The organism is Dermacoccus sp. PE3, from assembly GCF_001021715.1.
GTDB classification, from domain to species: domain Bacteria; phylum Actinomycetota; class Actinomycetes; order Actinomycetales; family Dermatophilaceae; genus Dermacoccus; species Dermacoccus abyssi.
Window position 1 is genome coordinate 797,769 of the sequence record NZ_LDCM01000001.1, and the last position, 55,403, is coordinate 853,171.

The following is a 55,403-nucleotide window of genomic DNA, read 5'->3' on the forward strand; positions in this document are numbered from 1 at the left end:
CAACACCCGCGTCAGCGGGTTGGCCACGGGATGCGCCTTCGCCACGCCGCAGAGCGTCCTGCGCGGCTCGCGCGGCACGGCAGGCAATGTCGGACTCGCCGCGTTCGAACTCGTGCCGGACGACGCCATCGACGACGCCGCGCACCTGCTCGCCACCCACGCCCACCTGCTCGCCGAGGGCGCCGCAGCTGCGTCACTCGCAGGGCTACGTGCTCGTCAGAAGCGGGACGGGGAAGCGCAGGGCGGTTCGGTCGCCGTCGTCGTCACGGGTGGCAATGTCAGCACTGACGAGTGGAAGCGGCTCGCGAGCCGGTGACGCGTCCCTCGACGGAGCGCCCCAGGCCATGGGAGCGAAACACCCTCGGTGGGAGCCTTGCGACGCTCCCACCGAGGGTGTCCTGCTCCCGTCGGCGCAGATGCTCCCGTCGGTCAGCCGGCCTGCGTCCGGTAGGGGACGCGGCTCCACTCGAGGACTGCGGGTGAATCGGTCACACTCACCTTGAGCCAGCCCTTGTTGTTGTCCGAACCGTCCACCGTGATGCGGGTGAGGTTGTTCGCGCTGACCTTGACGCCGTAGAACGAGAGCCACCGCGAGCCGCTCGCCAGCGGCCGGTCGCTGGTGTAGACGTGCGAGTCCCCGTTGATGAGGTAGACGGGGCCATGGAACGCGTTCGACTGCTTGACGAGTTCGGCGACAAGTGGCGTGAACGCCGTGTTGTTCTCGTGCGGCACGTCGTACGTCGGGTCAAACATGTCCGCCTGGAGAGAGACCGCGACGGCGCGGGACTTGTGCTTCTTCGCGTCGGCGAACGTCGAGCGCAGCGCCGCCAGGTTGGTGTTCATCCGCGCCTTCTGCTCGGCAACCTGCGCGGGCGTCGCCGCCTTCTCGCCGATACCGGTCCACGGTGCGAGGTCGTCGTTCGACCCGACGACGTGCAGCGCGGCGAAGCTCACCTTCGCCTTGCGCCACGTCACGATCTCCGGGAAGGCGCGGTTGACGCCGTCGATGTGCTGGGGGCGCCCGTTCGTCGTGTTGTTCTTCGCGAAAAACGTGGAACGGACGGCAGAGAGGCGCTCCAAGGGGTTGTACGAGCCGTTGTTCGGGCGGTGGCAGTCGGTCCACTCGTTGTCGCCGGGGGTGTAGACGAGCGGGTCGCGGAAACGGTCGAACTGCTTCTTGATCGAGGCGAAGTAGCTGTCGTCGCAGCGCGTCGAGCCGTTCTTGATGTCGCCGACGTGCTGAACGAGTCGCACGTCGGGGTCGGCGTTGATCTCGTCGACCCACTTCGGGAACGCCTCGATCTGCGCCTGGCCGTAGGGGACGTCACCGATGACGGCGAAGGTGTAGCCCGCCTGATGCTTCGCGCCGTCAGAGGCCGCAACCGCCTGAGTGGGAGCCATGCCTGCGAGGCAGGCGAGAGCAGCAAGGGCGGCCGGGGTGCGATGTTTCACGTGAATCCTCCAAGTCAAGGTGCGGGCAGCCCCTGCATCCCACGCCTCCGACCTGACGACGGCGAGTCGCCGGCGCGAACGGGACATGAACGACTCGGGCGATGGGAGCGAAACACCCTCGGTGGGAGCGCCGTGACGCTCCCACCGAGGGTGTTTTGCTCCCGTCGGCGACCGAGGCCCGCCGGACGGTCAGTCGACCTGGGTCAGGACGACTTCACCTCTCGCTTGTTGAGGCGGATGAATCCGATGACCATCGGAACCACGAGCCACAGCACGTGCGCGACGGCGAACTTCGCCCACCCTTCGTTCGACATCGTGCCTTCGTAGAGCGGCTGCGTCGTGAGGTTGAGGTCGATCCACTCACCGACCGTGCGCATCGTCTCGCCGAACGACGTCACGATGCTCACGAGGATCGGAATGAACAGGTACGAACAGATCGCGGCCGGGGTGTTCTGGAACGCCAGACCGAACGCGATACCGATCGAGACGGCGATGAGCTGCGCGAGCACGTTGCCGCCCACCGAGCCCCACGACATCGACCAGTTGGCGTCGTGACCGAACACGGCCTGCGCGATGAAGGTCGTCAACGCGCCGATGGCGAAGGCGAACGCGATGGAGAGCGCACCGAACAGCAACCCCACGGCCCACTTCGCGAGGACGACACGGGAGCGTCGCGGCTCGAGCGTGAACGTGACGAGCGCCGTGCGCTGCGACCACTCACTCGTCACGGTGAGGATGCCCAGGATCGGCAGGAGGAAGCCCATCGGGATGCCTGCGGCGGCAACGAAGTTGCCGAACTCCGGCGACGTCCGACGCCCGTTCACCATCACGGCGACGGACGCGATGATGATGAGGACGCCCATGGCGATGAGGAGCCACTTGCCGGCGCGCGTGTCGATCATCTTGCGCATCTCGACGGCGAAGAGGCGCCCGAAGGAGACCGGGGAGGTGCGGCCTTCGTCACCGAGGCGCCTCGGAAGACGTGAGTGCGCCGGAGCTGCACTGCCCTGCTGCGGCGCGGGCTGCCCGCCCTGCGCCTGCATGTGCGGAGCGCCCGCCATAGCGGGCTGCTGCTGCGGCGGGTAGTGCGCTCCGCCCTGCGGCTGGTTCGGGTTCATGGGGGTGCTCATCGCGCAACCTCTCGGGAGTCGGCGGCGGTCAGGTTGAGGAACATCTCTTCGAGGCCGGAGCCGCCGGCCTGGCCGAGCTGGACGAGGACGATGCCGTTCGCGGCAGCGACCTTGCCCACCTCGATGGGTTCGGCCGGCGTGTGGATGCCGGTCTGCGTGCGCTGCACGGGAATGTTCGCGGCCTGCAGCGCGGAGGCGAGGGCAGCGTCGTCGGTGCTGTGGGCGTTGGTGCCCGCACCGCGCAGCAGCTCCTGCTTCGTGCCCTGACGCACGATGCGGCCGCGGCCGATCATGACGAGGTCGTCGGCGATCTGCTCGACCTCGTGGAGCAGGTGGCTCGACAGGAGCACGGTGCCGCCACGCTCGGCGTAGGAGCGCAGGAGGCCACGCATCCAGCGGATACCGGCCGGGTCGAGGCCGTTGGCCGGCTCGTCGAGGATGAGCACCTCGGGGTCACCGAGCAGCGCGTGCCCGATGCCGAGGCGCTGACGCATACCGAGCGAGTAGTCGCCCACGCGACGCTTCGCCTCCGGCGGCGTGAGGCCGACGACGTCGAGAATTTCGTCGACGCGGTCGGTGCCGAGGCCCATCGTCTTGGCACCGAGCGTGAGCACCTCACGGCCGGTGCGTCCGGCGTGCTGAGCACTCGCGTCGAGCAGGACACCGACGTGGCGCCCCGGGTTCGTCAGTTCGTCGTACTTCTTTCCCAGGATGGTGGCGTGGCCGCTCGTGGGCGGCGTCAGCCCCGTCATCATGCGCATGCACGTCGACTTACCGGCACCGTTCGGGCCGAGGAAGCCGGTGACTCGGCCCGGCTCGGCCTTGAAGGTGACGTTGTCGACGGCCACGGTTCCCCCGTAGCTCTTGGTCAACGCCTCTACTGTGATCATGCTCCAAACCCTAGGCACCTGACGCTGCGTGAGCCCTGAGGGACATCCCCCATTTCGACCCTTCGCCGAAAATTCATCCTCAGGGTGGACACGGCGTCATCCTCAGGGTGGACCCGCGACGGCGCTCGACGATCTTTGAGTACGAGAGTGACTCCCCTGTCACGCTCATACCCAAAGACGAAACAATGTTTCGCATGGTCGACTCCTCGCTCACCGAGAACGAACGCTTCGTCGAAGTGGACTTCTACGACACCGATCTCGACGGCCGTCGCTTCGTCTCCTGCCGCTTCAACGGCTGCGACTTCACGGAGAAGACGATGGCCGCCACGGTGTTCGAGGGGTGCGCGTTCTTCAACTGTCGGTTCAACGACGCGCAGCTCGAGCAGGTCGCGTTCACCGGGTGCACGTTGAGCGACTGCGGGTTCTTCATGGCGACGCTCGCCGGGTGCAAGCTCTCGGGTTCGACGTTCGCCGACTGCTCGTGGACCCACGCCGTCGTCCGCGGTGGGCAGTGGCCGATGGTGACGATGCGCCAGGCGAAGCTCGACGGGCTCGACCTGTCGGACGTGCGCTTGGCCGAGGCCGATCTCAGCGAGTCGTCACTCAAGCGCGTCGTCTTCGACGACGCCGACCTCACCGGCGCGACGCTGCGCGGCTGCGACCTGCGCGAGGCGGACCTGCGCGGCGCGAGGGTCGACAGCGTCAACCTCGCCGGGGCCCGCTTCGGCAACACACGGATGGACGTCGACGGGGCGCTGGCCGTCGCAGTGGCGCAGGGCATCGTCATCGGTTGAGAGACGACGCCCTGGACACACGTCGTCGCACGAGCGGACGTTCCACCCGTGCGACGACAGTGCTCACTCAGTGCGTCGGGAAGCCCAGGTCGACCTGGCTCTCGGTCGGCTCCGGCCAGCGCGACGTGACGACCTTGCGGCGCGTGTAGAAGTTGAACGCCTCGGGGCCGTACATGTGTGTGTCGCCGAAGAGCGACTTCTTCCAGCCGCCGAAGCTGAACGAGCCGACCGGCACGGGGATGGGCACGTTGACGCCCACCATGCCCACCTCGATGGCGTACTCGAACTCACGCGCGCTCTTGCCGTCACGCGTGAAGATGGCGACGCCGTTGGCGAACTGGTTGTCGTTGACGAGCTTCACGGCCTCCTCGAAGGTGTCGACGCGCACGACCGACAGCACGGGCCCGAAGATCTCCTCGTCGTAGACCTTCATGCCGGGCCGCACGTTGTCGACGAGGCTCGTGCCGATGAAGAAGCCGTCGCCGTCGAAGGTCTTCTCGCGGCCGTCGACGACGACCGTGGCCCCCTCACCGGCGGCGCCCTCGACGTAGGAGGCGACGCGGTCACGCGCCTCGGCGGTGATGAGGGGGCCCATTTCCGAGGCTTCGTCGGTGCCGTCGCCTATGGTGAGCTTCTTCATGCGCTCGGCGATCTTCTCGACGAGCGGGTCGGCCACCTCGCCGACGGCGACGAGGACGGAGACCGCCATGCAGCGCTCGCCCGCGGAGCCGTACGCGGCGGAGACGGCGGCGTCAGCGGCGCCGTCGAGTTCGGCGTCGGGCATGACGACCATGTGGTTCTTCGCGCCGCCGAGTGCCTGAACCCGCTTGCCCTTGCCCGCTGCTCGCTCGTAGATGTACTGGGCGATGGGGGTGGAGCCGACGAAGGAGACGGCCGCGACGTCGTCGTGGTCGAGGATGCCGTCGACGGCTTCCTTGTCACCGTTGACGACGTTGAGCACGCCGTCGGGAAGACCGGCTTCGCTGAACGCCTCGGCTAGCCAGAGGGCCGCTGAGGGGTCGCGCTCGCTCGGCTTGAGGATGACGGTGTTGCCGGCGGCTATCGCCGTCGTCACCATCCACAGCGGCACCATGGCGGGGAAGTTGAAGGGCGTGATGCACGCGACGACGCCGACGGGCTGGCGCACGGAGTGAACGTCGACGCCGGTCGAGATCTGCTCGGAGTAGTCGCCCTTGAGGTGGTGCATGAGGCCGGCGCAGAACTCGACGTTCTCGAGGCCGCGCGTCACCTCGCCGGCGGCGTCGGAGACGACCTTGCCGTGCTCACTCGTGATGATGCGGGCGAGTTCGTCGCTGCGCGCCGTGATGATCTCGCGGAGCTTGAACATGACGGCGGTGCGCTTCGTCAGACCCGTGTCGCGCCAGCCGGGCAGCGCGGCGCGGGCGGCCGCGACGGCCGTGTCGAGTTCACCGGGCGACGCGAGCGCCACCCGTCCGGTGACCTGGCCGGTGGCGGGGTTGAACACGTCGCCCTCGCGACCCGATTCCCCTGCGACCCGTGCTCCGTTGATCCAGTGCCCGATCTGCGTGACGTCTGCCATGTGAGCGCTCCCTTCCTCGTCGTTTCGACCCTATGACGGGGCAGTGCGGGCGCGGGGCGAGCGCAGCGACCGAAATCCGCGTCGTCCGGGCGCCAGCGCGCCGTGGGGCTCCCCCGTAGGCTGGCCGCGATGTCCCACCAGAGCGAGCCCGACGCCATGCCTGCCGCGAACACCCCTCCTGCTGCACCAAGCGCTGCCCGCGAGGTGCTGCAACGCGTGTGGGGGTACGACGACTTCCGCGGTGATCAGGCGGCCGTCGTCGACGAGCTCATCGCCGGGCGCGACGCTCTCGTTCTCATGCCGACCGGTGGCGGCAAATCGCTGTGCTACCAGGTGCCTTCGCTCGTGCGGGAGGGGACGGGCGTCGTCATCTCGCCGCTCATCGCGCTCATGGCCGACCAGGTGGACGCCCTCTCGGCCCTCGGCGTGCGCGCCGGCTTTCTCAACTCGACGCAGCTGCCCAACGAGCGGGCGGCCACCGAGCAGGCCCTCCTCGCGGGCGAGCTCGACCTGCTCTATCTCGCGCCCGAGCGACTCCTCGTGCCCGAGACGCAGCGGCTGCTCGACAACGCGCGCATCGCCCTGTTCGCGATCGACGAGGCGCACTGCGTCTCGCAGTGGGGCCACGACTTCCGGCCCTATTACCTGCGGCTGTCGATGCTGCACGAGCGCTGGCCCGGCGTGCCGCGCGTCGCCCTCACCGCCACGGCCACCGACGCCACGCGCCGCGAGATCGCGACCCGCCTCGAGCTCGAGGACGCGCGGCACTTCGTTGCCGACTTCGACCGGCCGAACATCACGTACCGCATCGTCGCGAAGGATTCGCCGCAGCAGCAGCTCCTCGCGTTCCTGCAGGCGGAGCACGCGGGAGACTCCGGCATCGTCTACTGCCTTTCGCGGGCGTCGGTGGAGAAAACGGCGGCGTTCCTCGAGAGCAAGGGCATCCCGGCCCTGCCGTACCACGCGGGCCTCGATCGTCAGGTGCGCGCGGCCAATCAGTCGCGCTTCCTGCGCGAGGACGGCCTCGTCATGGTGGCGACGATCGCCTTCGGCATGGGGATCGACAAGCCCGACGTCCGGTTCGTGGCCCACCTCGACCTGCCGAAGTCGGTGGAGGGCTACTACCAGGAGACGGGGCGCGCGGGACGTGATGGCCAGCCGTCGACGGCGTGGCTCACGTACGGGCTCGCCGACGTCGTGCAGCAGCGCAAAATGATCGCGGCGAGTGACGGCGACGCCGCGCACCAGCGCAACCTGGGGCGCCACCTCGACGCAATGCTGGCGCTCTGCGAGACCGTCACCTGCCGACGCGAGCAGTTGCTCGCCTACTTCGGGCAGCCGGACACCGGCCCGTGCGGCAACTGCGACACCTGCCTCGAACCGCCGAAGACGTGGGACGGCACTATTCCGGCACAGAAGCTGCTGTCGACGGTCGTCAGGCTCGACCGACGCGGGCAGCGTTACGGCCCAGGCCATCTCATCGACATCCTGCTCGGGCGCGAGACAGAGCGTGTGGTGAAACTCGGCCACACCGACCTCACGACATTCGGTATCGGCACCGAACTCGAGGAGCGTGGGTGGCGCGGCGTCGTTCGGCAACTGCTGGCGGCGGGCCTGCTCGACGTCGAGGGCGACTACGGGATGCTCGGGCTGACGGAGGCGTCGGGCACGGTGTTGCGCGGGGAGCGTCAGCTCGCGATGCGCACGGAGCCGGAGCGACGCAAGACCCGATCGAGCTCCGGTGGTGGCAAGAGTGCGAAGGCGACTGCCGATCTGACGGGCGCCGAGGCGGAACTGTTCGAGCAACTGCGCGCGTGGCGCGCCGCCACGGCGAAGGAGCAGGGCGTGCCCGCGTACGTCGTGTTTCACGACGCCACGCTGCGGGCCATCGCGACAGCGGCTCCGACGACGATCGTCGCGCTCGGAAAGATAAGCGGCGTGGGCGCCGCAAAGCTCGACCGCTACGGTCCGGGAGTGCTCGAGACGGTGGCGGCGGCCACCAGCTGACGCGGCTCAGGCCCGCGCTGCTGTTTTCGCTGTCTCCCAGCCACCGAAATGCTGACGGACGGCCGCGCCGCTCGGGCGTTTCGCACCTTCGGACGAGCGCGCCTTCACCCACACGATGTACTGCGCGAACGAGTCCGACGTCACGGATCGGTTGTCGCCATCCGCTGCAGCGTCAAGGAATTCGGCGACAGCGGAACGGTAGTCGTCGTCGCTGAACGAGCCGGTTCCACGGGTTCGGCCCGAGTTCGTCGTGAGGCCGAGGCTCGTCATGGCCGTACTCCACGAGCCGTTGCCCAGGCGCTTCATGAGGGTCTGCGATGTCGGCGGCCAGATCGCAACGCCCGGTTTCGCGACGATGCGCTTCTCTGCAAGGTAGTCGGCCCGAGCCGAGTCGTACTGCGCGGCCGACAGCGAACGCTCCCCCGGCGTCGGCGACTGCCCGACGGCGCGCTCGTGAAGGAGGCGATAAGCCGCCTCGGGGGTCTCGTCACCGTCTGCATTCACCGTGCCATTGTGCGCCGCCCGCCCACGATGCGGAGCGCTCGCCCCGCACGACCGCGGCCGCCCGCAACTCCACCCGTGCGGGCGTTGGCGTGCCCCGCACTGTCCGATTACGTTGGAGACATGGCAAAGATCGCTTTTCTCACCGCATCCGAAGGCATCGAAAAGGTCGAGCTGACCGAGCCCTGGAAGGCCGTCACCGACGCCGGTTTCACCGCCGAACTGCTCTCCCCCGAGAGCGGCGAGGTCCAGCTGTTCAACCACCTCGACAAGGCTGACACGCAGAAGGTCGACATCGAGGTGTCGAAGGCGAACGTCGACGGCTACGCCGCGCTCGTGCTGCCCGGCGGCGTCGCCAACCCTGACGCGCTGCGCCTCGACGAGGACGCCGTCACCTTCGTCAAGAACTTCGTGGCGTCGGGCAAGCCGGTCGCCGCGATCTGTCACGCACCGTGGGTGCTCGTCGAGGCCGACGTCGCGCGCGGCAAGCGCCTCGCGTCGTTCCCGAGCCTGCAGACCGACATCCGCAACGCCGGCGGCGAGTGGGTCGACGAGACGGTCGTCGTCGACGGCAACCTCATCACGAGCCGCAACCCCGACGACCTGCCCGCGTTCAACAAGGCCATCCTCGACGCGGTCAAGGCCTAGGGCGTGTCTGACAAATGTTGCTAGCGGGGTCTGAAACGATCGTGGTGTGTCACGTTTTCAGGTTCTCTCAGACGCCCAGTGGTCGCTGATCAAGCAGTTACTACCGCGCCCTGCAGGCAAGCTAGGCCGGAAGTTCTCCGACGCGCGCACGATGGTCGAAGGCATCGTGTACCGCTACCGCACCGGCATCGCCTGGCGTGACCTTCCCGAGGTGTACGGGCCGTGGCAGACGGTGTGGACCTGGCACCGGCGCCTCGCCCACGACGGCACCTGGGACAAGATCCACTCCGAATTGACCGCTGCTGCCGACGCGGCCGGCCTGATCGACTGGTCGGTGTCGGTCGGCTCGACCATTGCTCGCGCCCATCAGCACGCGACGAACACGACGCGCCTCACAGGGGGCTGGATCGAGTTACAAGAATCCGGGCACCGAGCCGCCTGAACACGCCGTTGGCCGCTCACGCGGCGGGCTGTCGACGAAGATCCACCAGCTCGTCGACGGCCACGGCAGGTCCTTGGTGACGCTGTTGACGCCCGGGCAGGCGGGCGACTCGCCCATGCTGTTGCCCTTGCTGAACGAGTTGCGCGTCGCGCGCACTGTAGGCCGCCCACGCAGTCGCCCGGATGCAGTGCGCGGCGACAAGGCTTACTCCTCACGGGCGATCCGTGCCCACCTACGCTCGCGTGGGATCAAGGCCGTCATCGCTGAACCCGACGACCAGAAAGGTCACCGGCGTCGGCGCGGCTCACGCGGCGGTAGACCGGTGAACTTCGACGCCGTCGACTACAAGAACCGCAACGTCATCGAACGCAGCTACTGCCACCTCAAACAATGGCGCGGCATCGCGGCGCGTTACGACAAACACGCGCTGATCTACCGCGCGGCCATCGTCCTGCACTCCGTCATCACCTGGACGAAGGCTTTGTCAGACATGCCCTAGGCCTGACTCCGCGCTGAGAACCCTGACGACGTCGGTGCCACCCGCTACTGTCGCGGTGTGCGCACCGACGTCGTCGTTTTCGACCTCGACGGCACTCTCGTCGACCACGAGGGCGCCGTCGTTCGTGCGCTGCACGACTGGCTCCCCCGTATCGGAGTAGCCCCCGACGCGGTACCCCCGCTCGTCAGCACTTGGTTCGCCACCGAGGAGCGGCACTTCGCCTCATGGCGCTCCGGCGAGATCAGTTTCGCCGAGCAACGCCGTCGGCGACTGCGCGACGTGCTTCCCCTCATCGGACGCTCCGTCCCCGACGACGCCGAGTTGGATCGGATCTTCGAGGACTTCCTCCACGCCTACGAGCGCGGATGGCGCGCCTTCGACGATGCCATCCCCTGCCTCGACACCCTTGCCGCCCACGGCCTCCGCCTCGCCGTCCTGACCAACGGCACGGAACTGCAGCAGACGGAGAAGCTGCGACGCACTGGCCTCGACGGCTACGTGGAGCGCGTCTTCACCGCCGAAGGTCTTGGCGTCGCCAAGCCGCGGCCTGAGGCCTACCTCCAAGTCTGTGCCGCGCTGGGGGTGGAGCCGTCACACACGCTCCACGTCGGCGATCACCCCGACCTCGACGTGCGTGCTCCGCGAGAGGTGGGCCTGCAGGTGCTTCATCTCGACCGCCATGACACCCATCTCGAGTCGCCACGCATCAGCACCTTGCGCGATCTCCCGAGGCTTCTGGATGGTCAGTCGAAAATCGCCGGGACGGCGTTGAACTGAAGCATTGGCGCGAGCAGGACGCCGGGTGGCGGGGTGCGCAGTTCGGCCTCGGTGAACCAGCGCAGCTCGTCGATCTCCGCCGCGACGGCAGGCACCTGCGTCAGGACGCCGCGGTAGGTGAAGACGTGCGACTCCAGCGCGTGGCCCGGCTCATTGGCGGCGTCCGACGAGAAGCGGCCGAGGGCGTCGAGGTCGTCCGGCGTGACATCGAGCCCCAGCTCCTCGTCCACCTCGCGCGCCGCCGTGTCGCTGAACTCCTCGCCCGCCTCCGGCTTCCCGCCGGGCAGCATGAACCGCTCCGTGCCGCGCTTGCGGACGGTCAAGACGCGCCCCTCGGCGTCCCGAAAGACGACGGCGGCAACCCGGATCAACAGCGAATTCGAGGACATGCACCGAGGCTATCCGGCACAGTGAAACCCATGGCCGAGCGTCCTTCCACCCCGTACCGTCCCTCCGCAGCCGAACGCGCCGAGCGTCGCGCCTTCGAAGCGCTCCTCGCGCTCCCGAAGTCGGCGCGCAAACGCGCCGCAGGGCGCCCTCACGTCGTCGACGGCGGCGCCCTCGACCCCGACATCGCGACCGGCCTCAAGGTGCTCGGCCGCGTCGGCGGCAAGGAACTCGACGAGCGCACCATCGACGACGCCCGCACCGCCCTTGCCGCCGAATCCTGGATGTTCGCAGGCGAACCCGCCGACGTGGCGTCGGTCGAACAGGTGACGATCGACGGCGCAGCGCACGGCGCTGACGGCGACATCCCGGCCTTCCTCTACCGCCCGAACCCCAGCCCCGTCACCGTCGTGGGCAAGCACGCCGACGCCGCCCGCACTCCCGGCACAGCCCGTCCCTGCGTCGTCTACTTCCACGGCGGCGGCTGGGTGCTCGGATCAGCGCAGACCCACGACGCCGTGGCCCGCGCCCTGTGCGCCGACGGCGAGGTCATCGTCCTCAACGTCGACTACCGCCGCGCCCCCGAACACGTCTTCCCCGCCGCGGTCGACGACGCCGTCGCCGCCTTCCGGTGGGCCCACGCCAACGCCGAACGCCTCGGCATCGACCCGGAGCGCATCGCCGTGGCGGGCGACTCCGCGGGCGGCAACCTCTCCGCCGTCGTCGCCCAGGAAACGACGCGCCACGGTGGCCCCAAGCCCGCCCTGCAGATGCTCTTCGTGCCCGTCACCGACCTCACGCTGCCGCGCTCCGACAGCTACGAGCGCTTCTCCAGCGGCTACTTCCTCACCCGCGCCAACATGGACTGGTACGAGGCCACCTACCTCACCGGCAGCCCGACGCTCGGTGGGAGCAGCGACGTCGATATCGACGCTCTGCGCGCCGACCCCCGCGTCTCCCCGCTGCGCGCCACCGACCTCGACGCGCTCGTCGCCGCGGGCCTTCCCCCGGCCTACGTCGCGGTGGCCGGGTTCGACCCGCTGCGTGACGAGGGCATCGCCTACGCGCGGATGCTCGAGCGCGCCGGCGTCGCCACCACCCTGCGGGTCCACACCGACGCCGTGCACCCGTTCATCAACATCCTCGCCACGGATCTCGGACGCCGCTGCATGGCCGAAGCCGTCGGCGCGATGCGGACGGCGCTCGGCGTCGACCCCGCCTGAGCCACCACCTCACTGGGCAGACTTTCCTGCCGTTGGGTCGTCACAGACACTGCCCAGCCGCAGGAAAGTCTGCCCAACCCGTTTCTCGGACGCTCCGCGGCCAGAGGCATCACCCCAGAGTGAGAACGGTTTTCATTATGAGTTAGTGTTCCATCCATGAACACCACAACGCATCTGCGCGCACTCGCCCTGACGGCCACCGCAGCCGTCGCCCTCTCCGCCTGCGGCAACTCGACGCCGTCCGCCGGGTCATCGAAAACCTCGACGCCGTCATCGACCACCGCGACGGCGCCCGTCGGCAGCAACGAGAAGGAGACCGCCACCGTCAACCCGCGCGTGCTCCTCTCGCACGACCAGGGCCTCACGCTGCTCGACGCCGAGACCGGCAAGACGCTCAAGGAGACGAAGAAGCCTGGCTTCCTGCGCCTGTCGAACGCCGGGGACGGTCGGCACGTCATGGTGAGCGACGCCGACGTCTTCCGCGTCTTCGACGTGGGAATCAGCAGCCAGCCCCACGGCGACCACAAGCACAACTACACGTACGAGCCCGGCCTCGCCGAGCGGACGTTTGCCGCGCCGAAGGCCGGCCACGTCGTGCCACACGCCGGCAAGGTGTCGCTGTTCTCCGACGGCGCGGGCACGATCCAGACGCTCGACGCCGACCAGGTCGGCTCGAAGACCGTCGAACCGCACACGGCGAAGACGAAGGCCCCGCACCACGGTGTCGCCATCGCGCTGCCCGACGGCACGATGGTGCACACCGAAGGCACGAAGGACGCGCGCAAGAGCATCGTCGCGACGAAGAACGGCAAGGAGATCGCCCGCACCGACGACTGCGAGGGCGTCCACGGCGAGGCGGCACCGCACTCCGAGGGCGACGACGTCGCCGTGTTCGGCTGCGAGAGCGGCCCCGTCGTCTACCGCGACGGCGACTTCCACAAGGTGAAGGTGAGCGGGTACGTGCGCAACGGCAACCTGGCCGGCTCGCACGAGTCGCCCATCGTGCTCGGCGACCACAAGACGAAGAAGATCGACGACGAGAACGCCGAGGCCGAGCACCCGACGAAGGTGGCGCTCATCGACTCGCGCAACGATTCACTCACCACGGTCGAGCTGGGCTCGTCGTACTGGTTCCGCTCCCTTGCGCGCGGCCCGGAGGGTGAGGGGCTCGTGCTGACGTACGACGGCAAGGTCAACGTCATCGACGTCGAGACCGGCAAGGTGACCAAGCGCATCGACGCGATCAAGCCCTGGAAGGAGAAGAAGGACTGGCAGGAGCCCGGCCCGGCCATCAAGGTCGCCGGCGACAAGGCCTACGTCACGGACGCGGAGAACAAGGAACTCGTCGTCATCGACCTCGAAAGCGGCAAGGTCGCCAAGCGCATCTCGCTCGCGAACACTCCGGTCGAGATGGCTGTAGTCGACGGTGTCGCCGAGGCGCCGGCCCACAAGGAAGCACACGAGGGCCACGCGCACTGACGGGCGGCGCCGGCCGGTGATCCGTCCGCTGGCTCGGGACGAACTGGGGTCGTCCCGAGCCGGCGCCGGTCACCTGGCACTCACCCAGCGAGGAACTCGATGGCCTGACCGTGCGGCCCGACGAGGGCGCGGGCGACCCCGTCGACCGCAAGAACGAAGCGCCCCGCCGGCACCTCAACGCCCTCCGGCACCGTCTCCGCAATGCCTGGCATGACGCCCGGGCCCTCGTTGCTGATCCACGTGAAACCACCCGGCCGCGAGGCGATTTCACGCATCCGGTCGGCGAACTCGGCTCGGGTGGCCTCGTCGGTGTACGCGAGCACGGCGGAGTGGAACAGCACGAGAGGAAGCTCGTCTGGCACCTGGCGCAGCAGCTCGTCGAGGTCGTCGACGACGTCACCCCTCACGACAACCGGCCGCTCGCCGGGGTGCGTGCCGAGGTGGCCGCGCACCGTGGCGATGCACCCGCGCAGTCGCTCGGCCCGCGTCGTCTGCCCGGGCCAGACGAGCGCCTCGAGCCAGCGAGCGTTGTCGCGCGCCTTCGCGGAATCGCTGAGGACGTCGAGGGGGTTGAGGTCGAGGCCGCCGCGCCAGGCGACGAGGGGTAGGCCCATCGGGAGGTCGAACTGCGCCCCGGACACTGCGGTCGCGAGTTCAGGCGAACCCGCACCGACGCGATCGGCAACCCCGTCGGCCGCATCGAAGCGGTAGGCATAGAGGTCGGGGAAGAGCGCCAGCCCCGCCGAGCAACCCACCTCGACGAGAGCGATCGGACGACCCTGAGCCGCCTCGACGACGAAGGGCAGGAGGGTGGCGCAGCGTCCGGCTTCGTTGGTCTGCGTGGCGCGCCCACGGACGACGCGCTCGACGGCGTCCCAATGTTCGACCATCCACGTGACGAAGGCATCCGCGCCGGTTTCGGGCGCATTCAGGTAGCGCGCCGCACCGAGCACGAGGTTGGGCTGACGCTTGGCGGCAGGGAGCGTTTCGATGCGTGCGAGCAAGGTGTCGTCGCGAGCGATCGCACCCGAAACTTCCTCGTAGAGAGGAGAATTGCCGCGAGCTTCTCGTTCACCGAAGCGGGCGTAGGCAAGGCGCGTCTCGGCTTCCAGGCCTGTCATCTGCGTGATGCCCTGCCGCTGCGCGTCCGCCTCACTCACGTGCACTCTCGTGGCCTCGGGCCGCTGACCGTCCATGGTGAACCTCCTCCGTTTCCCTGATCGTGCACCCGCAGACCTGGACGATCCAGATCCGCCATCGCGCAAGAAGGGCGCTTCTTGCCGCCGGAGCAACGCCGTGTGGGCGGCGCCTCAGACAGGGTGACTTCTGGCAGAGGGGCTGATAGCGGCGGCGCGCGGCCGGCGTGGGCACCCTGCCTTGAAGATGCGGGCGCCGTCACCCCCAGCGACCCATACGGCGACGAGTCTCCAGCTGCGACACGGAGAGCCCACCGCGGCGTCCCGCAAAGGGGATGCCCCGACGACCCGTGCGAGCCACACTGGTCGCATGCTGCCTCGGAAGGTCCCTACGATGGAGTCTGGGCGGGTGCGCCTGCGTCCGTGGCGACTGGACGACGTCGGGGTCGTCCAGTCCGTCGCCGACGATCCACTCATCCCCCTCATCACGAGTGTGCCGGCATCGGGAACGCTCGCGGATGCCGAGGCTTTCGTTCGCCGTCAGCAGGGCCGTCTCGACAGGGGCGTCGGTTACGCCTTCGCCATCGCGCTGCGCGAAACCGACGAGGCAGTGGGGCACATCGGACTGTGGACCCAGCATCTCAACGAGGGCCGTGCGACGACCGGCTACTGGATGGCTCCCTCTCACCGTGGCAGCGGTCTGCTCACGGAAGCCCTTGGGGTACTGAAGGATTGGGCTATGGCACATGAGGAGATCGCCCGACTCGACCTTTTCGTCGAGCCGTGGAACGAGGGCTCTTGGCGCGCCGCTGAGACGTGCGGGTTCGTGCGCGAGGGACTCCTGCGCAACTGGCAGCGTGTGGGCGACGAGCCGAAGGACATGTTCGCCTACGCGATCACACGCTGAGCGAGCCTTTCCGGGACGCTGGATGGCTTGTTCGGCCGAAGATGCTGCAAACGTTCAACGCATCTTCGGCCAAACGCGCCACCCTCGTCGCGCCCCCTCGAATCGTGCTGCCGACGCTTGGTGTGATTGACTCCTCGTAGAGCGAGCAGCCGATGACGCACTCAGCGCCCGCCCCGCTCACGATCCCCTTCCGCGCACCGCGCGATCTCGGATCACGTCACATCACCGCTGGGACCACTCGTACCGCGAACCCGCGACGCCGCGACTGCCCAGCCCACTCGAAGGATTTTCGAATGACTGTTGCCAACCCGTTCAGCCTCACCGTCGTCACGACCGCCGAGACGGCGGACGCTGGTCGCGAAGCCGCGATCACCCCCGTCACGCCGTACGACACTCTCTGTGCGGACGCCACCCGCCCGGCCGCGTTCAACCTCACGTTCCGCGAGCCCACCGCCGCCTGAGCAGCATCCCGCAAGACACAGCAGGGCCGGTCACACCTCAGGTGTGACCGGCCCTGCTGTCGATCAGGAACGGATCTGCTTCCACAGCTCGGCGTTGTGCTCGTTCATTGCCCAGACGCCGCCGGCCGTGCGGATGGGCCAACGCACGTCGTCGCCGACCCGGCCGCGCATCCAGCGCGTCACGGCCCCGAAGCGGTTCTGGAGGGTGAGGCCCTTCTCGCCGAGCTGTTCGCCGATCTCCCCGATCGTCATCGAGGTCGGTGAGGCATCGGCGAGCAGTGTGAGCACGTCCGCGAAGCTCCGGACGGACGAGGCATCCGAGTCGGCGATGAGCTGCAGATCGTCGAATGACCAGTCGCGGCCGGCTTCGTCGTCACGCTCATCCACCGCAGGCTTCTCGGCCTTTGCCGGGCTCGCCTGGTGCTCCGCGATGAGCCGGTAGACAGCGGGAACGAGTTCCTCGGGAACCGGAACGGTGATGTAGGTGGTCATGGCACGCACTCCTCGAGCGCTAGGTGTGGGCGTCCTGGTGGGCACTCATGACACGAGACTATATTAAGACTCTTGCAAGTGTCGACAAGAGTCTTGGTTGGTTCTCTCTCTGTTACTCAATCTTCGTCCGAGTCCCGGGTATAGGCAGCGGCACGAGTGATGTCGTCCTCCTCGAGACCGGCGCCGACGGCACCACCGAGCGTCGCGAGCGACGCCGTCATCCACGCGATGTCGACGATGCGGGAGACGCCCCACTCCTGGTCCGAGAGCTGTTTGAACGACGCAGCGTCGAGCAGGAGGAACGCAGCTGCGAGCGCCAGCACGAACACCGCGAAGTAGAACACGCTCACGCCGATCGTCATCGTCAGCACGGTGGCGACGTTGAACAGGGTCACCTGTTCGCGCTCACCGCGGCGGCGCGGCTTCTCCCACAGGCGTGCGCCGACGATGAGCGAGGCCGTCACGGCCGCGATCGCGATGAGCGACAGCAAACCGAGCCGGAACGGGCCGTAGTTGCTCGCCAGCACCCAGATGTCGGGCGTGATGAGCATGAGCGCGCCGGCGGCCGCCGTCACGGCGATGAGCTGGGTGAGCCGGAGCGCCAGCGTCAGCGGACGGTTGGCGCGCACCAATCCCAGCAGGACGCCGACGTTGCCGCCGAGGACGCGCGCCGCGAACTGCGCGGGGTTCTCACCCTCGTGGGCCTCGGTGTCCTCGGCACGCTGCCACGCACGGCGCACGATGTCATCGACGGAGTCGTCGCCGTCGAAGTCGAGGATCTCCTCGACGAGGCGCAGACACGCCTTGCGGACCTTCCCGGCAACCTGCACCACGCCCAGGGCCGGCACGACGACGAGGCCGACACCGTGCACCGGGGAGAGCTTCGTCTGGACGACGCGGCGCCCGTCCTTGAGCGGCAGGTCGGTGAGGACGAGCACGAGATCCCAGTTCTCGTCGAGCATCCGATCGCGCGCGGTCTCCATGAGGTCCAGCGGTGTGACGGGCGGTTCCTCGAGTCGGTCATCGACGACGACGAGGTTCCAGTCGATCTGCCCGTATCGCTGCGACAGTTCGGCCCTGATGTCGTCACCCACGGTCTCGTGGGCCAGCGACTTCACGCCCGGGGAGACCACGACGCCGACGTCGAGGCGTGGTCGGTTCCCGTTCTGCGCGGTGGCGTGCTGGCCGGCCGAGACAGCGTCGGTGGATTGCTTGGGTACTGAGGCCGTCGCGTCCACTGCTGACCCTGGGACCTCGTGGCCGGGAACGACGGCCCGATCGCCGTCGACACGATGCGGAGCCGGTCCGTCAGCCGCAGCGTTCTGCGGTACGGCAACAGTGGCGTCCTGTGGCTGGTCAACGCGAGGAATCTCGCCAGCGCTCTCCGTGAAGAAACGATCGCCCAGGCTCGCCCCGCGTGGTGCGTCCCCACCACCGTCGGAGTGCTCGCGCAAATCGTGAACGGGGAGGGCCTGTGTCGCGTCGTCGTGACCCCCCACGTGGTCGCCGAGACGCGTGGCGCCGCGAGGCGTTCGACGCCCGTCCTGTGATTCGTTCATCCGCACATTGTTCCCCGGCGTCCGTCGAGGCCCAAGCGCGCCCGCTTGCACCGATCAACGCCCACCGTTGGGAGTTCTGCACCGACCCAGCGATGCCGTCACCGCAGAACGCACGATTTTGGGAGTTTTGCACCGAACCGGTGATGCGGTCGACGTAGAAGTCACCATCTTGGGAGTTCCCCAGCGACCCGACGACGAACGACGGACCCGGACGCGTGCAAGCGTCCGGGTCCGTCGTGAGAAGTCGGCCGTAGAGGCATCGAGTGCCCTCGGGTGCGAGATGATCGCGCCCCAGGTCAGTGGTCGATGGCCTCCGCGACGCCGTGCCCCGTGAGGGAACGCACCTCCATCTCGGCGTGCTTGGCCTCGTCGTACTCCTTCGATGTCAACGTGCCGATGATGCCGAGCGCGAAACCGACGGGAATGGAGATGAGACCGGGGTTGTCGAGCGGGAACCACTGGAAGTCGATGCTCTTGGGAAGCATCGCGAGGTTCTTGCCGGTGACCGGGTCGACCTTTCCGGAGACGACGGGCGAGAAGATGATGAGGCCGAGAGCGGTGCCGAGGCCGCCGTAGATCGACCACAGCGCGCCGCGCGTGTTGAACCGCTTCCAGAACAGCGAGTAGAGGATCGTCGGCAGGTTCGCGGACGCCGCGACGGCGAAGGCGAGGGCGACGAGGAACGCGACGTTCTGGTCCTTGGCGAGCATGCCGCCACCGACGGCGATGGCGCCACCGACGAGGGCTGCGATGCGGGCGACCTTGACCTCGTCCTCCTGCGACGCCTGGCCGCGCTTCCACACCTGGTTGTACAGGTCGTGGGCGAACGTGGCGGACGTCGTGATCGTCAGACCGGCGACGACGGCGAGGATCGTGGCGAACGCGATGCCGGAGACGATGCCGAGCAGCGGCGACCCACCGAGTTCATACGCGAGCAGCGGTGCGGCGGCGTTGGCCTTACCGGGTGCGGCGTTGATCTTCTCCGGGCCGACGAGGGCGCCGGCGCCGAAACCGATGACGAGCGTCAGCAGGTAGAAGCCACCGATGAGCCAGATGGCCCACTCGACGCTCTTACGGGCCTGGCGTGACGTCGGCACCGTGTAGAAGCGCTGAAGGACGTGGGGCAGACCGGCCGTACCGAGCACGAGCGCGAGCGACAGCGAGATGAAGTCGATCTTCGTCGTCGTGGTCTTGCCGTACTTGAGGCCCGGCTCAAGGAGCTTCTCGCCGGCCTTCGGGTTCTCCTTGACGGCGGCGTCGAAGAGGCCGGAGAGGCTGAAGCCGTACTTGCCGAGCACCCAGAAGGTCATGATCGCGGCGGCGGCGATGAGCAGCACGGCCTTGATCATCTGCACCCAGGTGGTGCCCTTCATTCCGCCGATCATGACGTACATGACCATGACGACGCCGACGACGGCGATGACGAGGTTCTGCGCTGCGCTGCCCGAGATACCGAGGAGCAGGCTGACGAGACCACCGGCACCGGCCATCTGCGCGAGCAGGTAGAAGAACGACACGGCGAGCGCCGACGACGCAGCGGCCATACGGACCGGGCGCTGCTTGAGGCGGTAGCTCAGGACGTCGGCCATCGTGAAGCGGCCGGTGTTGCGCATGAGCTCGGCGACGAGCAGGAGCGCAACCAGCCAGGCGACGAGGAAGCCGATGGAGTAGAGGAAGCCGTCGTATCCCTGCAGGGCGATGGCGCCGGCGATGCCGAGGAAGCTGGCTGCCGAGAGGTAGTCACCGGCGATGGCGATGCCGTTCTGCTTGCCCGAGAACGCGGCGCCACCGGTGTACATCTCTCCGGCGGTCTTCTTGCCGGCGGAGACCTTGATGACGATGCCGAGCGTCGCGACGACGAACAGCACGAAGATGCCGATGTTGAGCGCCGGGTTGCCGACCGTGTTGTCGGCCGCAGGCATGAGTGCGGTGAACATCAGTGGCTCGCCTCCCCGTCGAGTCGTGCTCCGACGGCGTCGGCGCGCGGGTCGAGCTCACGCCCGGCCCATCGTGAGTACGCGAGCGTGATCGCGAAGGTCGTGACGAACTGCCCGAGCCCCATGAGGAGGCCGATGTTGATGTTGCCGAACACCTTGGTACCCATGAAGCCGGGCGCGAAGATCGACAGCAGGACGTACACGAAGTACCAGACGAGGAAGAACGCCGTCACGGGGAAGACGAACTTGCGGAACGTCGTACGCAGATCCTGAAACTCCGCGCTCTGCTGCACGGCGAGGTATCGCCGCGCCGCGGCGTCGTGGTCGACGGGCTTGTCGACCACGGGTTCGGACGAACGATCCAGCTGCTCGTCCGGCTCATGTGGCGTACTCACGTGAGCCCCTTTCCCCCGGACGCCTCGGGCGCGGGAACGATGTGTTGTGAATCACACCTTGGCGTGTCGGACAAACCATACGGAGGACGGACTCACGTGAGGGTCGCATCGCGACCTACTTGCCAGTGTCAATCGGATTGTGATGTTCGGAGCCCGCCCTTGCCGGGGCGGCCCGGTCATGCGCGGCGGCGGCAACACGACGCTGCGGCAAGCCCTGCACTGCGGCGAATGCCTCCCCAATCCTGGCGGGCATCTGCGCCTGCTGCGCCAGTAGGCTGGGCACATGAGGACGGGGCGGGCACGACGAGCCCAACGGTGGTTCGCCGACGAGGAACGACGAAAGATCAGCACAACCTTCGACGATCGCGAGACCGAGCCGTCGAGGGTTCTCAACGCAGCCATCGCCCTGGCGCTCGCACCCGAGGCGCGGCGCGTCCTGGACGTCGGGTGCGGGGGTGGGGAGATGCTCGGTTCGATCCGCAGACTCGACGCGACCCTCCACCTCGTCGGCATCGACCCGGTCGAGAGCGCCGTCGCCGAGGCTCGCCGACGTTTCGGGGCTGACGCCCGCGCCACCTTTGCCGTCGCCGCCGCCGAAGACCTCGAGGATCTGGAGCATCCGGTCGACTTGGCCGTCAGCCACCTCAACCTGGGCTTGTGGAGTGAACCACTGCGTGGCCTGACCCGAGTCATGAGCCACCTCGCGCCGGGAGGCGTGCTCTTCGTCGTCGATGTCGCCGAGGCCCGGACGTCGGCCGACACGGAGGCGTTCCTCGCTCTTGCTCGCACCGACGACGAACGGGAGTACCTGAGCGACCAGCTCGCGGCTGGTTTCGAGCCCCGTCAACTCGAGGATCTCCTGCACGCTGCAGCCGACGAGGCCCGGCGAAAGGTTGATGTCCACGTCGGCCGGGGTGGCCTCGCAGGCTTCGCCTACGACGACGCGCGCGCGGGCGAACTCTTCGCCGCTTCGGCCGTTCGAGAAGCCCTACAAGCCTTCTCCTCCGGTGACTCCACGGCCAACGCGGTGGTGAGCGCGGTGGTCAACGTCCGATGACCGCCACACCCCACTTCCTCTCGACGCAGGATCTCGAACGATGGATCAAACTGCGTTCGGTCCTCCTCGTCCTTCTCACCGCTTTGGCGGTGTGGGAGGCGGGCTGGCCGATGGCGATCGCGCCCGTCTGCGGCGCGGCACTGTTCGCGCTCCTCGGCAGGGAAGGGGTTCCCCGGATTCCGGTGACGATCGCGGCCTTGGCGCTGATCGGGCTCGGCTCTCCCGTCGTCGCGCTGTTCCTGCCCGTCGCCGTCGCGGAGACCTTCTGGGCGTTGCCCCTGCGACAAGCCGTCGTCACGGTCACGGTGGTGTTCGGGGTCGCGTTGGTGTCCATCTTCACTCACGCCGCGTCACCTCACGCCTGGGCCCTCGCCCCGCTTGCTCTCGGTTACCTGCTCAGCATCGCCGCTGCGGTGTGGATCTCCCAGATCCTGGAGGTGACGAAGCAACGGACCGAAGCGCTCGAGGAGTTGCGACGCTCGCAGAAGGAACTGGCCGAGCTGAGTCGGATCGCGGGCATCGAAGCCGAACGTGCCCGCATTGCTCAGGAGGTGCACGACGGTGTAACGCAGCGTCTGGCGCTCATCCGAATGCTGCTCGACTCCGCGTCCGATGCCCGAACGGCGGCTGACGACGCCCGGCAGCGGACGCATCTGGCGTACGTCGAGTCGGGGGAAAGTCTCAAGGAACTTCGGTCGCTTCTCGCCCGAACGGACACCGACGAGGCTCCGGACAACGACGCGGAGTTCGCGCGAGGTGTCCGAGCGGCGGCGGCCAGCGTCACTGCAGCCTCCGGCCTGAGCGTCGAAACCGACTTCGCACAGTTCCGTCACGGTGAGGAACTCCCCCTTCGTCTGCGCAGCACGGCCACGGCCTTCATCCGAACAGCACTCACGAACACCGTCGAACACTCCGGAGCCGACCGAGCACGCATTACTGTGCTCAGCACCGCTGATCACATCGTGGTGCGCGTGGAGGACGACGGCGTCGGCATGCCACCCACCACCGTGGCGCGGCCGGGGCCGGGACACGGTTTCGGGCTACGCAGCAGCAGGGAGCGGATCGAAGGCCTCGGAGGCCGCCTCAGCATCGGGGAATCCACCGACGGCGGTGCCCTGGTCGAAGCCGAGTTCCCCCTCGTCGGCACGTCAGAATCGGAGCGCTCATGAGTGTGCGAGTCGTCATCGTCGACGATCACGGCTTCGTCTCGTCCGGCTTGGCACTGCTGTTGAACAGCGGCGACGCGGTCGAGGTGGTGGCCACCCTCGACGACCCCCGTGACGTGCCCGAGGCCCTCACCGCACATCGCCCCGATGTCCTGGTCACGGACATGGCGATGCCCCGGATGAGCGGTGACGAACTCATCGCGAGCCTCCGGGAACATCCGCACGCCCCGCCGGCGGTCGTTCTTTCCGCCCTCACCTCGTGCGAGGCGATCGCGGCGGCATTTCGCGCGGGTGCGGTCAACTACGTGTTCAAGGACGCACCCCTGGCGCAGATCGCCAAGGTTCTGGTGGACGCCGCAAACGGCACGTCGACCTATTCGCCGGAGGTCACGTCTGCACTTGCCACCCAGTTCGTTCACGAAGCGCCCGGCCCACCCGTCGAGCTCAGCAGCCGGGAACGCGAGATCCTCACCCTCGTCTCCAAGGGCCTGACCAACCGTCAGGTCTGCCGCACGCTCAGCATTTCCGAGGCGACGGTCAAGACCTATCTCTCGCGCTGCTACACCAAACTCGAGGTGAACGATCGGGCGTCGGCTGTGCGCGTCGCGCTCGAGAAGAACCTCCTCGACGACTAGGCCGGCCAGGCAGACGACGGTTCCGAGGCCAGGCCCTGGGCCTCGTGCCCGGTAGCACGACACCGCTCGAGCACGATGTTGTGGCCGGCATGAACGGCGATCGCCGCCGGAAGGCCCAACCGAGCAGCGAAGTGGAACACCGTCCCCGTCAGCAGGTGGTAAGGCCACCGACGCGGGTCCCGGGGGGCGTGCAGCAGCGCGAATGGCACCACTGCCCACAGACGGTGTCTGCGCCACAGCATCTCCTCGGCGACGGCGACCTGGGCGGTCGTGACTACCGCTGATTCTCGTCCGGGCCGCGCCCCCAGCTGAGCCATGGTGCCCATGCCGAGCCACCATCCCCCCTTGGCTCCCTCCCGCGATGCCATCCAGGCCAGGACGACGGTGGCCATGTCGTAGACGCGGCCACTGACGTGCGGATCACGCAGGCGCCGACCCCGTTCGCCAGCCGCTGCTCGCCTCAGTAGCCACGGCAGAGCGAAGTGGGCTGCCGTGGCGGCACCCCACGGCGGGGTCACTGGCCCCGACCGACCGGCACGAGGTACAGCGGAACCTCGTCGACACCGCAGAATCCCAGTGTGCCGTTGACCTCGTCGTCGCAGAATCCGCCCAGAGGACGGGCCGCCAAGTCCATGGCCGAAGCCGTGAGGAGCAAGGTCTGGCACAGATGGCCAGCCTCCATCAGAGCAAATCGCACAGCGCGGTGGCCGTACTTGAAGCGGGAGCGCCACGGCATCATCGACACCACGATCGTCACGGCTGCGTTGTCGATCATGTCCTCCTGCAGGGCAGCACGCGCCAGGGCTGCGTGATCCACCTCGCTGATTCTGGTGAGGCTCGCATTCCCGGCGTCGGGCATCTCGACGTGGAACAGGCCCGGTTCCAGTGCCTCAACTCGGCGAACCACCACCCACAGTTCGAGCGGAAACAGCGCCCCCGCCGACGGCGTGGCCCGTCGCGGCTGTGTGCCCGATGCCGGTCCGGTGCCGGGGCGCGGCTCCCACGCCAACCGCAATAGGGTGGCCAACTCCGTAAGAGTGAGTTCTTCGTCCGCGAACCCGTCCGCGCTGGAACGGCGATCCAGGGCGTCGGCAACGCTCGTCTCGACCTTCATCGGAGCAGGCAGTTCGGTCCTGGCGCGAGAGACGTGGCGCTGTCCGGCACGAGCGATGATCGGGTGCATCTCCGGGGTCGTCTGCAACATCCGGACACCCGGCGCGTCCCAACTCATCGCGTCACGCCGGATCTTCGTGGCCTCGACGAAGTCCTCTGCCGGGTCACCAGGCGCCGGCACTTCGCCGTAGACGACGTCAACGAGATTTGCTCCGTGAACGGAATCGGTGATCATGGCTTCCTCCTCAGGGAAACGGGTGCGGCCAGGGGTTGAGATCGTCGAACGTCAGCTTTCTGGGCGACAACCCGACCTCGAAGGCGCGCTCATAGAGCCGTCGGCCACCGAGCATGCGCCCCGCGTACCCCGAGTCAAGAGCGCTCAGCGCGGGTGCGATCACCTTCGCGACGACCAGGCCCGCCTCTCGAACGTCCGGGCTGGTGAGGTCACAGGCCGCGCACCGCACACCCTGATCACGCAGGCGCCGGGCGATCTCGTCGATCGCGCCGCCCGGTGAAGCGTCCGGAACGGCGGGGAGATCTTCGAGTCCGACACGCTCGGACGAAGCATCGAGAAAGGCCGCTGCGGCAATGCTCTTCGGGTGCAAGGACAGGCGCACGTGGTCGTCGAAATCCGCGACCTGTTCGAAGCCGGCGCCAGGATCGATCACTGCACCCTCACGCTGTTCTGCCTTGGACCACGTCCGCGTCTGGAAGGCCTCGATCATGGCCTTACGAGCTGCCGTCAACGCGGAGGTCGAGCAGGCGGCTCCGAGGGCCAGCGGAGCAACGTCATTGTGCGGATTGCGCACGAGCGCGAGAACCACAGGCACGTCGACGAGGCGGCTCAGATCGACGAGGGAGACAGCGAGTCCTGTGGGCTCGACGTGACGCGCCATGAACTCACGAAGGCTCGCAGACGAATCGGGGTCGATGAGGGGCAGGCTGTGACGCCCGTACCAGGTCGCCATGAAAGCGTCGCGTTCCACGACCTCGAGCAAGCCCGACAACACGGCTTCCTCCCAGGTACATCCACACGCCATGCCGTTACTCGTCGAGTAGCCGATGCGGTTGTCGTCGAGCGCGGTGTTGGCCAGGAACATCAGTTGAGCAGGCACCTCGAGGGGGCTGCCGACCGCGAGGTCGACACCACGCAACCACGCGAGGGAGGTCGACGCAGTGAAGGGCGAGTAGGCGAAGCCCTCGACCGTGAACTGTTCAGGCGCGAAAGGGGTGAACTCCTCGGGGCGAACGTGGTCCACACCTTCGGCGTCGAGCTGCGCACTGGTCGCCCGCCGCAGCGTCGTCGTGTCGATGTACGCCCCGCTGTAACGTTCAACCGTCTCCCCGATCGCGGCGGCACGCGCCTGCCGAGGGTCTGCCGCCCCGCCCCCGTTCAGTTCGTTGCATGCTGCTCCCAGGAGCCACCTCGAATCACAGGCCTGCGCTCCGACGCCCGACATCCGAATGTCGTCGACGTCGTGGAGCTGAGCGAACAGCCTGGACGTCAGCCCCACCAAGGGTGAGGCCAGATGATCGAGCCTGGCCCAACCGGCTTCTCGGTCGGTCCACCTGCTGGTCGGGTCGGGCCGTCGCGGCTCCCGCCGGGCGTCAGCGGCGTCGACTTCCGGCGAGGGGTCGGTATCCACACGCTGGAGAATGTCCGTCATTGCGAGACACCCCCGTGGTGCCACACCTGCGGAAGTCCGCGCTGGGCCGTGGGGGAACAGTCGGGGCAGCGCGGCACGCGCAGGACCTTGTGCTCCGTGACCTTGACGCCGGGGTGGCTCCTCTCCAGCGCGGCCAGCCCGCCGGGGCACGACATCGTCGAATGATCGCCCAGAGCAATGCGTTCGGTGACCTTCTCGACGGCGAGCGCGGCAACGAACCAACTCAATCCCACCATGTCGGTCGGCATGGGGCTCATCGCAACGGGCTCCGCCCCCGCCAGGTCTTCGATGACGCGTCGATCCGGGAAATTGGCCGCGCGCCTGAGCCGGTAGCACCGCAGGCAGGCAGACGAGTGAGGGCGAATGTACGGCCCGACGACAGAGTGGCCCGCATCGTCGAGGACGACCGGAAGCCACGGCAGGCCCGTCTCGAGGGCCCAGGTGTTGTGCTCCGTCAGAAGGACATCGTCCACGGAACCGGCGACCACGACGGCCGGAGCCACGGAGCCTTCGATCTGTGCGCAGGCGCGAGCCTCACGTCCGTCGTCCGTGACCCCCACCCCGCTGTCCTCGAGAATTGAGCGGACACGAGCCGCGAGCGGGTGCTTTCCGAGGACGGGGACGACAGATTCTCGAAGCGCCGCATCGACATCACGCAGAGGATGCACCTGGCCCGAACGCTGCCACAACAAACGAGCGCTGGGTGATGCCTGCGTCATCCCCTCCTCCACGCTGACGAGGCCGGATTCACGCAGCAGTTCGACGAGGGAGGACCATGCCGGCGAGTCCGTCGGCATGGTCGGCAGGACACCGTCGTCACTGCCCGCGAGCAGGGATTCAACGAGGTGGACCATGTCGTCGCCCGAGATGGTCCAAGCCTGGTCTCCCGACCGAACGACGAGCTTCTCACCATGGCGCAGTACGGACGTACCGGGCGCGAGCGTGGGGGCACTCATCGCGCGTCCTTCCGGGCGCCGAGGGCCGTGAAGACGAAGATTGCCAGGCCGAGCGCGAGTCCGATGCCGCCCGCCGTGAGTGCCTTTCCGACGTTTTCTGTCGTCATCCAGACGGCTCCCGCCCCGAGAAGGCTGAGCACGAGGGCAATAATGATCGGTCCGATGAACGTTTTCACGGTGTTCTCCTTCACTTCGAGGTGGTGTGGGGAGCGTGCCAACCGGTCGGCTCCCGCTTCAGAGCCTGGGTGAGGGTTCGGGCGCCGAGTTCGCTGTTCGACGCCGTCCGTCCGGCCCAGCGTTGATGACCGACGAAGACCGAAGCCGCCGAGCGGCCGAAGACGGCCGACAATCGATCGACAAGGACATTCGCCTCGACCGGGACAATCTGTGGTGCGCGAACGCCCATACGAGCCGCTCGCTGCACGAGCGCTTCGTCAGCCGTTCCCGCCGTTGCGCCCGCGAGGTCGAACACCGACCCATCGGGTGCGGATGCGCTCGCGCGCACGACCTCCAGCACGTCCTGGGCGCGCAACCAGGCGATCGGTTCGTCGCCGTAGGCGTGATGGACCGGCTGATGGGCGCGCAGTGGCTCGTCGTAAACGCTCAGGTCATCGAAGACCGGAGCGAGACGTAGGGTGATCGCTCGGCGCAGGAGCGAACGCGCCTCGTCCTCGCGGGCGGCGAGATCTCGTTCGTAGTCGCTGAGGTCACGTCGGCCGCAGAGACCGATGCTCGAGAGAAGAACCACACGTTCTCCGCTGGCGGCGGCCTCGTGCACGCCGGTGCGCCACTCCTCACCGATGCTCCACAGGTCGAGCACCTGACCGATGTCCACGCCTGAGTTCACTTCACGCAAACTCGCGCGCTGCGTTCGTAGCATCGAGTCTCACCTCCGCTTCATCGGCGCCCAGGTGAAGAGACGCACGGCCAGAGCACCCGCCACGAGTGCCCAGATGCCTCCCACCGCCACAGCCGCCAGCAGGTCGGTGGACGTCGCCGTACCGGCGTAGGCGTCGACGCCCAGTTCGACACTTCGCGTGAAGGGTAGGTAGCGAGCTACGTTCTCGAACCACTGCGGCGTCGAGTCGAGAGGGAAGAACACTCCGGAAGCGAGCATCAGGGGCAAGCCGATGGCGTTGGCGATCGGTGCGGCGGCCGTCTCACTGCGAATCATCACGGTGCACAGCACTCCGAGAGCGCTACCTACAGCCAATGTCAGGAGCACGGCCACGACGAGCATGCCCACCTGCTGAACCGCCGCGTCGTACACGATCAGACCGACGATCCCCAGCACCACGCAGGTCGTCAGCGCCACGAGCCCGGCCGCCACGATGCGTGAACCGAGGTACGAACTTCGAGGAAGTGGTGTGACGAGTACACGTTTCAGTTGCCCGTACTCGCGAAGGTAGGTGAGAGTCACCGCGAGATTCGTCAGTGTCCCCGAGGCAACCGCAAGCGCCATTGTGGCCGGCACGTAGTAGTCAGCCGCTTTCGCCGCGTCATCGCTCGTGGCGGCGAAGGCGACGAGGAAAAGCAGCGGTAGAGCCAGCGTGAAGAAGACTGCGGCGGGGTTGCGCAACTGCTGCAGGATGTCCCAGCGCAACTGCGAGACCATGCCCCCGAGCCCCGTCGGGACGTGGCGTTCCGCGCGCCTGTCCCGGGTACGTTCGGCTCCGTATGCACTCATCGCAATGCCTCCGTTCGGCGTGAGAGGTGAAGGTAGACGTCTTCGAATGTGGGCTCGGCCCCCCGGAAGCCCGTGACACCCTCACCGAAGTCTGCGGTCAGGGATCGGACGGTCCCTTCGGCGACGATTCGTCCAGCGCGAAGAACGGCCACGTGGTCAGCGAGTCGTTCCACCTCAGTCATGTCGTGACTCGTGAGCAGGATGCTCTGACCGCACTCGCGAAGGTCGAGCAACATGCTCCAGATCTCGCGTCGAGCGTCCGGGTCGAGGCCGGTCGTCGGTTCGTCCAGAAAGAGCACCTCGGGCCGACCGAGCATGGCGGCCGCGAGGTCGAGGCGACGGCGCTCACCACCGGAGAGCTTGTGCACCCTGCGATCGGCCACATGGGTCAGGCCCACTGATTCCAGTGCCGACTCACGAGACCTCGGCGTGCTGTACCAGGAACGCGACATGTCGATGAACTCGGCCACGCTCAGATCGGCGTCCAACCTGGTGTCCTGCAGCACCACTCCGATTCGGTCCCGCCACTCGGCGGGAGCACGCCACGGGTCACGACCGAGCACCTCGACCGTGCCGGCGTCCGGTCGAGCAAAACCTTCCAGCAGATCGACCAGCGTGGTCTTACCCGCTCCGTTCGGACCGAGCAGGGCGGTGATCCGACCGCGCGGGACGGTGAGCGTCACGTGGTCCAACGCGACCGTCCGCTCGTACTGCACGACGACATCCCGGACTTCGATGACAGGACGGTTGGGGGTGGTCATGGGCTCTCTCCTTCGACCGTGTTCTCGCCACGAGGGCGATGAGCTGGCGGGTGACGGTGGGGTGCCCGGAGGCCCGGGCCCCCCACCGTCACTCTGATGCCGAACGTCACATCTGGACGCAACCGACGCAGCACGTCGAGGAAGACGACGAACAGCGAGCCGCCGTCGGCTCGAAGAAGACGGCGGACGACCCGAAGGCTTCGACCTGAGCGTCAGAGACAGCGGACTCGATGGCGGTAGCGGTGAACTGCATGACTTCTCCTTCTGTGTGTGCACATGTGAGGCGTCATCCCCACAGCCAATGGCCTGAATGCCTCGGCACTGACAGCGTTACTCGCGAAATCCGCCGAATGAAGAGCTGGGGAGCGACAGGCGACCATCGGGGGACAGACATGTCCCCCACTTGGTGGACACGCCGCGTCCACCCGTCGGCGTACTCGCCGGTCAGCGCCCGTGGTTCCCCTCTTGCCCCTGGTCCCGCTCATGACGTTCGGAGCGGCCCCTCACCCGAACGCGACACGCCGAGCCTGGTTTGCACGAACATCCAGCGTTCGTAGACTCGGTGGTATATGGGTGAGGACGAGCCGTACTGGTACGACGACGAATACGACGATGAGTCCGAGAACGAAGAGGCTGATCGTTCCCGTCAGCGCGCCTTCGTCGGGGTCGTGACGGCGGCCGTCGTCGGCTCCGTGGCGCTCGTGGGGGCCACCCTCTTCGCGAAGCAGTTCGAGGATGGCCGCGACGGCGACGAACTGCCCGGCTCTGTGGCTTCCTCGACGTCTGAGCCGTCGAGCTCTTCCTCGTCGACGAGTTCGCCGAGTTCTTCGAGCAGTTCGCCGAGTTCTTCGAGCAGTACGAGTTCCTCGTCGACCTCTTCGGCAACCAGCTACGACTCGGCGGCGGCCAAGGCTGCCGCAGAGCGTGCAGCAGCCGCTGAACGCGCCCGCAAGGCAGCGGCAGCCCGCGCTGCAGCCGAGGCGCGGGCGTCGGCCTCCGCGAAGGCCAAGGCGAGTGCGTCGAAGAGCTCCAAGTCTTCCAGCGCGTCCAAGAGCTCGAGTTCGTCGAAGTCGAGTTCCAGCACGAGTTCGACCACGCCCAAGCCGACCTCGCCGAAGCCCACCACTCCCAAACCGACGACCCCGAAGCCTCCGTCTCCGACGAACACCTTCACCACTCAGCCGGAGCCGACGCCTCCGCCCGCGCCGTCGACCCCGCCTCCGGCCGCGCCGGAGGGCGCTCCCGCGTCATAACGCGTCAGGGGCCGAGCTTGCGGCCGTTGCCGTCGCGCACGGAGCCCGTCCACATGAGGATGGCGTCGACGAACGCCCACAGCGACAGGCCCATGAGGACGAGGAAGCCGATGCCGAAGATGAGCGTCACCATGCCGAAGAGCCACATGCCGAGCTGAATCGCGCCGACCGTCGTGTCACCGATGTAGAACCGCCCGACGCCGAGCCACCCGAGAAAGAACTGCAGAAGACCTGCGGCAACCTTCGACTTGTCCGACAGCGGCTCACCCGTGTACGGATCGACACGCCCCTGCCAGGGGCCGGCGAAACCGGCCGCGCCCGGCACGAAGCCCGGGGTCGGCTGGGCCCGGAACACATTGGGCGTCGCCTGCGGCGGGTACGGATACGGCTGATGGGCGGGGTAACCGTCCGCGTACGGAGTGGATCCGCTCGAATACCCGTACGGCGTCTGAGGCTGCGACGGCACCGGGCCCGACGACATGCGCGTGGGCTCGTCGTACACGGACCGGTCGTCGTCACAGCCGCTCGTCTCCCACCCCTGGTTGCTCATGCTTCATGCTGGCACACGCCGGTGACAAAGGGTCCGAAGTTGTCCACAGGGGATGAGACGAGCGGCGACCCGAAACACCGGATCGCCGCTCGTCGTAGACGCTTTCGCGCCGAAAGGTCAGTCGCGGAGCGCGCTGATCACACTCGTGATGACGAGCGCGATTCCGGCGATGAGACAGAGCGTCAGGCCCCAACCGCTGCCGGCGCTGAACGAGGCCTGATCACCCAAGGACGACATCTGGTCCTTGAGATCGGCCAGGTCGGAGCGCACGTCGAACCAGTCGTAGATGGCGACGGCCGATGCGACGAGACCCATCGCGACAGCACCCCACATGACCGGCTTGCGCACTCGCCCGATGGCGCGCAGCGCACCGAGCGCGAGCGCGATGAGGGCCGGAATGAGGATGATCCAGCCGTCGGTGACCTTCTCCTGATCGGCGCCCGTGGAGCGCCCCTCAGGAGCGTTCGACGACTCCATGCCCAGGCCGTTCGTCGAGGCGGTGAAGTCGCCGGTCATGGGGTGACCAACCTTGACGAACACCCAGGTGCCGAAGCAGCCGATGACGGCGAGGAGGGCCGCCGCGACGACGCCCCAACCCATGGTGCGTCCGATGCCGGCCTTCGGCTTCGCCTTCGTGTCGGTCGTCGCGAACGATCCGTTCTGTCCGAACTGACCGTACTGCTGCTGGTTGTTCTGGCCGGCGAAACCGTGACCGGCGGCGGGCTGGCTGTTCCACTGCTGGTTGCTGCCCGGTGCGCCGGACGAATGCTGCGCGCCCTGCGACGCGTAACCACCGCTGGGGTAGTTGCCCTGCGGCTGCGAGCCGTAGCCCTGGCCCGGCTGGTTCTGGCCGAACTGGCCCGGCTGACCCTGCTGGTTCGGCTGACCGCTCGGGTAGCCACCCTGCGACGGGTACTGCTGCTGGGGGGCCTGGCCCGGCACCGGCGGGTACTGCCCGGGGTCACCCTGAGGCTGCTGGCCGTTGTACCCCTGCTGCCCCTGGCCGTACTGGCCCGGCTGACCGCCGTTCTGCTGGTTCTGCCAGGTCTGCGCCGGACCCTGCTGGTTCTGGCCCTGGTGCGCCGCCTGGGTGGGCTGCTCATCCCAGTTGCCGTTGTTGTTCGACATCTCTCGTCCCCTCCCGAAACCTGTGGTGCATCGATCGGTACAAAACTAGCCCCGACTCCCACCTCAGGACGACGCTAATGCGTTCCGCGCCGTAACTTTCGGGCCACGCCAGTTCGTCGTCGCCCTCGTCGCCGATACGTCGACCGCCCCGCAGCGGCTGGAAACCCCGCCCCTCTGAACCTTCCACTCGCGTCGCTTCGGAACCACAAGGCCGCTGACGGAGTCAAAGGGGCATGAGACGCACGCAGGCACTGACGTTACGAGCCGGAGCAGCCGGGTTGCTCGCCCTCCTCGCGGCTTGTTCGTAACCGGAGCCGTGTGCGTGCAGCGTCGCCCCGATCAGCGACTCGCTCATGCCCGTGGGCGTGGCGTCGCCGCAGGAGCCCGGGCAGGGGACGGTCAGACCGTCAACTCTCGTCGAGGGCGAGACCCGGATCACCGACATCGTGTGGGACGAGTGGGGGGCGGAGAACATCACGGCGCGCGGCACGATCGATGGCCGTCGCGTCACGTTGCGTCTGGTCGCCGCGCCCTGCGCGGGCCGCGACCGCTACGTGGCACTCACCTATGGGACGTCTGCCGAGTTCGACAAGGGCGGGACGACCACGCTGAGGATGTGCGAAGACCCGCCGTCCACGCCTGGCTCACCGACGTCGACGGACTCCCCGACGACGTAAGGCACTCAGATCGTCAGGGTGCCGCGGGCGAAGGCACCCAGGATGCGCTCGTGCGTCTGGCGGGGCAGGGCTCGTGATCCCGGTTCGCCGATCGGCGTTCCGGGACGCGCGGGCGCGGTGGCGAGCAGGTCGTCGAGTCCGGCACGCGCCACCATGAGCAGCCCGTGCGTCGCGCGGGTGCATGTGACGGCGAGGCGGCCGAACGCCGAGTTGAACTCGTCGAGTTTGCTCGCGCCCGAGAGCGGGTGGATGGCGACCGTGATGCCGTTCGTCTGCCCCTGCCAGGAGTCGACCGTCGAGGCGATGACTGCGCCCTCGGGCAGGTCGTAGCGATGCGTGAGGCGTTGGACGACGTCACTCATGTCGTCGACGGCCTGGTTGCGAGTTGCGAGCAGCGCGATGAGCGGGTCGCCCCCGAAGTCGTCGATGCCGTCGGTGCGCTCTCCCGTCGGTGACCCGTCAGGGCCGTAAGTGGCGCTGCGCAGTTCGAAGCCGTCGGCCACCAACTCGTCGAGGAGGGCCTCGATCGCCGCCACGAGCGGAACGTCGATGTCGGCGGCCTCCGCCTCGGGAAGGCCGTCGATCTCGAGGAGCGTCGGACGGCCGGTGCCGAGTTGGCGCCACACGTCGTCGGACGCAGCGCGTACCGGCATCAGCGCGTCGACGAGTTCGGGGCCGCCGATCTCCTCGCCGAAGGTCGGCTCATCGGCGCCTTCCCTCGCGCATACGCCCGCGACGATCGACCGATCGCCAGGCGCTGCAACGCAGTTCAGTTCGGCCCAGTCGGGGTAGAACGCCTGCCAGAGCCCCAGCTGCTCACCCGTGGGACGCCAGACGGCGGGCAGCTCACGCACCCACGTGACCCCGTCACGCTCGGCGTCGAGTCGTCGCGCCGTGATGCCGACGTACGACTCCGGCCATGCGCGGTACGGGTTGTAACCCGAGTCGCCGCGCCAGGGGTTGGCCGAGGAGTCGAGGGGCGGCAGCTGCCCGACGTCGCCGACGCCGACGTGAAGTTTCGACAACCACGACACGCGATCGAAGAGATGCTCCGCGAGTTGCCACGCCTCGTCGACGAAAAGGACGTCGAACAGAGGTTCGTGACGCGCGAGGCCGCGGCTCGTCTTCCACGCATAACCGCGCATGCCCATCATCGCGGCGGTGGCGAGGATGACCGGTGTCTCGAGATCGAGCTCACCCGAACTGACGATGGTGCACCGCTCCGCGAGGTGGGGCGGCAGGGTGTCGCGGTCGATCGAGTTACTCATGACGAGCGCGACGTTCTCGGCGCCGACATCCTGACCCAGCGACTCTGCGAGCGACCACAGCTGCTTGTTCGTGAACGCCGTGATGCCCACGCTGCGGCCGGTCGGTGTGCGCCCTTCGCCGAGGCCGCTCGCCTCAGCCACCATGCGCTTGAGAACGAACGACTTGCCCGCGCCCGCAGCGGCTTTGAGCAGGATGCGTCGCGCGGCCGGAGCCGCGTCGTCACCCTCGGGGTCGTAGGAGCGGAGGGCGTTGTCGACCGCCGCGAGCGCCGCGTGCAGTTCGGCCACGGCGTCAGCGGCCACGGCAGCGTTCGAGGCCGCGGCACTCGCGTGGTGCTGCGCGTTCTCAACGGGGGTGGGCGTGGTGAAGGTGAGAGCCATGGGTCACTCCCCCAGATCGTCGCGGGTGAGGTCGGATGGCGGCTGCGTCGCGTCGACGTCTTCGTCGTCGGCCTGCGGCAGCGTGCCCTCCGCGATGTCGAAGGCATCCGTGTCGACGAGCGGCGGCCACACCTGCGGGTTGAGTTCGCCGGCCTCGCGGCGCTCGGCGAGGTAGTCGCTGAACTCGGCCTCGGCCGCCTCGTGCGGTTTGCAGCACCAGGCGTGGTTCTCCGGGTCGTTCGCGTACGAGTCCGGCCCGCACGCCTCGGCGTTGCGACTTGCCGGGCGGGGTGCGCTCGAGGTGTCGAGATTGGGCATCGGCACGGCGACCTCGCGGCGGTAGGAGAAGTTGCCGAACTTCTCGTAATCGCCGAGAACGATGTCGTCACCGACCGTGAGTTCGCGCGGTTCCTTGCCCTTGGTTGGCTTCGCCGGTTCGAAGCCGAAGAGCCGATAACCCACGGGCGCGGCCTCGTCGGGAAGCGCAGCCCGTTCGACGTCGTCGAGGTCGAGAAGGGCGCCGATCGGGATGCGTCCCCACTTCGTCGGGCTCTTCGCGTTGGGGATGCCCTCGGCGATCGTCGGCTCGGCGTTAATGTGCAGGGCGACGACGTTCTGCCCGGCCGTGAAGCGCCGCGAACCGACGGCAAGCACGAGCGGGTTGTCGCCGACGACGCGGGCGAGCGCCACGTGCCTGACGCCGGCGTTGAGTGCGGCGTCGCGCGCTTCCTGCGGGTCGCCGAGCATGGCGAGCCCGTGGACGAACTCGGCGTCGCCGGACAGGATCTCGACCTGGCTGTTGCGCCACCACCGCGAGGTGCGGCCGAAGCGGACGAGGTCGCTTGCGTGCAGGTGGAGTCGACGGCGCCAGACCTCCTGCGCTGCGCCCTCGTGCGCCCGGTGAGCCACTCGCGTCGGAGCGTCGGGCAGATCGGCCAGAACGCTGCGGGCGTCGTCGAACAGGCTGAGTTTGTAGTCGAGCTCGTCACGGACCAGGTCGGGGAAAGGCGGCCCCTCGGGGGGTTTCACGTGAAACGAACCCTCGACGGCTTCCTGCTCATGGCGCTTGCGCCGCATCGAGACGTGCGAGAACAGTTCGTCGGAGCGATCGCGGCTCAGGCGCGCGCCGGGGGTCTCGTGGCGGTCGGCGATCTCATCAGACAGCGCCCGGTGATCGATCGGGGTCTCGCGCGTGGCCCACGCGAGCAGATAGTCGAGACGGCCGGCGTCACCCAGCGGGCCGCCGGGAATGACGTGCCGCGCCACGACGTCACGCAGGACGACAGTGGTGCTGCGCCCGACGAGAGCGCGAGAGCGGTCGTCTTCGAGGAGGAAGCTGACGGCGAGGCGCTGCTCGTCGATGAGCGGAGCCGGCACGGTGGCGGGGTTGCCGTCGAAGGTGAGGGGCTCGCGTCCGGCCTCGAGGTCGCGCGCCCAGCGCAAGCGGCTCGTCTCGATACCGGCGAGGGAGTCGGCGATCGAGACGAGGAGGTCGGCGGTGGCGCGGTCGGGCACGACGAGGTGAACGGGGCTCGGGTCGGGCTCACCGTCCTTGTCGAGCGGCGCGGTCGCGAGGAGCTCCTTCATCGCCGCGGCGAGCTGCTCGCCGAGGAGCGACATCACGGAGAGTCGGGTGTCGGGTGCCTGCGGTTCGGCGGTGGCGAAGGACGCGAGTTCGCTCAAGGTGCCGTCGGTGAGCACCCGGCGAACGGCCATGCCGTAGACGCCGAGGGCGCTGCTGTCGGCCTTCGCGACGACGACCTCGATCGTGCCCGCCTCGCCCACGGGGTCGATACGGCAGTGCGGCGTGAACTGCGGCGCTCCCTCGAGGGTCGCGCGGACGGCGGCCGTCAGGGTTGTCGACGTGCGTTCGGGCGCGACGCCGTCGGTGACGAGGGCTGCGAGCGCCGGACGGTCGTCGGTGGGCGCCCCGATCTCGACGAGGACGTCGGTGGCGTCGCTCGACGTGCGCAACTGGTGACGGCAGTAGCGAAACATCGAGCAGGTCTGGCAAGAGGTGGGGTCGAACTCCTTCTCGCGGTGGTCGACCCACGCCTGCAGTTCGCTCTCGGGCACGTGGTCGCCGCCCGTTTGGGCGTGCACCTCCTGGCGCAGCGCTTCCCGCTCGGCGGCGCGGGCGCGCACCTCGGCGCGGTGGTCGTCGAGGCGTTCCATGACGGCGGTGGGCTGGAGGAAGCTGTTGCGGGGCACGGCGAGCGCGCCGTAGGTGTGCACGCGCATGTCGGCGGGCCGCTTGCTCCAGGCTTCCGCGGACTCGGCGCCGAGGGCGACCTGGAGGAAGCCCTTGAGCATGCGGCCGTCGTCGATGCGGCTGCGCACGCGCTCGTAGTCCTTCGCATCACCCATGACGAGCCAGCTGCCGATGGCTTCGTCGGCGACGGCGGTCGTCTCGTCGTTCGCGTCAGCTGCCTGGAGGGCTTCGTCGAGTTCGTCGGGGCCTGCGGCCCCCGGACCGAGTGGGTCGTCGACGAATCGCGGTGTGACGATGGCGAAGTCGGGCTTGACGGGCGTAGCGCCGGTTTCGCCCTCGAGGCCCACGAAGGGCACGGCGAGCGACATGATGAGGGTGCAGTGGCCGTGCTCGACCGCGGCCTCGTGCGCCTGCGCGAGGGCCTGCGCCGTGGCACCGACGGAGACGCGCGCGTCGAGGCGCGTGACGGCGTCGGGGCGGCGCAGGCGCAGGTCGCCGACAGCGGTGGTGAGCAGCGGAGAGACGAAGCGTTCGTCCTTGACGAGGCGTTCGAAGGTCATGGCGCGCATCCAGCGCGCCTCGGGGATGCCGCCGTCAGCGTCCGCGTGGCCGAGGCGTTCGGCCAGTTCACGACGCGCGAGGCCGGTCACCATCGGGTCGGTGTGGCGGAAGCGCTCGCACCCCGCGTGTGCCGAAGCGGCGACGGCCGACGAGCCCCCGCCCGTGCTCAGTGATCCCATTCGCTCCCCTTCACGCGCAGCCGCTCGCCATTGTGGCCGATGTCACCGACAGCCGCCGCGATTCTGTAGACGTTCGGCGTCTCATACGACGCGGAACGTCTACAGAATCGACGCGGAGGGGGTGTTACCCAGACCACGTGGGGGCGTTCGCAATAATCGCCGTCGCGCTTCGCACCCCGACGAAAGATGAGGCCTGATGTCGACGTCCCCCTCCGCCCGTGGCACCTTCCGCGAGGACGACGGCAGCCCCGTCGCCTTCGCCGACGCCCTCAAGGTCTGGACGCGCATCGGTTACGCCCTCCTCCTCGACACCGCCACCCGCTACAACGCGGTGACGACGTACAAGGAACTCACGACGCGGGTGCAGGACGAATCCGGCCTCCGCACGACGACGCCGAGCGCGACCCTCGCAGGCAAGATCCTCGAGTTGTGTGCCGTCCAGGCTGCACAGCAAGGCGAGCCGCCGCTGACGTCGCTGTGTCTCAAGGCCGACGGAACCGTCGGAGCCGCCTACTGGCGCATCCCGACGGCGGAAGACGTCGAGCTGTCCGCCGTGACAGCCGATTCGGACGTCGAGGCGCACGCCGCCGAGCACCGCCTCCTGTGCTACCGCAAGCACGCCACGGACCTGCCCGCCGACGGCGGTACCGCCACCCTGCCGGAGCACCTCGTCGCCCGCCGCGAGCGCACCGAGCGTCGCGCCGAGAAGGCACGCATCGCCGAGCGCGCGGACGCCCCGAAGCCCGTGTGCCCCACGTGCTTCACTCAGCTACCCGCGAACGGCATCTGCTGGCAGTGCGACTGACGCCCTGAGCCGGCCGTTGGGCAGGGTTTCCTGCGGTTGGGCAGTCTCCGACTCGGCCCAACAGCAGGGGAGTCCGCCCAACGATCCTTTGTGAAGGATCGTTTCTCCATGGAACCTCTCCGTCGTGCCCCGCGTCACAGACGCATCAAGCAGGCACCAGCCAAGGAGTTCAGCCATGAAGGTCCCCCGCTCCGCCGTCACCGCCCTCGCGGCCACGGCCCTCACCCTCACCCTCGGCGCCTGCCAGCAGGAGCAGACCGCCGGAGGTTCGCCCAGCGTCACGGCGTCGTCGAGCGCTTCGTCCTCGTCAGCCTCGGGCGGCGGCTCGAGCACCACGTCCTCGGGCACGCCCACCCGAACCGCAACGTCGAGCGCGTCGGCCACGCGGTCGACGCCCGCAGCAACGACGCCGAGCACCACGAGCACCCCCGACTCCGAGGCGCAGTGCTCCACCTCCACCGCCTCCCAGGCCGCACGCGACGCTGCCAAGCGAGTGCCCCCGTACGACCCGGGGTTCGGCGACGGCACCCGCTGGAAGTACACGGCCGACTCCTCCATCAACGGGTGGGACCGCTGCGCCGGCCTTTCCTGGGTCGCTCTGCCCATCGAGCGCGGCACCGGCAGCTCCCCGTGGCAAATCGCCCTGTTCCGCCACGGCGAGTACCTCGGCACCGCGACCGCCAAGGGCTATGGCTTCTGGCCGACGATCACCCGCGTCAGCGACGACAAGATCAAGGTCGTCTACCACTGGCCCAAGGAGGGCGAGGGCACCGCGAACGCGAGCGGCACCACCGTCGCCTACTTCGCGTGGGACGACGTCGACCACACCGTCCGTATGACCGGCAGCACCCCGCCCGAGAACTGATCGAGCACCGGGCAGACTTCGCTGCGGTTGGGTAGTCGCCGACACGGCCCAACCGCAGCGAACTCTGCCCAACGAACGAACCCGTCACTGCGGCAGGCGCAGGACGCCCCTGTGGGACACTGGCGGGCATGGCCGCAGCCACGCGAGGACGTCGTAAATTTCTGCGCCACCCCAGCCAGGTCGTGGCCCTCGCGTTCGCCGCCGCCATCCTCGGCGGGGCGGTGCTGCTCTCGCTACCCATCGCGACGCACGACCCGGGGCGCGCCCCCTTCGTCACGTCGCTGTTCACCGCGACGAGCGCCATCTGCGTCACCGGCCTGTCGACGGTGGACACCCCGAACTACTGGACCCCGTTCGGCCAGGTCGTCATCCTCGTCCTCGTCCAGATCGGCGGCTTCGGCGTCATGACGCTGGCGTCGCTGCTCGGCCTCGTTCTCGCGCGCAAGGTGGGGCTGCGCACGCGCGTCACGACGGCGCAGGAGACGAAGAGTCAGGCGATCGGTGACCTGCGCAGCCTCCTGCTCGGTGTCCTGCGCGTCACCGTCGTCATCGAGTCGGTGACGACGATCGCGCTCGTTCTTCGATGGTGGCTCGGCTACGGCGAAAGTTTCGGGCGCGCCGCGTACCTCGGTGTCTTCCATGCCGTTTCGGCGTTCAACAACGCCGGTTTTGCGCTCTTCAGCGACAGCCTCATGTCGTACGCCACCGACCCGCTCATCGTCGGTCCCATCTCCATCGCCGTGGCGCTCGGCGGCATCGGCTTCCCCGTCATCATGGAGCTGCTGCGCCAGCACAAGCCCCACCGCTGGAGCCTCCACACCAAGATCACGCTGCTCATGACGAGCGTTCTGTTCGTCGGCGGTGCCATCCTGCTCACGGCGCTCGAGTGGAACAACCCTCAGACGCTCGGCACCCACCACGGCTTCGACAAGCTGCTCGTCGGCCTCTTCCACTCCGTCGCGCCGCGCAGCAGCGGCTTCAACACGTGGGACAACGGCGCCATCGAGGACGGCACCCTCATCGCCACGATCGCGCTCATGTTCATCGGTGGCGGCTCGGCCGGCACCGCCGGTGGCATCAAGGTGACGACCTTCTTCCTCCTGCTCATCGCGATCATCGCCGAGGTGCGCGGTGAGGAGGACGCGACGGCGTTCGACCGCCGCATCGACTCGCGCGCCATGCGTCAGGCCCTCACCGTCGCGCTCATCGGTATCGCCGCGATCATCTCCGGCACGATCGCGCTGACGCAGATGACACACCTGCCGCTGCGTGATGCAATGTTCGAAACGACGTCGGCGTACGCCACCGTGGGCCTGTCCACCGGGGTGACGCCGGAACTGCCACCGTCGGCTCAGATCCTCGTCTCGGGCCTCATGTTCTTCGGCCGACTCGGGCCGATCACCCTCGTCTCCGCCCTCGCCATCCGCGAGAGTTCCCGCCGCTACAAGCTTCCGGAAGGCAGGCCCATCATTGGCTAGGAAGAACCTCTCCGACGGCGTCGTCGTCATCGGCCTCGGCCGTTTCGGCAAGTCGCTCGCCCTCGAACTCGAGCGAGAGGGCATCGAGGTGCTCGGCATCGACGCCTCCGACAAGCTCGTACAGCAGCTCGCCAACCGCCTCACGCACGTCGTGCAAGCCGACTCCACCGACGACAAGGCACTGCGTCAGCTCTCGGTTCACGAGTTCAGCCGCGCCGTCATCGCAATCGGCACCGACCTCGAATCGAGCGTCCTCACCGCTTCGATCCTGCTTGAAATGGGCATCTCGAACGTGTGGGCCAAGGCCGTCAGCCAGTCGCACGCGCGCATCCTGACGCAGCTCGGCGTCCACCACGTCGTGCGCCCGGAACACGACATGGGCCAGCGCGTCGCCCACCTCGTGCGCGGCCGGATGCTCGACTACATCGAGTTCGACGACGGCTACGCGCTCATCAAGACGCAGCCGCCCGCTGCGGTTCTCGGCAAGCCCCTCGCCGAGACGCGCGTGCGTTCGTACTACAACGTCACCGTCGTCGGCGTGAAGCGTGCGGGCCAGAGCTTCACCTATGCAACGCCGGAGACCGTTCTCGAGGAGGGCGACATCGTCATCGTCTCGGGCGAACGTGACGCCGTGGAGAACTTCAGCGACGAAACCTGACGTGGCACAGTGGAATTGCACTGAATCCCACGCGATCTCAAGGAGTGTCGATGGCTGAGAAGAAGGAAGACCCGGGCCCGTCGGTCAAGGACGACGAGATGTACGAGGCCCTGCGTCGAGAGGGCAACAGCAAGGAGAAGTCGGCACGCATCGCCAACGCGGCCGCCAACTCCTCGCGCAGCGAGGTCGGCGAGAAGGGCGGCGAAGCGGGCAGCTACGACGACTGGAGCGTTGACGAGTTGCACAAGCGGGCCGCCGAACTCGACATCGAGGGCCGCAGCTCGATGACGAAGGACGAACTCATCGAAGCTCTGCGCTCGCACTGACCGGGCTGATCGGCCCTGATCAACTCACAGGGAACCGACGGCCTGTGAACCACGTCTCAGCTGTGAAGGGGCGCTCGCGCCCTGCTGCACCTGGGAGGGAACACCATGCGCACCACCGCAGTCGCCGCTCTGACGCTCACCGCCGCGCTCGCCCTCGGGGCATGTCAGGACGAGGTCACCTCTGCGTCACCGTCGAGCACGGCGTCGTCCAGCGCGAGCAACACCACGGAGGGCCCGTCCTCCGCGTCGAACCCTCCACCCACGACGCGTGCTTGGAGCAAGACGCCGACGTCCGGCGCAACGGCTGCGAACGCTTCGGGTCGTGAGGCGATCACGTCCTTCGACTTCAAGAACGCCACGTGGAGGACGGCGGACGGTTCGCGCGTCACGATGAAGAACGGCCGGGCACGCACGGCAGGAAGCGACGGCTCGACGCGCACCTACAGCGTGTCACCGCACTACCAGCTCTGGACGCACACTCCGCTGTTCTACGACCTCGACGACGACGGCTACGAAGACGCGATCGTCGTGCTCGAGGAGGCGGAGGGCAACGGCTACAGCGACACCCCCATCGTCTGGCTGGGTGGGCCGAGCGGACCGCGTCAGCTCACGACATCCGCCCTGCCGAGCGCTCAGCGATGCGGCACCTACATCAAGAGCATCAAGGTCGTCGACGGAGGAACGATCGTCGTCGAAGGCGCCGAGCGCAGCGAGAACCAGGTGTGCGCAGAGCTGCCGAACAAGCCGTTCACGCGCACCTTCTCGGTGAAGAGCAACCGGGTGGTCGAGCAGATCGTCGAGTGACGATCAGCGCGGCTGCACGGCTCCCGGGTAACGCCAGTTGAAGACGACTGCCTCGTCGTCGTCGAGGCACGAACCCGGCGCAGCGCCCTGGCCGACCATCTCATCGGGATTGTGCGAGCACGTGTAGCTGCCGACCTTCGAGGATGCGCCCTTGGCCCCCTCGGCTGTCGCTTCGTAGGTGGCCAAGGCCTTCTTCGCGTCGGCGCACGTGATGCCGCGACGGTCGTAGATGCGGCTTCCCCCGGCGTAGCAGTCGCCGGCGCGGGGGCCGGACAGCTGCTCGGCCGGATACGACGTCGACGGCGCCTTGCTCTTGAGGTCGATGCCGCCGTCACCGATGGGCTCGTCGCCGCCGGGCGACGACTTCTGCGACGATTCCGACGGCTTGGGCGACGACGTTGCACTCACGGCTGACGAGGTTGAACTGCTCGTCTCGGACTGCGACGACTCGTCTCCCCCCGAGCATCCTGCGAGCATGACGACTCCGGTGAGGAGCATCGGCACGGTACGTGCCCACGACATCTGGTCTCCTGACGGTCGGTGGTGGCATCTCATCGTGTCACGCAGGGGCGCACGGGCGTTTCACGTGAAACTCTCGTGTCGGATGACCACGAGAAGGATCCGACGAGCGAGGAGGCAGCATGCCGGAGGGCGACACCATCGTCTGGACCGCTCGACGCCTCGACGCTTCCCTGAGTGGAAAGGTCCTCACGCGCACCGACTTTCGTGTGCCGAGCCTCGCGACAACGGATCTGGCGGGGCGGGAGTCGCTTCCCGTTGCGACGTACGGCAAGCACCTGTTTCACCGCTTGTCCGGCGGCGTGACGATCCATTCGCATCTCAAGATGGAGGGCCGGTGGTCGACGCTCGTCGCACCCCATGCCGCTCCTCCGCGCGAGGCGAAGCGTCTCGAGACCCAGGTGCGGCGGGCCGAGCGCGGCCACACGACGCGGGCGTTGCTCTACGTCTCCGACGCACTCGCGGTGGGCTCGAAACTCGGCCTGCTCGACGTCATCCCGACGAGCGAGGAGCAGGCGATCACCGGCCGTCTCGGGCCCGACATCCTGGGCGAGAGCTGGCTGGAGTCCGGGTTGGACGCCGCCCTCGACAACCTGAGAGGCCAGCCCCAGCGCCTCCTCGGTGAGGCGTTGCTCGACCAGCGCAACCTTGCCGGGCTGGGTACCTTCTGGATCAGCGAGATGCTCTTCGTCCACGGCGTCTTGCCGTGGCTCGCGGTTGCCGAGGTGCCAGACGAGACACTGCGCGCGGTGCTCGACGACGCCCGCCGACTCATGCTCGCGAGCGCCACCACGGGTGTCCAGAGCTCGACGGGTCGCGCCGGTGATGGCGAAACGAAACGCGTCCACGCCCGCTCCGGGCTGCCGTGCGTGCGCTGCACGGACACGGTGCGCGTCGCGATGATCGGTGAATCCGGCCGTGAACGAACGCTGTTCAGCTGCCCGACGTGTCAGGGCGGCTACGCGCCGAACGACGATCGTCGTCCGCAACGCCCCCTCGTCGAGCGACCCGTCGGTGGTCGCCGAAGGGTGTGATTACCACCCTCTCGGGTCTGCCTGTTGTTCATCCGCGGTGCGTAACGTCGAGGGTGAACTGGCGCGCGTCGGCTCGCGGGGCCGCCCCGCACGCATCGACGCGCCTCGCACCGCATCTCTCGAGGAGTGAACGATGGCCGATCAGTACACCTTCACCAACCCCGTCACGCAGTACACGAACGAGAACTTCAGCGACCGCCAGCAGGGCTGGCCCGGCCTCGACACGAAGATGACGCCGAAGGCCGACCACGGTGAGGACACCTATCGCGGCAGCGGCCGCCTGGAGGGCCGCAAGGCGCTCATCACGGGCGGCGACTCCGGCATCGGTCGCGCCGTTGCCATTGCGTACGCGCGCGAGGGCGTCGACGTGGCGATCAACTACCACCCCGAGGAGCAGAAGGACGCCGAGAGCGTCCGCAAGCTCATCGAGGACGCCGGCCGCAAGGCCGTCCTGCTGCCGTGCGACCTCATGGACGAGGACGCCACGCGCCGCATGGTGAACGACGCCGTGGAGAAGCTCGGCGGCCTCGACATCCTCGTCAACAACGGGTCGCGTCAGCAGTACTGCGACGACATCGCCGACCTCACGAGCGCCGACTTCGACGCCACGTTCAAGACGAACGTGTACGCGATGTTCTGGATCACGCAGGAGGCCCTGCCGCACATGCCGGCCGGTTCGACGATCATCAACACGAGCTCGATCCAGGCCTACAAGCCGAGCGATCACCTGCTCGACTACGCGACGACGAAGGCCGCGATCAACACGTTCAGCAAGGGTCTCGCACAGCAGCTCGCGCCGAAGGGCATCCGCGTCAACGTCGTGGCGCCCGGCCCGTTCTGGACGCCGCTGCAGGTCTCGGGCGGCCAGCCGAAGGAGGCCCTGCCGGAGTTCGGGCAGAGCACGCCGATGGGACGTTCGGGGCAGCCGGCCGAGGTGGCGGGCGCCTACGTCTACCTGGCGTCGGCCGAATCGGGCTACGTGACGGGCGAAACGCTCAACATCAACGGGGGCATGGTCAGCCCCTGATCCGCGTGGTCGGCGAGAACCGTTCGCCGAGATGATTCCCCGTGGGCGCTGTTGGTAGCGCCGACGGGGAATCGTTGTATCGGGAGCTTTCGCTGCACGCTCAGGAGCGGGAAACAGGCGTGTCGGAGGCGCCGTCCGCGGATTCCTCCGGTTCGTCGCCTTTCGTGAACGCGGTCGCGAGCAGCCACGCGGACGAGAGGAGGCACACCCAGGCGAGACCCCAGCAGATCATGCCGCCGACGCCGGTGGTCAGCGCCTCGGGAAGGAGGCGATTCCGGGCACCGAACCACACGAGGGGTGGCATGAGAAGAAGGACGGCGAGGACGCCGTGCAGCACGCGCTTCGTCACGATAGCCCCTCTCGACAGCTTCTCTGTCATCAAACCCTCGCACTCTCGGAGAGCGCAGACGGCGAATTCGACCGTCGGATCCACGGGATTCCGGGGTTGTCGGCCCCCTCTCCTAGTCTGGTTTCAACGCCGCACGACGACGGCGTCGCAGGCCGTGCGGCCTGTTCCCAGCAGTGAGAAGAGCCCCTCATGTCCGCGCCGAGCGCCCCCACGCCGTCCCTGCGGCGCGGTTTCGCCGTCGTGGACGTCGAGACGAGCGGCCTCGACCCGACGAAGCACCGCGTCATCGAGGTGGCTGTCACGCAACTCAGCCCTGCGGGCGTCGTCGAGAGCGAGTGGAGCACCCTGGTCCGGGCGCGAGGCGGCACCGGGCCGGTGCACATCCACGGCCTCACCGATCACGACCTGCGTGACGCGCCCACCTTCGCGGAGGTGGCCGGCACGCTGCGCGGCCTGCTCGAGGGGCGCATCCTCGTCGCGCACAACGCGGTGTTCGACTGGACGTTCCTCGCCCACGAGGCCGCGCGTGCCCACACGTCACTGCCGGTCGAGGAACGCCTGTGCACCGTGACGCTCGCGCGTCAGCTCGGCATCCCGAGCCGCAATCTGCGCCTCGGCACGCTCGCCGAACACTGGGGCATTCCCGTGACGCAGGCCCACCGCGCGGCCGACGACGTCCACGTCCTCGTCGACGTGCTGCGCCAGTGCCTCGACGAGGCCGGTCGTCAGCGTTCACCGCTGCCGCTCGAACAGTGCCTGCCAGCCGCTCGATGGTGGCGCCTCGCGGGTGTTGCCCACCGGTGGACACGTCGCGTCCGGCGTGCCAAGCGCGCCACCACCCGCGCCCTTCGCCGCCGCTGAGCACCGCGCGGAATCTCCGGCCTCCCGGGCGGGTGTTCATTTATCGCTCTGACTAGAATTAGGGCATGACGGATTCCTCGCGGGAAGTCGCGTACGTCGCCGCGGACATGGTCGTCCTCACCCTTCGTCAGGGTGTGCTGCATGTCGTGCTCGTCCGGCGGACCGCCACAACCGAGCACGGCAAGTGGGCTCTGCCCGGTGGCTTCATGAAGCGCGGCGAATCCGCCGAGGAAACGGCCTACCGGGAGCTCCGCGAAGAGGTCGGCATCAAGCGCAGCGAGGTCGTCCTCGAGCAGCTCAAGACGTACTCGCTCCCGAGTCGCGACCCCCGCCCGCACCGCGTCATCAGCGTCGCGTGGGTGGTACTCGGCGCTCACCTGCCCGAGGTGCACGCCGCAACGGACGCCCTCGAGGCGCAGTGGGTTCCGGTCGAGGAGGCGCTCGAGATGCCGCTTGCCTTCGATCACGCCGAGATCCTCGCCGACGGCATCGAACGCGCTCGCTCCAAGCTCGAATACACCCGCCTCGCAACGGCATTCCTCGACGGCGAGTTCACGATGTCGGAGCTGCGCGGCGTCTACGAGGCCGTCTGGGGCGGCACCCTCGAGCCCGCCAACTTCCACCGCAAGGTGTTGAGCGTCGACGGTTTCGTCGAGGCCACCGGCGAGAGCCGCAGTGGGCGCGGACGTCCGGCGAAGCTCTACCGCGCCGGCAGCGCCCGCACCATCTACCCGCCGCTCACCCGCGCGTCGGTGCGTGGGGATCGCTGAGCGCAGCCGTCAGAATCGGCGTCACTCCTGCGCGTCGACCCCGCCGGACTCCGCACTGCGGCGCGCGATGACGACGACATCCGCGTGGTGATGCGCGCCGCGGCCCTCCGTCACGTGGCGCTCGGCCGTGTAACGCTCGACCTGCCAGCCGTGCGGCAATGCAGCGACGATGTCGTCGGGCGCGACATAGTCGTCCGGATCGAAGCCGCGTTCGAGAGCGGCCTCGCGGTCGATCCCGTCGTGCGCGACGACGAGGAGCACGCCTCCGGGTGCCACGAGCGCGGGAAGCGAGAGCTCGATCGCCTTTTCTTCGGTCTTACGAAGAGCGGGGTAGAAAGCGCTCACAAGGTTGAAGAGACCCGGTGCGAGGCCCGCTTCGAGCAAGCCGGAGTGAACCCACTCGATGTTGCCGGCGACCTTCTCTCCCCTGGCTTCCGCCGCGTGACGCCCACGAGCGAGAGCGCCCTCGGCGACGTCGAGCGCCGTCACGCGCCAGCCGCGCTCGGCGAGCCACACGGCGTCGCCGCCCTCGCCGCAGCCCACGTCGAGCGCGCGCCCGACGGGAAGATCGGCAAGCTTGCCCTCCATCGCGGCGACGAGCGCAACGTTCGCGTTGCCGCTCCAGACCTGCTCCTCGCCGTAGATCTCGTCCCAGTTCTGGTCGTCGGCGCCGTGAGTGTGCGTGGTGTTCATAGCTCCATCCTCACTCAATCGCCGTCTCTGAACACATCTGCAGTCACCCCTAGAAACCCCTAGCGGAGGCGAGCGTGTGGCCGAGCACAGCTGACGCAGTTCGCTGCGCCTGGCGCAGTTCGAGCTGACTCAAACTGCGTCAGCCACGCCGAACTGCGCCAACCGTCAACAGTCCGGGCGGCCCGAACGATTCGGCAGGCAACAGCCCACCCCATAGGCTGAAACCAATGAAATCGCCGATTCTCGACTACCTCAACGAGCTGCTCGACACCTGCGCCCCGGATGCGTCGGCCAAGAATGCCGACTACATCCCGGAGCTCGCGCGCGTCAGCCCGGACACCTTCGCCATCGCGTTCGCGACGATCGACGGCAAGATCTACGCCGCCGGCGACGACAGGTTCGAGTTCACGATCCAGTCCATCAGCAAGCCGTTCATCTACGCCATGGCGATCGAGCAGCGCGGCCTCGACGAGGTCATGGAACGCATCGGCGTGGAGCCCTCCGGTGAAGCGTTCAACGAGCTCTCGCTCGAGGCCGGCAGCAAGCGCCCGTTGAACCCGATGATCAACGCAGGCGCCATCACGGCGCACTCCCTCATCTGCGAGCCAGACGACTCGAAGGAAACCCGGGTCGCGCGCGTCCTGGAGGGACTTTCGGCGTTTGCCGGGCACGCCCTGCGCATCGACACCGAGGTGGCGGAATCCGAGTGGAGCGCCGCACACCGCAACATGGCCATCGGCCACATGCTGCGCAGCTACGACATCCTGCCCGAGGATCCGGACGTCATCGTGCGCGGTTACGTCGAGCAGTGCGCCGTCGTCGTGACGACTCGCGACCTCGCGATCATGGCGACGACGCTCGCCAACGGCGGTCTGCACCCGGTGACGGGCGAGCAGGTCGTCAGCCAGCGCACAGCCCGCCACGTCATGTCGGTGATGCTCTCGTGCGGCATGTACGACGCCGCAGGCGACTGGCTCACCGCCGTCGGCATCCCGGCGAAGAGCGGTGTCGGCGGCGGCATCCTCGGCGCGCTGCCGGGGCAGGTCGGGCTCGCGACGTTCTCGCCGCCGCTCGACCCGCACGGCACCTCGGCGCGCGGCGTCGACGTGTTCGAGCGCCTCAGCGAGGACATGGACATGCACCTCATGGACGTCCCGCCGCCTGCGCGATCGGTCGTGCGCCGCTCGGAGGTCGTCGAACTCCTCGACGGCGTCGAAGCCCACGTCTACGACCTGCAGGGCGACATCCGCTTCGCGGGTGCCGAGCGCGTCGTCCGGCTCGTCGTCGACGAGCCGCCCAAGCCGGAGATCGTCGTGTTCGACCTCGTCGACGTTCACGCGCTCGACGAGCCGGCGATCCGCATGCTCTGGGAGTCGGTGCGTCGCCTGGATTCCGAGGGCCACGACGTGTGGTTCGCCGGTTTCGACAACGCCGAGCTGACGCGCGGGCGCCTCGACACCGACGGCTACAACGTCGGACGCGGTGTCCACGTCGGCATGGCGGACGACCTCGACGACGTCGCCGCTCAGATTCGCGCTCGGTAGACCGGCGCATGGACGAATACCTCGGCGACCGCGAGCTGACCTTCGGTCTGCGGGCCCGCGAAGCGTCGGACCTTCCGGTGCTGGCCGACATCCTCACCAGGCAACAAGCGTCGAGCCGGTACCCGTTCCGGTGGCCGCTTCCCATGCCAGATGTCGACTTCGTCGCACGCAGCAGCGATGAGAACGCGTGGGTCGCTCACGAGGGCCCGCGCCTCCTCGGCCACGTCGCGGTCGGCATCGTGAGCGAGGACGACTTCGGTGAGATCTTCCGGGACGGGCTGGGGATCGAGGTAGATCGATTGCGCTCTGTCACAACCTTATTCACCAGCATTGAGGCCCGTAGCCTCGGTGTCGGACGTGCGTTGCTGGCCCACGCGGAGGCCGACATCGTCGATCGTGGCCTCGTCCCGGTGCTCGATGTCCTCCCCGTTCACGCCGCTGCTTCCGCGATGTACGCGCGGCGCGGTTGGCGCACCGTGACCACCGCCACTGCTGTGGACGCGATCAAGGGAAGGTTTCACGTGGAACACATCGCGCCCGAAGGGTCGATCGCCGCGCAGATCGACGACCTGCGTCCTGCCGCCCGACGTCGCTATTGGCTTCGTCAGGTGCTCAATGCCGCGGTGCTGCCCGGTTTCGCCGCCGTCCTTGTGCTCACGCAGACCTTCGACATGACGTTCTTCGTCGTCGCCTGCGTCATCGGCGCCCTCAATTTCTTCATGGCGATGAGCCAACGTCGACCGATCCTCGGTGGGCATCGTGACGGCCTCGTCCCGCTCGTGCTCGGGCTCGACTTCCGTCGCCGTCGCACCGTCCGCCGGGCCGTGTGCACCGCCAACCCGAGCGCCGACCCAGTGCTCCAGTACGTCGAACTCACCGAGGCACGACGCCTTGCCCTGCAGTACAAGACGAGCGTGTGGGCGCTCGGCGTCTCCCTCGTCGTCCTGCTCATCCTTGCGGCCGTGCACTTCGCGGACGGAAACAGCGCCACCGTCTTCGTGCTCGCGGCCCTGGCGGTGTTCGCCGTTGTCGCAGGAACGTGGAGCATGCTCAGCTCACGGGGCGCCCAGCGCTACCTCGAGCGTCTCGGCTACGACCCCCAGAGCCTGCTGCCGCGCGATGAACCCTCGTCGGCCCTCTGACCGCCAGCGTCACGTGCTGCGTCGCACCATGAAGTCTTGGCGTGACGCGGCGTCGTGCTTCTCGAGCGCGGAGCGCAGGGCCGTGCGGGGTATCGTCGCGGCGTGACGCTCGAGGAACGCGTCGAGCATCTCCCGGTCGCGCAAGCCCGCCTCGCGCAGCATCCACCCCACCGCCTTGAGCATGAGGTCGTGCTCGTCGTCGACGAGAAGCTCGGCGAGCCTGAAGGTCTGGCGCAACTCCCCCGCACGGATCATGCCGAGCGTCGTCACCATCGCGAATCGCCTGCGCCACAGCGACGGTGACGCGGCGAGATCGTCGAGCACCCGATCCTGCTCGGCCTCCGCCTTGTCGAGCAGCCACCGCCCGAGCGTGTGCGGGGCGACGGTGTCGACAAGGTCCCAGTTGTCGAGGTTCTCGATCCGCGCGAGCACCAGCTCAATGACCTTGTCACGCTTTTCTGGCGGAGTCTTGGCCGATTTGTAGAGCTCCACGACAAGGACAGCGCCGAGCAGACGAGCCTCGTGGATCGAGTGCTGAAGCAGCGCGTCGAGGTCGCCCAATTCGACGCTGCGTCGCACGTCCCTGGCGAGCGCCCGGACCTGCGGCACCCGCACACCGACGAACTCGTCACCCTCGGCGTACCCGCCCGGAAACGCCTGCAGATAGCGAGCTTTCGCCACCGCGTCATCGGAGTCGCCGAGGCTGCGCAGCCGCTCGACGAGTTCGTCCGCCAGGGCGGTCATGGGTGCGCTCATGAGCGCAGGCTACTCAGGTACACGCCGCGCCCTCGCGCACCAAGACGTCAGCGCCGCGCCAGGTACCCGTTGATGTGACGCTGGATCCACGACGGGCTGACGGCCGTCGCGAGCATCGACACCGTCGTGTTCGCACCGACCGGCCGGTGGATCGAGCGCACCGCGTCGAACATCCGCGGGCGGTTGACCGCCTTCCACACAGCCGCCGCAACGTCGTCCGGTCCGAGCCGCACGCCCATGCGGTTCACAGTGCCGATGTCCATGTTCTCGGTCATCGCGGTCGCGACGAACAGCGGCCAGATGGCCTGGACGCGAATGCCGTCACGTGACCACTCGAGGTCGAGCGCTTCACTCAACCCGCGCACACCGAACTTCGTCGCGGAGTACCCGGCGAGCTCGGCCTGACCGTAGAGCGCAGACGCCGACGCCAGGTTGACCACCTGTGGCGAATTGCCGCGGCGCAGATACGGGTACGCCGTGTGGCAGCCCGTCATCACGCCCTTGAGGTTGACGTCGACCGCAGCCAGGTGCGCACCGAGCGGCACGTCGACGAAGTAACCCGGCGAGACGATGCCGGCGTTGTTGACAAGCAGGTCGAGCCCGCCGTCGCCGCAGAACTCACCGAGCACGCGCTGCCAGCCTGCGGGGTCGACGACGTCGAGTTCGTAGGCGACGACGTTCGCACCGAGTTCGCTCGCGAGCGCCTCGACGGCGGCGAGGTCGATGTCACAGGCGGCCACTCGCCATCCGGCCGTGGCGAACCGGCGGGTGATCGACCGGCCGATGCCGGCGCCCGCGCCGGTGACGAGCATCGTCTTCGGCCCAGACGACGAGCGTCCCAGCTTCATCGCGCACTGGCCTCGGCGCCGTCGGAGGTCGGCGTCGCTGCCACCGGCTCACCACGGCGCGAGTACCGCATGTCCGTCGTGACGGGCGGGTTCTTCATCTCGCGGGCTTCGGCGAGGTAGTCCTGGCGCATCGTCCACGGCGGAGTCTTCGCCTTGCGCGGCATGAGCGCGGCGCCGCGCTGGAGGTAGCCGGAGTCCATCTCGAGCAGGGGTGCTCGCTCGAGGCCGGGGGGTGCCGTGGGCGTCGCGATGTCCTGCCCGGTGGACTTCATGTGCTCGACGACGCGCGCGATGAAGCGGTTGGACAGATCGCTGCGCAGCCCCCACGACGCGTTGATGTAGCCCACGCACATGCCGACGTTCGGCACACCTTCGAGCATGCAGCCGCGGTAGGCGAGGCGCTCGGAGAGGTCGACCTTGTCGCCGTCGACGAACACCTCGGCGCCGCCGAGCATCTCGAGGGAGAGGCCGGTGGCCGTCACGATGATGTCGGCGTCGATGAACGTGCCCGACGTGGTGCGGATGCCACCGGCCTCGACACGTTCGATCGTGTCGGTGACGACGTGGGCGCCGTCCTTCTTGATCACCTTGAACAGGTCGGCGTCGGGCACGAGGCACAGGCGCTGATCCCACGGGTTGTACGGCGCGGTGAAGTTGTCCACGTGACTCGTGCCGGCGCTCATACGCACACCGGCACGCAGTGCTCTGGTGGCGAGTTTCGGGGCGCGACGGGCGAACTGGTAGGAGCCCCACTGGAGGAAGACGTTCTTGTTGCGCAGGATCGCGTGACGACGCTCGTCGCTCACTCGTCCGCGCAGGAGGCGGTTGAGAGGGTCGCGGCCGGGCTGGCCGAGCACGAAGCTCGGGGTGCGTTGCAGCATCGTCACGTCGGCGCCGGCGTCTGCGAGCGCCGGCACAAGGGTGATGGCGGTGGCACCCGAGCCGATGACGGTGATGCGCTTGCCCGTGACGTCGAGATCGGCCGGCCAGAACTGGGGGTGGATGACCGTGCCACCGAAGTCGTCGATACCCGGGATGTCGGCCTTGTACGGCTCGTCGTAGGAGTAGTAGCCGCTGCAGGCGTAGACGAAGCGGGTACGCACCTCCTGCTCGCCGTCGGCGGTGCGGACGGTGAGCGTCCACAGGGCGTCCTCGCTCGACCAGTCGGCGCGCACGACCTCGTGCTCGTAGCGGATGTGCTCGTCGATGCCGTACTTCGTCGCGGTGTGCTTGATGTAGTCGAGGATGTCGCTGCCCGCAGCGATGGCGCGCTCGTGCTGCCACGGTTCGAAGGGGTAGGCGAGCGTGTACATGTCGGAGTCGGAACGGATACCGGGGTAGCGGAACAGATCCCAGGTGCCGCCGAGCGATGGGCGGCGTTCGAGGATCGCGTACTTGAGGTCGGGCATGCGCTCGGTGAGGCGGTAACCCGCGCCGATTCCGGAGAGGCCGGCGCCGATGACGACGACGTCGAGCACCTCGGGGGTGGTTTCGTTGGTCATGGCGTTTCCTTCCGTCCGACGTGACCCACGCCACGCTACCGACCGGTTCGGACTCGTCGGTGGAGTTTGAGCGAACTCACGGACGTTCGTCCTGAACCGGTGCACGACGCGAAATATCCGACGTCGATGGCTCGTTCCGGCCAATGACGGCAGAACATGAGCGCGCAAGGTGAAGGAGCACTCAGTGGACGTCGACCTTCTGGTCATCGGTTGGGGCAAGGCGGGCAAGACGCTCGCCGGGCGGTACGCGGCGGCCGGGCACTCGGTGGCGCTCGTGGAGCGCTCCCCCACGATGTACGGCGGCACCTGCATCAACATCGCGTGTGTTCCGACGAAGGATCTCGTCGTCTCCGCCGAGCAGCGCCGTGAGAGCGACGACCCGGCCGAGTACTTCGCGCAGTCCGTCGCGGGCCGTGACGCGCTGATCAGCAAGCTCAACGCGGCCAATCACGCGATGCTCGAGAAGCCGAACGTGACCCTCATCGACGGCACGGCGCGCTTCGTCGGTCCGCACGAGGTGAGCATCGACACCGCTGACGGCGAGGTCAGCGTCACGGCGTCGAAGATCATCGTCGGCACGGGTGCCACGCCGGCGCGCCTGCCCATTCCGGGGGCTGACGGCGACCGCATCTACGACTCGACGACGATCCAGCACGTCGAGCCCTTCCCGAAGCGCCTCGTCGTCATCGGCGGCGGGTTCGTGGGCCTAGAGTTCGCGAACATGTTCGCCCACTTCGGCTCGGAGGTGACGGTGCTCGACGGTGGCGACACATTCCTGCCCGCCGTCGACCGCGACGTCGCCGAGGCCGTCCTCGACGCGCTCAAGGCCGAGGGCATCCGTGTCGAGTCCGGCGTGAAGGTGGAGGAGTTTTCCGAAACCGCTGACGCCGTCGTCGCGCGTTCCAGCGCCGGTGAGTTCGAGGCGGACGCCGTGCTCGTCGCGGCGGGCCGCACGCCTGCGACGAAGGAACTCGGCCTCGACGCCGCCAGCATCAACACCAACGAGCGCGGCTTCATCGAGGTCGACGACCAGCTGCAGACGTCCGTCGAGGGTGTCTACGCGGTGGGTGACGTGAACGGCGGCCCGCAGTTCACGTACATCTCGCTCGACGACAACCGCATCGTGTGGGACGCCATCGTCGGTGACGGCACGCGTCGCCGCAGCGACCGCGTCGCGGTGCCGAATTCGACGTTCATCACGCCGCCGCTGTCGATGGTGGGCATGAACGAGAAGCAGGTGCGCGAGAGCGGCCGCAAGGTACTCGTGGCGTCGAAGCCGGTGGAGAAGATCGCGGCGATGTCGCGCCCGAAGATCGTCGGCGACACGCGTGGCCTGTTCAAGGTCTTCGTCGACGCCGAGACCGAGGAGATCCTCGGTGCGACGGTGTTCAGCATCGACTCGCAGGAGCTCATCAACTTCGTGGCGCTCGCGATGCGCCTGGGCGCGAAGGTCTCGGACCTGCGCGACGGCATCTGGACGCACCCCTCGAGCAC

At 68.1% G+C, this 55,403-nt stretch carries 58 protein-coding genes (1 of these 58 only partly in view); 28 read left to right on the forward strand and 30 right to left on the reverse strand.

The genetic code is table 11. The annotated features are described in order from the left end of the window. Window positions 1-19 precede the first annotated feature (19 nt). The gene (locus AA983_RS03785) at window positions 20-316 is read left to right on the forward strand and encodes a hypothetical protein (RefSeq protein ID WP_197078932.1); all 297 of its coding nucleotides are present in this window, start codon (window positions 20-22) and stop codon (window positions 314-316) included. Window positions 317-429: 113 nt separating this feature from the next. On the opposite strand, the gene AA983_RS03790 is transcribed toward AA983_RS03785, so the two are convergent. The 3 genes from AA983_RS03790 to AA983_RS03800 all read right to left on the reverse strand — a co-directional run bounded on the left by AA983_RS03790 (window position 430) and on the right by AA983_RS03800 (window position 3,472). After that, complete coding sequence (locus tag AA983_RS03790) at window positions 430-1,452, reverse strand: metallophosphoesterase (RefSeq protein WP_052946830.1); 1,023 nt, start codon at window positions 1,450-1,452, stop codon at window positions 430-432. 203 nt (window positions 1,453-1,655) lie between these two features. Continuing rightward, the gene (locus tag AA983_RS03795) at window positions 1,656-2,582 is read right to left on the reverse strand and encodes an ABC transporter permease (protein ID WP_156170147.1); all 927 of its coding nucleotides are present in this window, start codon (window positions 2,580-2,582) and stop codon (window positions 1,656-1,658) included. After that, window positions 2,579-3,472, reverse strand: coding sequence for an ABC transporter ATP-binding protein (locus AA983_RS03800; protein WP_047310794.1), 894 nt, complete (start codon window positions 3,470-3,472; stop codon window positions 2,579-2,581). Before AA983_RS03800 ends, AA983_RS03795 begins: the two co-directional genes overlap by 4 nt. A 194-nt stretch (window positions 3,473-3,666) precedes the next feature. Between AA983_RS03800 and AA983_RS03805 the strand changes: the two genes are divergently transcribed. Continuing rightward, window positions 3,667-4,266 (forward strand): pentapeptide repeat-containing protein, encoded by a 600-nt coding sequence (locus AA983_RS03805; protein ID WP_047310795.1) that lies wholly within the window; start codon window positions 3,667-3,669, stop codon window positions 4,264-4,266. 67 nt (window positions 4,267-4,333) lie between these two features. Here the strand turns inward: AA983_RS03805 and AA983_RS03810 are convergent, their stop codons facing one another. Beyond that, on the reverse strand, window positions 4,334-5,827 hold the full coding sequence (locus AA983_RS03810) for a CoA-acylating methylmalonate-semialdehyde dehydrogenase (protein ID WP_047310796.1): 1,494 nt from the start codon (window positions 5,825-5,827) through the stop codon (window positions 4,334-4,336). 156 nt (window positions 5,828-5,983) lie between these two features. Here AA983_RS03810 and recQ point away from each other — a divergent pair, with 156 nt between their 5' ends. After that, on the forward strand, window positions 5,984-7,834 hold the full coding sequence (recQ, locus tag AA983_RS03815) for a DNA helicase RecQ (RefSeq protein ID WP_047311198.1): 1,851 nt from the start codon (window positions 5,984-5,986) through the stop codon (window positions 7,832-7,834). Between the two features lie 6 nt (window positions 7,835-7,840). Here recQ and AA983_RS14615 read toward each other — a convergent pair whose 3' ends face one another. After that, window positions 7,841-8,338, reverse strand: a complete 498-nt coding sequence (locus AA983_RS14615) for a hypothetical protein (RefSeq protein ID WP_052946832.1) — start codon at window positions 8,336-8,338, stop codon at window positions 7,841-7,843. Between the two features lie 120 nt (window positions 8,339-8,458). On the opposite strand from AA983_RS14615, the gene AA983_RS03825 reads away from it, so the two are divergent. From AA983_RS03825 to AA983_RS03840, 3 genes are all read left to right on the forward strand, one after another. Continuing rightward, window positions 8,459-8,983, forward strand: a complete 525-nt coding sequence (locus AA983_RS03825; protein ID WP_047310797.1) for a type 1 glutamine amidotransferase domain-containing protein — start codon at window positions 8,459-8,461, stop codon at window positions 8,981-8,983. 46 nt (window positions 8,984-9,029) lie between these two features. Further along, window positions 9,030-9,924 (forward strand): IS5 family transposase gene (locus tag AA983_RS15115; protein WP_156170149.1). Its coding sequence is split into 2 segments (ribosomal slippage): window positions 9,030-9,380 and window positions 9,382-9,924, totalling 894 coding nucleotides; the frame shifts between segments, so codons are not numbered across the junction. 57 nt (window positions 9,925-9,981) lie between these two features. Beyond that, window positions 9,982-10,701, forward strand: a complete 720-nt coding sequence (locus AA983_RS03840) for an HAD family hydrolase (protein WP_047310799.1) — start codon at window positions 9,982-9,984, stop codon at window positions 10,699-10,701. On the opposite strand, the gene AA983_RS03845 is transcribed toward AA983_RS03840, so the two are convergent. Beyond that, window positions 10,668-11,090 (reverse strand): NUDIX domain-containing protein, encoded by a 423-nt coding sequence (locus AA983_RS03845; protein ID WP_047310800.1) that lies wholly within the window; start codon window positions 11,088-11,090, stop codon window positions 10,668-10,670. The two genes, AA983_RS03840 and AA983_RS03845, sit on opposite strands and share 34 nt — an antisense overlap. A 30-nt stretch (window positions 11,091-11,120) precedes the next feature. On the opposite strand from AA983_RS03845, the gene AA983_RS03850 reads away from it, so the two are divergent. After that, window positions 11,121-12,311, forward strand: a complete 1,191-nt coding sequence (locus AA983_RS03850) for an alpha/beta hydrolase (protein ID WP_047310801.1) — start codon at window positions 11,121-11,123, stop codon at window positions 12,309-12,311. Between the two features lie 156 nt (window positions 12,312-12,467). Then, on the forward strand, window positions 12,468-13,790 hold the full coding sequence (locus AA983_RS03855) for a hypothetical protein (RefSeq protein ID WP_047310802.1): 1,323 nt from the start codon (window positions 12,468-12,470) through the stop codon (window positions 13,788-13,790). Window positions 13,791-13,870: 80 nt separating this feature from the next. Here the strand turns inward: AA983_RS03855 and AA983_RS03860 are convergent, their stop codons facing one another. Beyond that, complete coding sequence (locus tag AA983_RS03860; protein ID WP_052946833.1) at window positions 13,871-14,986, reverse strand: DUF2332 domain-containing protein; 1,116 nt, start codon at window positions 14,984-14,986, stop codon at window positions 13,871-13,873. Between the two features lie 334 nt (window positions 14,987-15,320). Between AA983_RS03860 and AA983_RS03865 the strand changes: the two genes are divergently transcribed. Both AA983_RS03865 and AA983_RS15405 read left to right on the forward strand, forming a co-directional pair. Further along, on the forward strand, window positions 15,321-15,833 hold the full coding sequence (locus AA983_RS03865) for a GNAT family N-acetyltransferase (protein WP_231579511.1): 513 nt from the start codon (window positions 15,321-15,323) through the stop codon (window positions 15,831-15,833). A gap of 293 nt (window positions 15,834-16,126) precedes the next feature. After that, window positions 16,127-16,294: a hypothetical protein gene (locus AA983_RS15405; RefSeq protein ID WP_156170151.1), complete on the forward strand. Its 168-nt coding sequence runs from the start codon at window positions 16,127-16,129 to the stop codon at window positions 16,292-16,294. A 63-nt stretch (window positions 16,295-16,357) separates the two neighbouring features. Here the strand turns inward: AA983_RS15405 and AA983_RS03870 are convergent, their stop codons facing one another. The 4 genes from AA983_RS03870 to AA983_RS03890 form a co-directional block, all read right to left on the reverse strand. Further along, window positions 16,358-16,786 (reverse strand): hypothetical protein, encoded by a 429-nt coding sequence (locus tag AA983_RS03870; protein ID WP_047310804.1) that lies wholly within the window; start codon window positions 16,784-16,786, stop codon window positions 16,358-16,360. Window positions 16,787-16,902: 116 nt separating this feature from the next. Continuing rightward, window positions 16,903-18,345 (reverse strand): hypothetical protein, encoded by a 1,443-nt coding sequence (locus AA983_RS03875; protein ID WP_231579512.1) that lies wholly within the window; start codon window positions 18,343-18,345, stop codon window positions 16,903-16,905. A gap of 296 nt (window positions 18,346-18,641) precedes the next feature. Beyond that, entirely contained in the window at window positions 18,642-20,282 is a 1,641-nt protein-coding gene (locus tag AA983_RS03885) for a cation acetate symporter (RefSeq protein WP_047310806.1), read from the reverse strand. Then, window positions 20,282-20,626 (reverse strand): DUF485 domain-containing protein, encoded by a 345-nt coding sequence (locus tag AA983_RS03890; RefSeq protein ID WP_047310807.1) that lies wholly within the window; start codon window positions 20,624-20,626, stop codon window positions 20,282-20,284. The genes AA983_RS03885 and AA983_RS03890 overlap by 1 nt, the downstream gene beginning before the upstream one ends. A gap of 334 nt (window positions 20,627-20,960) precedes the next feature. On the opposite strand from AA983_RS03890, the gene AA983_RS14620 reads away from it, so the two are divergent. The 3 genes from AA983_RS14620 to AA983_RS03905 are packed head-to-tail and all read left to right on the forward strand — an operon-like array spanning window position 20,961 to window position 23,535. Next, a complete protein-coding gene (locus AA983_RS14620) occupies window positions 20,961-21,734 on the forward strand; it encodes a trans-aconitate 2-methyltransferase (protein WP_052946835.1) in 774 nt (257 codons plus the stop codon). Continuing rightward, window positions 21,731-22,903, forward strand: a complete 1,173-nt coding sequence (locus AA983_RS03900; protein WP_047310808.1) for a sensor histidine kinase — start codon at window positions 21,731-21,733, stop codon at window positions 22,901-22,903. The genes AA983_RS14620 and AA983_RS03900 overlap by 4 nt, the downstream gene beginning before the upstream one ends. After that, window positions 22,900-23,535, forward strand: a complete 636-nt coding sequence (locus AA983_RS03905) for a response regulator transcription factor (RefSeq protein ID WP_047310809.1) — start codon at window positions 22,900-22,902, stop codon at window positions 23,533-23,535. The genes AA983_RS03900 and AA983_RS03905 overlap by 4 nt, the downstream gene beginning before the upstream one ends. Here the strand turns inward: AA983_RS03905 and AA983_RS03910 are convergent. The 9 genes from AA983_RS03910 to AA983_RS15410 all read right to left on the reverse strand — a co-directional run bounded on the left by AA983_RS03910 (window position 23,532) and on the right by AA983_RS15410 (window position 29,972). Beyond that, window positions 23,532-23,927 carry a CPBP family intramembrane glutamic endopeptidase gene (locus AA983_RS03910; RefSeq protein ID WP_047310810.1) on the reverse strand — a complete coding sequence of 132 codons (396 nt, stop codon included), beginning with the start codon at window positions 23,925-23,927 and terminating at the stop codon, window positions 23,532-23,534. The genes AA983_RS03905 and AA983_RS03910 overlap by 4 nt on opposite strands. A 122-nt stretch (window positions 23,928-24,049) precedes the next feature. After that, entirely contained in the window at window positions 24,050-24,883 is an 834-nt protein-coding gene (locus AA983_RS03915; protein ID WP_047310811.1) for a SagB/ThcOx family dehydrogenase, read from the reverse strand. Between the two features lie 10 nt (window positions 24,884-24,893). After that, window positions 24,894-26,315 carry a YcaO-like family protein gene (locus tag AA983_RS03920; RefSeq protein ID WP_082128669.1) on the reverse strand — a complete coding sequence of 474 codons (1,422 nt, stop codon included), beginning with the start codon at window positions 26,313-26,315 and terminating at the stop codon, window positions 24,894-24,896. Further along, window positions 26,312-27,271 carry a TOMM precursor leader peptide-binding protein gene (locus tag AA983_RS14625; RefSeq protein WP_052946838.1) on the reverse strand — a complete coding sequence of 320 codons (960 nt, stop codon included), beginning with the start codon at window positions 27,269-27,271 and terminating at the stop codon, window positions 26,312-26,314. The genes AA983_RS03920 and AA983_RS14625 overlap by 4 nt, the downstream gene beginning before the upstream one ends. Beyond that, window positions 27,268-27,447 carry a hypothetical protein gene (locus AA983_RS03930; protein ID WP_156170153.1) on the reverse strand — a complete coding sequence of 60 codons (180 nt, stop codon included), beginning with the start codon at window positions 27,445-27,447 and terminating at the stop codon, window positions 27,268-27,270. The genes AA983_RS14625 and AA983_RS03930 overlap by 4 nt, the downstream gene beginning before the upstream one ends. Before the next feature lie 11 nt (window positions 27,448-27,458). Further along, entirely contained in the window at window positions 27,459-28,118 is a 660-nt protein-coding gene (locus tag AA983_RS03935; RefSeq protein WP_156170155.1) for a hypothetical protein, read from the reverse strand. A 39-nt stretch (window positions 28,119-28,157) separates the two neighbouring features. Further along, complete coding sequence (locus AA983_RS03940) at window positions 28,158-28,958, reverse strand: ABC transporter permease (RefSeq protein ID WP_082128670.1); 801 nt, start codon at window positions 28,956-28,958, stop codon at window positions 28,158-28,160. Continuing rightward, window positions 28,955-29,719 carry an ABC transporter ATP-binding protein gene (locus AA983_RS03945; protein ID WP_052946839.1) on the reverse strand — a complete coding sequence of 255 codons (765 nt, stop codon included), beginning with the start codon at window positions 29,717-29,719 and terminating at the stop codon, window positions 28,955-28,957. Before AA983_RS03945 ends, AA983_RS03940 begins: the two co-directional genes overlap by 4 nt. Window positions 29,720-29,825: 106 nt before the next feature. Further along, window positions 29,826-29,972: a hypothetical protein gene (locus AA983_RS15410; protein ID WP_156170157.1), complete on the reverse strand. Its 147-nt coding sequence runs from the start codon at window positions 29,970-29,972 to the stop codon at window positions 29,826-29,828. Window positions 29,973-30,288: 316 nt separating this feature from the next. Between AA983_RS15410 and AA983_RS03950 the strand changes: the two genes are divergently transcribed. Beyond that, window positions 30,289-30,972, forward strand: coding sequence for a hypothetical protein (locus AA983_RS03950; RefSeq protein WP_047310815.1), 684 nt, complete (start codon window positions 30,289-30,291; stop codon window positions 30,970-30,972). Between the two features lie 4 nt (window positions 30,973-30,976). On the opposite strand, the gene AA983_RS14630 is transcribed toward AA983_RS03950, so the two are convergent. After that, window positions 30,977-31,522, reverse strand: coding sequence for a TM2 domain-containing protein (locus tag AA983_RS14630; RefSeq protein WP_052946840.1), 546 nt, complete (start codon window positions 31,520-31,522; stop codon window positions 30,977-30,979). Window positions 31,523-31,639: 117 nt separating this feature from the next. Beyond that, window positions 31,640-32,650 (reverse strand): hypothetical protein, encoded by a 1,011-nt coding sequence (locus AA983_RS14635; protein WP_052946841.1) that lies wholly within the window; start codon window positions 32,648-32,650, stop codon window positions 31,640-31,642. Between the two features lie 365 nt (window positions 32,651-33,015). On the opposite strand from AA983_RS14635, the gene AA983_RS03965 reads away from it, so the two are divergent. Continuing rightward, window positions 33,016-33,327, forward strand: a complete 312-nt coding sequence (locus tag AA983_RS03965; protein ID WP_197078934.1) for a hypothetical protein — start codon at window positions 33,016-33,018, stop codon at window positions 33,325-33,327. Between the two features lie 5 nt (window positions 33,328-33,332). Here the strand turns inward: AA983_RS03965 and AA983_RS03970 are convergent, their stop codons facing one another. Together AA983_RS03970 and AA983_RS03975 are read right to left on the reverse strand one after the other, a co-directional pair. Continuing rightward, window positions 33,333-34,976 carry an AAA family ATPase gene (locus AA983_RS03970; protein ID WP_047310817.1) on the reverse strand — a complete coding sequence of 548 codons (1,644 nt, stop codon included), beginning with the start codon at window positions 34,974-34,976 and terminating at the stop codon, window positions 33,333-33,335. 3 nt (window positions 34,977-34,979) lie between these two features. Continuing rightward, window positions 34,980-37,928, reverse strand: a complete 2,949-nt coding sequence (locus tag AA983_RS03975) for a hypothetical protein (RefSeq protein ID WP_047310818.1) — start codon at window positions 37,926-37,928, stop codon at window positions 34,980-34,982. Between the two features lie 196 nt (window positions 37,929-38,124). On the opposite strand from AA983_RS03975, the gene AA983_RS14640 reads away from it, so the two are divergent. The 6 genes from AA983_RS14640 to AA983_RS15420 all read left to right on the forward strand — a co-directional run bounded on the left by AA983_RS14640 (window position 38,125) and on the right by AA983_RS15420 (window position 42,864). Then, window positions 38,125-38,733 (forward strand): hypothetical protein, encoded by a 609-nt coding sequence (locus tag AA983_RS14640; RefSeq protein WP_052946842.1) that lies wholly within the window; start codon window positions 38,125-38,127, stop codon window positions 38,731-38,733. 175 nt (window positions 38,734-38,908) lie between these two features. Next, a complete protein-coding gene (locus AA983_RS15620; RefSeq protein WP_052946843.1) occupies window positions 38,909-39,598 on the forward strand; it encodes an LppP/LprE family lipoprotein in 690 nt (229 codons plus the stop codon). A 128-nt stretch (window positions 39,599-39,726) separates the two neighbouring features. Further along, the gene (locus AA983_RS03990) at window positions 39,727-41,076 is read left to right on the forward strand and encodes a TrkH family potassium uptake protein (RefSeq protein WP_047310819.1); all 1,350 of its coding nucleotides are present in this window, start codon (window positions 39,727-39,729) and stop codon (window positions 41,074-41,076) included. After that, window positions 41,069-41,734 carry a TrkA family potassium uptake protein gene (locus AA983_RS03995; RefSeq protein WP_047310820.1) on the forward strand — a complete coding sequence of 222 codons (666 nt, stop codon included), beginning with the start codon at window positions 41,069-41,071 and terminating at the stop codon, window positions 41,732-41,734. Before AA983_RS03990 ends, AA983_RS03995 begins: the two co-directional genes overlap by 8 nt. A 50-nt stretch (window positions 41,735-41,784) precedes the next feature. Further along, complete coding sequence (locus AA983_RS04000; RefSeq protein ID WP_047310821.1) at window positions 41,785-42,060, forward strand: Rho termination factor N-terminal domain-containing protein; 276 nt, start codon at window positions 41,785-41,787, stop codon at window positions 42,058-42,060. Window positions 42,061-42,165: 105 nt separating this feature from the next. Beyond that, the gene (locus AA983_RS15420; RefSeq protein ID WP_156170159.1) at window positions 42,166-42,864 is read left to right on the forward strand and encodes a hypothetical protein; all 699 of its coding nucleotides are present in this window, start codon (window positions 42,166-42,168) and stop codon (window positions 42,862-42,864) included. 3 nt (window positions 42,865-42,867) lie between these two features. Here AA983_RS15420 and AA983_RS04015 read toward each other — a convergent pair whose 3' ends face one another. Next, window positions 42,868-43,386 (reverse strand): hypothetical protein, encoded by a 519-nt coding sequence (locus tag AA983_RS04015; protein ID WP_047310824.1) that lies wholly within the window; start codon window positions 43,384-43,386, stop codon window positions 42,868-42,870. Window positions 43,387-43,505: 119 nt separating this feature from the next. Here AA983_RS04015 and AA983_RS04020 point away from each other — a divergent pair, with 119 nt between their 5' ends. Next, window positions 43,506-44,417 (forward strand): DNA-formamidopyrimidine glycosylase family protein, encoded by a 912-nt coding sequence (locus tag AA983_RS04020; RefSeq protein ID WP_047310825.1) that lies wholly within the window; start codon window positions 43,506-43,508, stop codon window positions 44,415-44,417. 133 nt (window positions 44,418-44,550) lie between these two features. Then, complete coding sequence (locus AA983_RS04025; protein WP_047310826.1) at window positions 44,551-45,444, forward strand: glucose 1-dehydrogenase; 894 nt, start codon at window positions 44,551-44,553, stop codon at window positions 45,442-45,444. Between the two features lie 100 nt (window positions 45,445-45,544). Here AA983_RS04025 and AA983_RS04030 read toward each other — a convergent pair whose 3' ends face one another. Beyond that, on the reverse strand, window positions 45,545-45,793 hold the full coding sequence (locus tag AA983_RS04030; RefSeq protein ID WP_047310827.1) for a hypothetical protein: 249 nt from the start codon (window positions 45,791-45,793) through the stop codon (window positions 45,545-45,547). Between the two features lie 189 nt (window positions 45,794-45,982). Between AA983_RS04030 and AA983_RS04035 the strand changes: the two genes are divergently transcribed. Both AA983_RS04035 and AA983_RS04040 read left to right on the forward strand, forming a co-directional pair. Beyond that, complete coding sequence (locus AA983_RS04035) at window positions 45,983-46,654, forward strand: exonuclease domain-containing protein (protein ID WP_082128671.1); 672 nt, start codon at window positions 45,983-45,985, stop codon at window positions 46,652-46,654. Between the two features lie 65 nt (window positions 46,655-46,719). Further along, window positions 46,720-47,424: an NUDIX domain-containing protein gene (locus AA983_RS04040; protein ID WP_047310828.1), complete on the forward strand. Its 705-nt coding sequence runs from the start codon at window positions 46,720-46,722 to the stop codon at window positions 47,422-47,424. A gap of 21 nt (window positions 47,425-47,445) precedes the next feature. Here the strand turns inward: AA983_RS04040 and AA983_RS04045 are convergent, their stop codons facing one another. Next, the gene (locus AA983_RS04045) at window positions 47,446-48,117 is read right to left on the reverse strand and encodes a methyltransferase domain-containing protein (protein WP_052946844.1); all 672 of its coding nucleotides are present in this window, start codon (window positions 48,115-48,117) and stop codon (window positions 47,446-47,448) included. 227 nt (window positions 48,118-48,344) lie between these two features. Between AA983_RS04045 and AA983_RS04050 the strand changes: the two genes are divergently transcribed. Together AA983_RS04050 and AA983_RS14650 are read left to right on the forward strand one after the other, a co-directional pair. Further along, window positions 48,345-49,661 (forward strand): glutaminase, encoded by a 1,317-nt coding sequence (locus tag AA983_RS04050; RefSeq protein WP_047310830.1) that lies wholly within the window; start codon window positions 48,345-48,347, stop codon window positions 49,659-49,661. A gap of 8 nt (window positions 49,662-49,669) precedes the next feature. Next, entirely contained in the window at window positions 49,670-50,803 is a 1,134-nt protein-coding gene (locus AA983_RS14650) for a GNAT family N-acetyltransferase (RefSeq protein WP_052946845.1), read from the forward strand. Window positions 50,804-50,812: 9 nt separating this feature from the next. Here the strand turns inward: AA983_RS14650 and AA983_RS04060 are convergent, their stop codons facing one another. From AA983_RS04060 to AA983_RS04070, 3 genes are read right to left on the reverse strand one after another with little or no spacing between them, the layout of a single operon-like run. Further along, entirely contained in the window at window positions 50,813-51,559 is a 747-nt protein-coding gene (locus tag AA983_RS04060; RefSeq protein ID WP_082128672.1) for a DNA alkylation repair protein, read from the reverse strand. A gap of 47 nt (window positions 51,560-51,606) precedes the next feature. Then, on the reverse strand, window positions 51,607-52,407 hold the full coding sequence (locus AA983_RS04065; protein ID WP_052946846.1) for an SDR family oxidoreductase: 801 nt from the start codon (window positions 52,405-52,407) through the stop codon (window positions 51,607-51,609). Next, the gene (locus AA983_RS04070) at window positions 52,404-53,909 is read right to left on the reverse strand and encodes an NAD(P)/FAD-dependent oxidoreductase (RefSeq protein ID WP_047310833.1); all 1,506 of its coding nucleotides are present in this window, start codon (window positions 53,907-53,909) and stop codon (window positions 52,404-52,406) included. Before AA983_RS04070 ends, AA983_RS04065 begins: the two co-directional genes overlap by 4 nt. 184 nt (window positions 53,910-54,093) lie before the next feature. On the opposite strand from AA983_RS04070, the gene AA983_RS04075 reads away from it, so the two are divergent. Beyond that, a protein-coding gene (locus AA983_RS04075; RefSeq protein WP_047310834.1) for an NAD(P)/FAD-dependent oxidoreductase crosses the window boundary here: on the forward strand, window positions 54,094-55,403 show its 5' portion. It continues 46 nt past the right edge of the window; only the first 1,310 of its 1,356 coding nucleotides appear in the window; it begins with the start codon at window positions 54,094-54,096; its stop codon lies off the right edge, out of view.

Coding starts and splice junctions, on each gene's coding strand:
- AA983_RS03795 (WP_156170147.1), bottom strand. CDS start 2,582: ATGAGCACCCCCATGAACCCGAACCAGCCGCAGGGCGGAGCGCACTAC.
- AA983_RS03800 (WP_047310794.1), bottom strand. CDS start 3,472: ATGATCACAGTAGAGGCGTTGACCAAGAGCTACGGGGGAACCGTGGCC.
- AA983_RS03805 (WP_047310795.1), top strand. CDS start 3,667: ATGGTCGACTCCTCGCTCACCGAGAACGAACGCTTCGTCGAAGTGGAC.
- AA983_RS03810 (WP_047310796.1), bottom strand. CDS start 5,827: ATGGCAGACGTCACGCAGATCGGGCACTGGATCAACGGAGCACGGGTC.
- recQ (WP_047311198.1), top strand. CDS start 5,984: ATGCCTGCCGCGAACACCCCTCCTGCTGCACCAAGCGCTGCCCGCGAG.
- AA983_RS03825 (WP_047310797.1), top strand. CDS start 8,459: ATGGCAAAGATCGCTTTTCTCACCGCATCCGAAGGCATCGAAAAGGTC.
- AA983_RS03845 (WP_047310800.1), bottom strand. CDS start 11,090: ATGTCCTCGAATTCGCTGTTGATCCGGGTTGCCGCCGTCGTCTTTCGG.
- AA983_RS03850 (WP_047310801.1), top strand. CDS start 11,121: ATGGCCGAGCGTCCTTCCACCCCGTACCGTCCCTCCGCAGCCGAACGC.
- AA983_RS03855 (WP_047310802.1), top strand. CDS start 12,468: ATGAACACCACAACGCATCTGCGCGCACTCGCCCTGACGGCCACCGCA.
- AA983_RS03860 (WP_052946833.1), bottom strand. CDS start 14,986: ATGGACGGTCAGCGGCCCGAGGCCACGAGAGTGCACGTGAGTGAGGCG.
- AA983_RS03865 (WP_231579511.1), top strand. CDS start 15,321: ATGGAGTCTGGGCGGGTGCGCCTGCGTCCGTGGCGACTGGACGACGTC.
- AA983_RS15405 (WP_156170151.1), top strand. CDS start 16,127: ATGACTGTTGCCAACCCGTTCAGCCTCACCGTCGTCACGACCGCCGAG.
- AA983_RS03870 (WP_047310804.1), bottom strand. CDS start 16,786: ATGACCACCTACATCACCGTTCCGGTTCCCGAGGAACTCGTTCCCGCT.
- AA983_RS03875 (WP_231579512.1), bottom strand. CDS start 18,345: ATGAACGAATCACAGGACGGGCGTCGAACGCCTCGCGGCGCCACGCGT.
- AA983_RS03885 (WP_047310806.1), bottom strand. CDS start 20,282: ATGTTCACCGCACTCATGCCTGCGGCCGACAACACGGTCGGCAACCCG.
- AA983_RS14620 (WP_052946835.1), top strand. CDS start 20,961: ATGAGGACGGGGCGGGCACGACGAGCCCAACGGTGGTTCGCCGACGAG.
- AA983_RS03900 (WP_047310808.1), top strand. CDS start 21,731: ATGACCGCCACACCCCACTTCCTCTCGACGCAGGATCTCGAACGATGG.
- AA983_RS03905 (WP_047310809.1), top strand. CDS start 22,900: ATGAGTGTGCGAGTCGTCATCGTCGACGATCACGGCTTCGTCTCGTCC.
- AA983_RS03910 (WP_047310810.1), bottom strand. CDS start 23,927: ATGGCCACCGTCGTCCTGGCCTGGATGGCATCGCGGGAGGGAGCCAAG.
- AA983_RS03915 (WP_047310811.1), bottom strand. CDS start 24,883: ATGATCACCGATTCCGTTCACGGAGCAAATCTCGTTGACGTCGTCTAC.
- AA983_RS03920 (WP_082128669.1), bottom strand. CDS start 26,315: ATGACGGACATTCTCCAGCGTGTGGATACCGACCCCTCGCCGGAAGTC.
- AA983_RS14625 (WP_052946838.1), bottom strand. CDS start 27,271: ATGAGTGCCCCCACGCTCGCGCCCGGTACGTCCGTACTGCGCCATGGT.
- AA983_RS03940 (WP_082128670.1), bottom strand. CDS start 28,958: ATGAGTGCATACGGAGCCGAACGTACCCGGGACAGGCGCGCGGAACGC.
- AA983_RS03945 (WP_052946839.1), bottom strand. CDS start 29,719: ATGACCACCCCCAACCGTCCTGTCATCGAAGTCCGGGATGTCGTCGTG.
- AA983_RS15410 (WP_156170157.1), bottom strand. CDS start 29,972: ATGCAGTTCACCGCTACCGCCATCGAGTCCGCTGTCTCTGACGCTCAG.
- AA983_RS03950 (WP_047310815.1), top strand. CDS start 30,289: ATGGGTGAGGACGAGCCGTACTGGTACGACGACGAATACGACGATGAG.
- AA983_RS14630 (WP_052946840.1), bottom strand. CDS start 31,522: ATGAGCAACCAGGGGTGGGAGACGAGCGGCTGTGACGACGACCGGTCC.
- AA983_RS14635 (WP_052946841.1), bottom strand. CDS start 32,650: ATGTCGAACAACAACGGCAACTGGGATGAGCAGCCCACCCAGGCGGCG.
- AA983_RS03970 (WP_047310817.1), bottom strand. CDS start 34,976: ATGGCTCTCACCTTCACCACGCCCACCCCCGTTGAGAACGCGCAGCAC.
- AA983_RS03975 (WP_047310818.1), bottom strand. CDS start 37,928: ATGGGATCACTGAGCACGGGCGGGGGCTCGTCGGCCGTCGCCGCTTCG.
- AA983_RS14640 (WP_052946842.1), top strand. CDS start 38,125: ATGTCGACGTCCCCCTCCGCCCGTGGCACCTTCCGCGAGGACGACGGC.
- AA983_RS15620 (WP_052946843.1), top strand. CDS start 38,909: ATGAAGGTCCCCCGCTCCGCCGTCACCGCCCTCGCGGCCACGGCCCTC.
- AA983_RS03990 (WP_047310819.1), top strand. CDS start 39,727: ATGGCCGCAGCCACGCGAGGACGTCGTAAATTTCTGCGCCACCCCAGC.
- AA983_RS04000 (WP_047310821.1), top strand. CDS start 41,785: ATGGCTGAGAAGAAGGAAGACCCGGGCCCGTCGGTCAAGGACGACGAG.
- AA983_RS15420 (WP_156170159.1), top strand. CDS start 42,166: ATGCGCACCACCGCAGTCGCCGCTCTGACGCTCACCGCCGCGCTCGCC.
- AA983_RS04015 (WP_047310824.1), bottom strand. CDS start 43,386: ATGTCGTGGGCACGTACCGTGCCGATGCTCCTCACCGGAGTCGTCATG.
- AA983_RS04020 (WP_047310825.1), top strand. CDS start 43,506: ATGCCGGAGGGCGACACCATCGTCTGGACCGCTCGACGCCTCGACGCT.
- AA983_RS04025 (WP_047310826.1), top strand. CDS start 44,551: ATGGCCGATCAGTACACCTTCACCAACCCCGTCACGCAGTACACGAAC.
- AA983_RS04035 (WP_082128671.1), top strand. CDS start 45,983: ATGTCCGCGCCGAGCGCCCCCACGCCGTCCCTGCGGCGCGGTTTCGCC.
- AA983_RS04040 (WP_047310828.1), top strand. CDS start 46,720: ATGACGGATTCCTCGCGGGAAGTCGCGTACGTCGCCGCGGACATGGTC.
- AA983_RS04045 (WP_052946844.1), bottom strand. CDS start 48,117: ATGAACACCACGCACACTCACGGCGCCGACGACCAGAACTGGGACGAG.
- AA983_RS04050 (WP_047310830.1), top strand. CDS start 48,345: ATGAAATCGCCGATTCTCGACTACCTCAACGAGCTGCTCGACACCTGC.
- AA983_RS14650 (WP_052946845.1), top strand. CDS start 49,670: ATGGACGAATACCTCGGCGACCGCGAGCTGACCTTCGGTCTGCGGGCC.
- AA983_RS04060 (WP_082128672.1), bottom strand. CDS start 51,559: ATGAGCGCACCCATGACCGCCCTGGCGGACGAACTCGTCGAGCGGCTG.
- AA983_RS04065 (WP_052946846.1), bottom strand. CDS start 52,407: ATGAAGCTGGGACGCTCGTCGTCTGGGCCGAAGACGATGCTCGTCACC.
- AA983_RS04070 (WP_047310833.1), bottom strand. CDS start 53,909: ATGACCAACGAAACCACCCCCGAGGTGCTCGACGTCGTCGTCATCGGC.